This window comes from Priestia megaterium (genome assembly GCF_041941685.1).
Classification (GTDB): Bacteria; Bacillota; Bacilli; order Bacillales; family Bacillaceae_H; genus Priestia; species Priestia megaterium_C.
In genome coordinates this window covers 4,200,583-4,256,513 of sequence record NZ_CP130958.1, presented here as the reverse complement: position 1 = coordinate 4,256,513, position 55,931 = coordinate 4,200,583, and the positions used below count along the sequence as shown (strand labels likewise).

The window sequence follows — 55,931 nt, the reverse complement described above, 5'->3', positions numbered from 1 at the left end:
AGGTGGTGCGGACGAATATAGGACTTAATCGTATCGATGCTTTCCGCTACGTCTTTTGGTTTAATAGCAAGCACGACGATATCGCTTTTTTCGATTAACAAGGCATGATTACGCGTAATGTTAATTTCATAGGCGTTTCGAAGTTCGTGAAGTCTTTTATCGTTGCTATGATTTGTTACGGTGATTTGATTGGGGCGAAGCTTTTTATCTGACAGCAGCCCTGAGATCATAGCTTCAGCCATTGATCCAGCTCCAATAAAGGCGATGTTTAAATCCGTTTTCATTAAAAGTTCCTCCAGTCATTTGCTATCCAATGAAAACAGATACTGAGATTTCAGTATCTGTTAAAGGTTTGTGTTTGTGTATCTCTTCTTTATAAAATGCATAGTTATCTAAAGATATGAATAAAACTTCACTATATTTCTGTCATTATGCAATGAAAAAGAGAAGGATGTCAATGTAATTTTCAGAAAACGAATGCAATTGTATAAATAACAGGAAAAATCGTGTAAACTTAAAAGAAAATGCGATGGTAAAGGAGCAAAAATACAGATGAATGAGCAATTATATAAAATTGTGCTGCCTACTCCTTTTGCGGTAGGAGATGTGAATGTTTTTGTTATAAAAGGTCAGACCGTTACGCTAATCGATGCTGGTATTAAAACGGAGGCGGCGTGGTCTGTATTTAAAGAAAAGCTTAATGAAATAGGATTAAAACCAGATGATATTAAGCAAGTTGTCCTAACTCATCACCATCCTGATCACGTAGGAATGCTTGATTTTTTTGATAAAGATATCGCCATAGTCGGTCATGCGAAAAATCAGCCTTGGATCTCCCAAAATCCAGATTTTTTTGAGTGGTACGATGCGTTTTTTGAAGACCACTTTATGAAAGCCGGCGTAGATGAAAGGTTTCGCTCTTATTTAAAACGTTTAAAAGCATCAATGAAATATTCATGTCATCGTTCTCTTACAACTTCTGTGCAGGAAGGAGATTACATTCCGGGCCTAGAGAGTTGGAAAGTACTTGAAGTACCCGGTCATGCTCAAAGCCATATTGCATTATACAATGAAAGAACAGCGGTTATGATTGGAGGAGATTTACTGTTAAAGCATATTTCATCTAATCCACTCATTGAACCTCCTATGAAACCAAGCGGCGAGCGACCTAAAACGCTTCTTCAATATAATCATTCATTAAGACGTCTGCTTGATTTAGAGATAAACTGTATCTATACAGGTCATGGAGATGAAGTGTTACATGTTCGCGAACTTGTACAAGAGCGGTTACAAAAGCAGAGCGACCGAGCGGATAAAGTGCTTAGCATGATAAAAGAACGCCCTCAAACAGCGTTTGATATTTGCAAACAGCTATTTCCTACTATTTATGAAAAAGAACTAGGGCTAACTCTTTCTGAAACAATTGGTCAGCTCGATTTTTTAGAAGATGCAAATAAAATCAGTACACATGAAAAAGAAAGTAAGCTTATTTATTCTGTGTGCTCTTAACTTATAAAAAAGGTGTGTTATATTTGAAATCCTCGTTAAAGAACCAATATGTCGTGATTACAGGCGCTTCAGGAGGTCTTGGAGAGCATTTAGCTTATGAAGTGGCCAAAAGAGGGGGCGTCCCCGTTTTACTGGCACGTACAGAAGAAAAGCTGCACCGAGTAGCCGAGCAAATTAGTCAAAAGTATGGGATTACCTCTTACATATACAAAGCTGACGTAGCGAACGTAGAGGAAGTCAAAAGAGTCGTTCAGAAAATGATGAGTGAAATTAAGCGTGTTGATGTCCTGATTAATAATGCAGGCTTTGGTGTATTTGAAGAAGTGAAAGAAGCATCGATTAAGACAATTGCCTCAATGTTTCAAGTCAATGTTATTGGATTAATTGCATGTACACAAGAAATTTTAGCTTATATGCTAAAAGAAAACAAAGGACATATTATTAACATTGCTTCTCAAGCAGGCAAACTTGCAACGCCTAAATCCAGTGGCTATTCAGCTTCTAAACATGCCGTGCTAGGGTTTACCAACAGCCTGCGGATGGAATTAGCGAAAACACATATCTATGTAACGGCAGTGAATCCAGGTCCTATTCAAACCAACTTCTTTTCAATAGCAGATCAATCAGGAAACTATGAAAAAAGTGTAGAAAAGTTTATGTTAACCCCTCAATACGTAGCTGAAAAAACGGTCGATATTATTGGGAAACCAAAACGAGAAGTCAACTTGCCTAAGTGGATGAATATAGGCTCGAAGATGTATCAGCTTGCCCCGGGGCTCGTAGAAAAATTGGCAGGGGATGCGTTCAATAGAAAATAACCTGTGCTTTAACCACAGGTTACCAATGTTTTTCGTTAACGGTTTCGTTCAGTAATGCTGTATTTCTATGAATCTACTGCTCGTCTAAAATTTTTGCAGCGCGCACACAAGAGTCGAATTTTCCTTTATGATTTCCGTCGCAAAAGGGCATCTTTTGCGACTGGCCACATCGGCATAGTGAAAATGTCGGCTTTGTTTCAAATTTGTTGCCGTCTGCATCAATTAATTCAACGTCTCCAGTGACACGGAAAGAGCCGTTATCCATTACTTTAATTTGTACTTTTGACATAAAAAAACCTCCTTTTTGTACACATCTATATGAAGCGCCAGAGTTTAATGAAAGCGAGATGTGTATTATACTCATTATATAAGCAATTTTCGTTTGTTTATACAATTAGTTTAAAAGGAGTTAAAGGAAAATGAATATTACCTTTACTGATAAAGCGATAGCAAAAGTACAAGAAAAGTACGGGAAAGATTCTTCACTATATTTAAAATTAAAATACGATACGGATGGATGCGGCTGTGTCGTGAGCGGCGTAACGACGCTATGGATTGTTGATGAAAAAGAGAGCGATGATGTAACCATCGAGACGAATTTTGTTCCTGTTCTTGTCGAAAAAACAAAGCAAGTATTTTTAGATGATAATATGACGATTGACTACAATGAAAGTGCAAATGCGTTTATGCTAAAATGTCCTTCTCAAATTTTAAATCCGCGCATGTCATTTATCGATAAAACAAAAGAAGCGCTTTAAAGCGCTTCTTTTTGTATTTTTTCTAAAAATGATTCAATAACTTGTTCATATTCCTCTGGGTTATCAGCATACGAGCGGGCATGAGTGCCTACAGGTGCTAAATACATCCGTTTTGCTCCCATTTTTTTGGCATGCAGCTGCTCCGTCATTTTAGGAAGAATATAGTCATCTTCTTTACTATGGATAAACAGAACAGGATGTTTGATTTGATCTACGACTGAAATGGGTGATACGTCTTTAAATGAGTAGCCTTCTCGCCATTTTAAAATAATATTAGCTGCTGGCATCACAAGCTGTTTGGGCAGGTGGAAATCTTGTTTTAAGCGATAGGCAAGAAGTTCTTCCAAGTCAGAAAAAGGGCAGTCGACAATATAAAAATCAGCTCCGTCTTCCATTCCAGCATACAAAAGAGTGGTCGCAGCTCCCATAGACTCCCCGTGAATCCCAAGGGAAATAGTTGAACCGAATTGTTCTTTTACCCAATGAACAACGGATTGAAGGTCCAGCTTTTCATAATAGCCGTAGCTCGTTGTTTTCCCTTCAGACTTGCCGTGGCGGCGATGATCATAAAGAACGACGTTCCATCCAAGCTTTAGAAAAAGCCGAGCATACTTCATAGAGTTGAGTGAATGAACTGTAACTCCGTGCGAAAGAATCATAAATCGGTTATTGTCGTGTTGTTTGATAACGGTCCCAGCTATGTTATAGCCTAAAGAAGAAGGAAGCACAAAGGCTTCTTTAGGAAGAGTGCTATAGACTTTCTCATCATAAAAGCCATCTTCCGTATCGCGGTCAATAATAACTTTGTCGGTCTTTTTACGGATGTACATCATTTGATTTGTAAAAAAGATGCCAAGAGCGGCAAATGCTCCGAAAACACTTCCTATTAATAATAGCCATTTTTTCATGATTAGCGGCTCCTTTTATTAATATAGCTATTATTTATTATAGCATCGCTCTCATAAAAACCTAATTTTTAACGCTGTGCAAATAAAGAGTATTGCTTGCTTTCAATCGGTCTTGAAATGTGAGGAGCGATAAAAGCGACCGCTTCGAGCAGCTTTTCTTCATTAATAGAAGTGGAAATACCCATTTCATGAAGCATAAAGACGAGATCTTCCGTAGCTACGTTTCCCGTTGCTCCCTTAGCGAATGGACATCCACCTAACCCGCCAGCGGATGAATCGAACCTGTTAATACCGGCTTGCAGAGCTGCATAGATATTTGCAATGGCTAATCCTCTCGTATCGTGAAAGTGCGCAGCAAGTAGGGTGTGTGGAAAGTTTTGTTTTAATTTCGAGAAAAGTGAAAATACATCTTTAGGGTTTGCCATACCAATTGTATCGGCAACGCTTAGTTCATTCACTCCAGCTTCCACAAAGCTTTCGCAAAGAGCCAGCACGTCGCGTTCGTGTATTTTTCCTTCATACGGGCAATAAAAGGCGGTGGAAATGCAAGTTCGAATAAAACATTCTTGCTGCTTGAGCTGCTGAATGAGAGGAAGCAGCGTTTGTACAGCTTCTTTGGTGTTTTTGTTAATATTTTTTTGATTAAAGGTATTGCTTACGCCAATAAAAAGCGCAACGGAGCGGCAATTAGCTTGTAGTGCTTTTTCCAAGCCTTTTTGGTTCGGCACAAGCACAATGTTTCGGCATGTATCAGGCTGAAATGTATCTGCAACAGTAGAAGCATCTTTCATTTGAGGAACCCATTTTGGAGAAACAAAGGATGTAATTTCGATTTCGGATAGTCCAGCTTCTTTTAATTTTTTGATAAAATTAATTTTTTTTTCAGTTGAAACAAAATTTTTTTCATTTTGAAGTCCATCTCGTGGACCAACTTCTATAATTGTTACTTTTTCAGGAAACCCCATAAACCGCTCTCCTCCTACATTGTAAACGCTTACTAATATTTATTTTAATTCTAAAAAATTAAAATTCAATAAAAATTATAAATTTTTACAAAAAAAGAGGAATTTCGCAAGCGATGTCGAAATTAATACAGGTGACAGTTAATCACAGTAATCAAACAGTAAGGAGAGGTTTTCGACATGGGTCAAACAGAAGTAGTCATTGTAAGCGCTGTACGTACAGCAATCGGCAGCTTTGGGGGAAGCTTACAAAATGTATCCGCAACAACTTTAGGTGGTACTGTAATTAAAGAAGCTTTAAACAAAGTAGGGGTATCAGCAAACGAAGTAGATGAAGTTATCATGGGAAATGTCCTACAAGCAGGTTTAGGACAAAATCCAGCACGACAAGCAACTTTAGCAGCAGGTTTACCTGAAACTGTTTCAGCATTAACCATCAATAAAGTATGCGGATCAGGACTAAAAGCAGTACATCTCGCTACACAAGCGATTCTTGCTGGGGATGCTGATGTGATTGTTGCTGGTGGAATGGAAAACATGAGCCAAGCACCATACTTATTAAAAAATGCACGCAACGGGTTTAAAATGGGCGATCAAAAAGTAGTCGACAGCATGATTCAAGATGGATTATGGTGTGCATTTAACGACTACCATATGGGCGTTACAGCTGAAAATCTGTGTGATAAATATGAAATTACTCGTGACGAACAAGATGCGTTTGCAGCTTCAAGTCAGCAAAAAGCAGAAGCAGCTATTCAATCTGGTCGTTTCAAAGATGAAATCGTGCCAGTAGAAGTGCCTGGAAGAAAAGGTCAAGTAACTATTTTTGAACAAGATGAGTTCCCGCGCGCAGGCACAACGGCTGAAAGTCTAGGGAAACTACGTCCAGCCTTCAAAAAAGACGGTTCTGTAACAGCTGGTAATGCATCTGGTATCAATGACGGTGCAGCGGCAGTAGTGGTAATGAGCCGTAAAAAAGCAGACGAGTTAGGCCTAACACCATTAGTGTCAATTAAAGCTAATGCAACTGCCGGAGTAGACCCAAGCATTATGGGAATCGGTCCTGTAAGCGCAGTGAAAAAGGCGCTGGAAAAAGCTGCTGTTTCATTAGAAGATGTTCAATTAGTAGAAGCAAACGAAGCATTCGCTGCACAGTCAATCGCTGTGGATCGTGAACTTCAATTTAATCATGATATTTTAAATGTGAACGGTGGAGCAATTGCGCTTGGACATCCTATTGGTGCAAGTGGTACACGTGTCCTAGTTTCACTTATTCATGAAATGCAAAAACGCGACGCAAAACTTGGGTTAGCAACGTTATGTATTGGCGGAGGCCAAGGCGTTGCAACAATCGTTGAACGTCCTTAATTTGATATAGTTTTAACAAATATTAAAGCTATATCACAACGCCACAGATTCCAAACATACAGCTTTGGAACTCGTGGCGTTTTTGTTTTTCCTTTAATTTGTCTAGTAATATAACTTTTTTGACAAAAAAATGATTAAATTATAATTTTCAGTTATATATATATTTAAAAAGAAATAAAAATCTTTTATAATGGATTAGAAAGCGTTTTCAAAAATAACGAAGGGGTGGTTATGTATGAAACAAGTACATACGTCGTTTAAAGAAGCGGTGAAAGATATTCACGACGGTGCTACGATTATGGTCGGTGGTTTTGGTTTATGTGGAATTCCGGAGAATTTGATTTTAGCGTTAGTTGAAACAGGGGTAAAAGATTTAACCGTAATTTCAAATAACTGCGGCGTAGACGACTGGGGACTTGGACTGCTTCTGAAAAACAAACAAATTAAAAAGATGATTGGTTCTTACGTGGGAGAAAATAAAGAGTTTGAAAGACAAGTATTGTCAGGAGAAATTGAAGTAGAATTGCTACCTCAAGGCACGCTAGCTGAAAAGATTCGCGCCGGCGGAGCGGGCATACCTGCATTTTATACACCAGCGGGAGTGGGAACACCCATTGCTGAAGGAAAAGAAGTTCGCGTGTTTGATGGAAAAGAATATTTACTAGAAGAGGCGTTAAAAGCTGATTTTAGTTTGGTTAGAGCTTGGAAAGCCGATCATATGGGGAACTTAGTGTATAACAAGACAGCGCGCAATTTCAGCCCAATGATTGCAGCAGCAGGAAAAGTGACGATAGCAGAAGTTGAGGAACTTCACCCAACAGGTTCACTTGATCCAAATATTATCCACACACCTAGTGTATATGTTCAATCGTTAATTATTGGTGAACAAGAAAAACGTATTGAGCGTTTAACCGTTCAAAAATAACAAAAGGGGAGAGATTTTTCATGATTGAAAACGGCGTGAACGTGAGAGAGCGAATTGCAAAACGTGCTGAAAAAGAAATTTTGGACGGATTTTATGTAAACCTTGGAATTGGTATTCCAACGCTTGTGGCTAATCATATCTCAGATAATAAAACGGTGGTGCTTCAGTCTGAAAACGGTCTGTTAGGAATTGGACCATATCCGAAAGAAGGAGAAGTAGATCCTGATTTAATTAATGCAGGTAAAGAAACCGTAACGGCGACAAAAGGCGCCTCTTATTTCGATAGTGCTGAATCGTTTGGAATGATTCGCGGAGGGCACATTAATATTGCGATTTTAGGAGGAATGGAAGTCTCAAAAACTGGTGATTTGGCAAACTGGATGATTCCTGGAAAAATGATTAAAGGAATGGGCGGTGCAATGGATTTAGTTCACGGAGCACAGCGCATCATTGTTATTATGGAACACGTGACGAGAAAAGATGAGCCTAAAATCTTAAATGAGTGCAGCCTCCCTCTGACAGGAAAAGAGGTAGTGGATCGTATTATTACAGATCGGGCGGTCATTGATATTACGGCAGAAGGTCTAAAGCTTGTTGAAGTAGCGAAAGGCTATACGGTAGAAGATATTCAACAATCTACAGAGCCAACTTTAATCATTGATGAACATGTAAAACTAGATGCATTTTGATTTTTGGTAACAAAAGCAAGAATATGATACAATATCTCTCAATTAAAGTAGCGGGGGAATTGTGATGGCTAAAAAAAGCAAAAACAATCAGCACAAAAACAAAATGATCAGCTCAGTATCAAAGATCAGCTAAATGATAGCTTATTAAAACAGCTTCAAGCTAAAAAACAGGCGCTTTCTTTAAAAGAAGAAGAGCAGAAAGAAACAGAGCGTAAAGAAGCTGCTCAAATTCGAAAAGAAAAAGAAAAAAATAAGTCGTTTGAAGAACTGTTAAATGAAAGTGATTTGAACTGGTCTGAATTTAAAAAATAAAAGCGCCGATAAAGGCGCTTTTATTTTTTAACGGTGAGCTTCATAATGATTTGCTTTAAAGATCGATTGCAGCTTGCTAATTTCAGTAGGCTGAAGCGGGGAAGCCTCGATAGCTTTGACGTTTTCGCGAAGCTGTGAAGAAGAGCTTGCTCCTGCTACAACCGAGGCTACCGTAGGATTAGCTAAACAGTATTGAAGTGCCGTTGAATTCAGAGAGTGAGTTGGTCGTACGTGACGAAATTCTTCTATCGTTTTTGCTAATTCCGTACCGCTATAATCTAAGTAGCCCTTGCCCTCGAATGCAGCAAGCTTTTGCTCTCCTTTGTCGGTTAGCAGCCCTTTGGCTACTGGACCTCTGGCTACAACGCTAATGCAGTTGTCATGTAAAAGAGGAAGTGCACTTTCTTCAGGTCGTCTGTCTAACAAGCTGTATTGCATCATGACGCTGACAATAGAAGAGTTTTGCACATACTCTCGAATCACATTTGGCCGGATAGATGAAATACCATAGTAGCGAATGACGCCTTCTTGTTTTAATTCTTCAAATGCTTCAATCGTTTCCTCAATATTATCTTCGAGGGTCCCTCCGTGCAGCTGATATAAATCGATGTAATCCGTTTGAAGACGGCGCAGGCTTTCTTTTACTTCATCTTTTATGTAAACCTTAGACGGATCCCACGTCCAGCTGTCTTTTGCATCATTCCAGCGATTCCCCACTTTTGTGGCTAAAATAATATCATTTCTGCGTTTTTTTAGGGCTTGTCCCACAAACCCCTCGTTTAAGCCAAAATCATATAAATCTGCTGTATCGAAATAATTAATGCCATATTCGAGAGCTTCATCAATCATATTGACAGCGTGTTTTTGTTCCGTTCCAAGAGACATGCACCCTAAACCTAATGTACTGACGAGCAAGTCTGAAGTACCTAAGCGTCTTTTTTTCATATATGTCACTCCTTATTTTTTACTTGTTTCTATCTATTGTAGCGCTATGATAGATAGAAACTCAAATAAGAAGATTAAAAAACTGCAGCACAATTAGTGTCTGCAGTCTGCTTGTTTATAAGAATTAAAATTTTGAGAGATAGCGTTCGTCCACTCATCAACATACTGAAATTGTTCGCCGTATTCTTTTAACTTTTGCTTGATTTCCCATGCTTTACCGACCAAAATGATTTGCTTCTCGTGAACATAAACTTTCATTTTTTCTACCTCCCAAGATTCGTATGATAGAATATATGTAAGAGTCAAAAAAATAGAACGAGGTGTAGAAAATGGATCATTTAACAGAAAAAATGCTGTCTTCTGAAAAGCTGTTTGGAGGCAGAGTGATTGATTTGTACTTAGAAGAAGTAGAGCTTCCAAACGGAAAAACGAGTACAAGAGAAGTAGTTAAGCACCCTGGAGCCGTAGCTGTCATTGCGTTAACAAGCGATCATAAAATGGTTATGGTCAAACAGTACCGCAGGCCGATGGATCGTATTTTAGTCGAAATTCCAGCCGGCAAGCTAGAAAAAGGAGAAGAGCCGATTGTGACGGCAAAACGTGAGTTAGAAGAAGAAACAGGCTATACGACGGATTCGCTTAGCCATATTATTTCTTTTTATACATCACCAGGTTTTGCGGATGAGTTGGTTCACCTTTATTTAGCGGAAGATTTAAAAGTGATGACCACCAAAGCGGAATTAGACGAAGATGAATTTGTTGAAGTGATGGAAGTTACAGTAGATGAGGCCCTTACTCTTATTCAAAACAAGGAAATTTATGATGCAAAAACAGCCTATGCTGTGCAGTACTTACAGTTAAAAAGCGGATTAGGAGAGTAAGAGAGTTTTTTTTACATACGAACGGCAATCTAGCAATTTAGAAGTTTACATTGAAACGTCATTTGATGTGAGAAAAAAAGGCATGCGTGTATCTCTAACTTAAAAAAATGTGTGGCAACCATATTTTAGTTGAAGGAAAATCCGAACGATGAATAGAGATTCTTGATGGAGAATCAAATTCGTTCGGATTTTTTTAAGGTGATGGTGAATGTAGATTTCATTTATATAGTTGGTTCTAGCGGTTGATTGGAGGGCAAGGCGAAGATTCCTGCGGGAAAAGCGGAATAGGTGAGATCCCGCAGGAGCGTACGCGACGAAGAGGCTCACCGGCTACCCGTGGAAAGCGAAGCCTTGCATGGAAATCAACAGCGGTGTCACAAGCCATCCATACTATCTCATTTGTTCTTATTTAGATTGGATTGATTTCATTATGTCTCATTCTCTTTTTTTATTTGATAGATTCAAAAGATTCTTGGCATAGTTTTTGTACTCTATCATACACTCTATTAAGCGATTAATAGGAGGAAGACGATGAGAAAAAAACAATTGCCATTATCGTATGCAAGACATTTTCAAGAAAACAGTTCTATTTATTTGTTTGTGACCGTGCTGTTTTTAATGGGAATCATTTTTGGGGCTATTGTTGTAAATAGTTTGACGCTTGATCAAAAAGAAGACCTGTACTTCTATTTAAACCGGTTTTTCGGACAGGTAAAGAGTGGAGAAGTAGCAAGCAGCGTTGAAATGTTTCAGCAAAGTTTTTTTCACAATGTTAAATACTTGGGGCTCATTTGGATATTAGGAATCGCCATTATTGGTTTACCTGTAGTGTTAATTCTGCTGTTTTTAAAAGGAATGGTGATTGGTTTTACCGTAGGCTTTTTAGTCAATCAAATGGGACTCTCTGGGTTTGCGCTATCTTTTGTATCTGTTATGCCGCAAAATATCTTTCTCATACCGGCATTTCTGATCTTGTCTGCAGCTTCAGTTGCCTTTTCTTTGAAGCTTGTGCGGCAGCAGTTCTTTAAAAAAGCAGCGGAGCCTATTTCCGCATCCTTTTTACGCTATAGCGGCACGATGATTGCAATGGTATGTTTGGTTGCCTGTGCAGCTACAGTTGAAGCCTACGTATCACCTACTTTAATGAAAAGTGTAATGGCTCTATTAAATAAGTAAGAATAAGTATTAAATAAAAAGAATTCTTTTTTCTTATTAATAATAACTTTATTTTGACACCCTCGGCACATCTGATATAATGGATTAGTGAATGGCGAGGGAGGGAATAATTATGGAAAGTCGAATTGAGCGAATTAAGCAGCAGTTGCACTCAGCTAGCTATAAATTGACACCTCAACGTGAGGCGACTGTAAGAGTACTTCTTGAACATGAAGAGGATCATTTAAGTGCCGAAGATGTATATCTCCTCGTCAAGGAAAAGTCTCCGGAAATTGGATTGGCAACTGTTTATCGTACGTTAGAATTGTTAACTGAACTTAAAATTGTTGATAAAATAAACTTTGGCGATGGCGTTTCTCGCTACGATTTAAGACAAGAAGGAGCCGCACACTTTCATCATCACCTTGTGTGTATGGAATGTGGATCTGTGGACGAAATTCAAGAAGATTTGCTTGAAGACGTTGAAGAAATTGTGGAAAAGCAATGGAATTTTAAAATTAAAGATCACCGCTTGACATTTCATGGCATTTGCCATCGCTGTCACGATAAAGAAGACAAGCAGTAAAAGCCTTTTCCCTAATGGAGAAGGTTTTTTGTTGTACATAAATAAAAAAATAACGAGTTTATAAGCTACATGGTTTTATAGAAAGAAAGGAAATGACCAGGAGAGAGCTCAGCGTATAAAGGCAAGAAACATGTATAAAACCTGTCCCAATTGGCATATCTTCTAATAGAATCAAAAATTGGAGGAATTGTTTCATGAAATCATGGGCTGAAATGGTATATAATACATGTAAAGTATTTATCTTATTTACCGGGTTTACTCTTTTGTTTTATTTTGGAATGATATGGGTATCTCAAGAGTATCAAAATTATAAACGTTATGATGAGCCTTCGGGTTCAGCAGTTAAGGTCATGCAAGCAAGTGTGAACAAAGATCAGACGTGGCTAGAGCGTTTATTTATGTTTTATCAAAACGGGGAGTAGAGGCTATTGAATGATCAAATTCAAGATTTTATTCATTATTTAGTAGTAGAACGGGGACTGGCGAAAAATACGATTGATTCGTATGAACGAGATTTAAAAAAGTATGCTCAATATTTAGAGCATGTAGAGCAGCTGAAATCATTTAATGAAGTAACAAGACTCCACATCGTTAATTTTCTGAAATATTTAAGTGATCAGCAAAAGTCATCTAAAACGATTGCGAGACATGTAGCTTCAACTAGATCTTTTCATCAATTCTTACTAAGAGAAAAAGCAGCGGATACAGATCCATCCGTTCATATTGATACCCCGCAGCTTGAGCGCAAGCTGCCAAAAGTGCTAAATGCAGAAGAAGTAGAGGCGCTGTTAAATGTGTTTGATACTTCGACGCCTTTTGGCATACGAGACAAAGCGATGCTTGAGTTGCTTTATGCTACTGGAATTCGTGTGTCTGAACTCGTTAACTTAAATATTGATGATGCACATTTGACGATGGGATTTATTCGTTGTATCGGAAAAGGGAATAAAGAAAGAATTGTCCCCATAGGAAGGTTGGCAACGGAGGCTATCGAAGAGTATTTACAGCATAGCCGGAGTGTTTTAACAAAGCAAAAGGAACAGGACAAAGCACTCTTTGTTAATCATCACGGAAGGCGTTTAACAAGGCAGGGGTTTTGGAAAATATTAAAAAAGTTAGCTTCTGAAGCAAAAATTGAAAAAGAATTAACTCCTCATACGTTACGGCATTCGTTTGCTACTCATTTGTTAGAGAACGGCGCGGACTTGAGAGCCGTTCAAGAAATGCTCGGGCATGCGGATATTTCGACCACTCAAATTTATACACATGTTACAAAAACACGTTTAAAAGATGTATACAATCAGTTTCATCCGCGAGCGTAGGAAGATTCCAATGTCCAATGAGTTCATAGACATTGGTTTTTTGATTGAAAACACTTTCATTCATGTGTACAAAAAAATAAAAAGCGTCTATACTAATAGAGAGGTCAGACTTCTGACCAATAAGAGAAGATGGTTAAATTATTTCCAAACGGGAATTTTATAGAGAATAAATAAATTGATATTTGGAGGGAATAAAATGGCGCATACATATAAACGCGTATTTTTAATTGTCATGGATTCAGTGGGTATCGGTGAATCACCGGATGCTGAAAAATACAATGATAAAGGTGCTGATACGTTTGGTCATATTGCAGAGCACTGCAACGGTCTTCATATGCCCAATATGGCTAAGCTTGGCCTAAGCAATATCCGTGAAATTAAAGGAATCGATAAAGCCGAAAAACCGTTGGCTTACTATACAAAAATGCAGGAAGCTTCTGCAGGAAAAGATACAATGACAGGTCATTGGGAAATTATGGGTCTCAATATTGATACGCCTTTTAATGTATTTCCAGATGGATTTCCAGAAGAGCTGATTTCACAATTAGAAGAAAAAACAGGTCGAAAAATCATTGGGAACAAACCAGCGTCTGGTACAGAAATTTTGGATGAGCTAGGAAAACAGCATATGGAAACAGGTGACTTAATCGTCTATACATCAGCGGATTCTGTTTTGCAAATTGCTGCTCATGAAGAAATTGTTCCAATTGATGAATTGTATAAAATTTGTGAGATTGCTCGTGAATTAACGCTTGATGATCCATATATGATTGGACGTGTTATCGCTCGCCCGTTTTTAGGTGAACCAGGTAACTTTACACGTACATCCAATCGTCATGACTATGCATTAAAGCCTTTTGGACGTACAGTAATGAATGAATTAAAAGACAATGATATCGATGTTATTGCTATCGGTAAAATTTCTGATATTTACGACGGAGAAGGGGTAACAAAATCTCTTCGTACCAAATCGAATATGGACGGCATGGATAAGCTAGTTGATACATTAAACATGGACTTCACAGGCTTAAGCTTCTTAAATTTAGTTGATTTTGATGCTCTCTATGGTCATCGCCGCGATCCACAAGGATATGGGCAAGCACTTGAAGAATATGATGCACGCTTAGAAGAAGTATTTGATTTATTAAAAGAAGATGATTTATTAATTATTACAGCGGATCATGGAAATGACCCTGTTCATCATGGGACAGACCATACGCGTGAATACGTGCCGCTTCTTGTGTACAATAAAGGCATGCAAGAAGGAAAAGAACTTTCTATTCGTCAAACGTTTGCGGATATTGGCGCAACGGTAGCAGAAAATTTTGGCGTAGCAATGCCTAAGCATGGAAAAAGTTTTTTAAAAGAGTTGAATTAAGCAGGGGGAATGGAGTATGAAAAAAGAATATATTGAAAAAGCAGCAACATATATTAAAAATCAATCAGCTGTTACACCAACAATTGGGCTTATTTTAGGTTCTGGACTAGGGGTATTAGCTGAAGAAATTGAAGGCGCGGTAAAAATTCCGTATAACGACATTCCTGAGTTCCCGGTTTCAACAGTTGAAGGTCACGCAGGTCAATTAGTAATAGGTACTATTCATGACGTACCGGTTGTAGCTATGCAAGGACGTTTTCACTTTTATGAAGGGTACACCCTTGATAAAGTAACATTTCCAGTGCGCGTAATGAAAGAAATCGGGGTAGAAACGTTGATTGTAACGAATGCCGCAGGTGGAGTGAACGAATCCTTTAATCCAGGAGACTTAATGATTATTTCTGATCATATTAATAACTTTGGAACCAACCCTTTGATTGGACCTAATGACTCTGATTTTGGAGTGAGGTTCCCGGATATGTCAACTGCTTACTGCAAGGATCTTCGTCAATTAGCGAAGAAAGTAGGAGCTGATTTAAATATCGCCTTACAAGAAGGTGTATATGTAGGAAATACAGGTCCAACATATGAAACGCCTGCTGAAGTGCGCATGCTTCGCATTATCGGGGGAGACGCGGTCGGTATGTCTACAGTGCCTGAAGTTATTGTGGCACGCCATGCAGGTATGAAAGTACTAGGTATTTCTTGTATTTCTAATATGGCAGCTGGCATTTTAGATCAGCCGTTAAATCATGAAGAAGTGATTGAAACGACTGAAAAAGTAAAACAGCAGTTTTTATCGCTTGTAAAAGAAGTAGTAAAGCAGCTTCCAGCTTATCAAAGATAAGAAGAAAATATGACTTCAAGCATCGAGAATTTCTCGATGCTTTTTTTATTTCCCATAGTATAAATCGATTATACCTTGGAAAAAATAGGTTGTATAAAGAATGGAGGTTTGTGGAGATGAAGCGAACTATTGTAAAGTTACTCGTTGTCATATTTTTATTTCCACTTATGACGCAACCTGTTTTAGCCGCAGAAAAAAAGAATTCTGAGCTTGCTGACAGTGCTAGGTCAGCTATTTTAATTGAACGGGATACAGGAAAAATTCTATACGAAAAAAATAGTAATCAAGAACTTCCCCCTGCCAGTATGACTAAAATTATGACAATGATTTTAATTATGGAGGCTTTGGATAAAGGGAAAATTACCTTAAAAGATAAAGTGCGGGCAAGTGAATATGCCGCTTCAATGGGAGGCTCACAAATCTTTTTAGAGCCCGGAGAAGAAATGACGGTAAATGATTTGCTAAAAGGGATTGCCATAGGTTCTGGTAACGATGCTTCTATGGCAATGGCTGAATATTTAGCTGGATCAGAAGAAAAATTTGTAGCAAAGATGAACCAAAAAGCGAAAGAGCTTGGTTTGACTCATACAAAATTTCAAAATCCGACAGGCCTGCCCGTAGAAAATCACTATAGTACAGCTCATGATATGGCCATGATGGGCAGAGAGCTGCTAAAGTATGAAAAAATTATTAACTATACAAGTAAATACGAAGCTTATTTGCGCACGGATACAGATAAGAAGTTTTGGTTAGTAAATACAAATCGCTTAGTGAAGTTTTATCCCGGCGTTGATGGACTCAAAACGGGATTTACAGGTCAAGCTAAGTATTGCCTGACAGCTACCGCTAAAAAAGGAAATATGCGTGTGTTAGCGGTTGTATTCGGTGCAAGCACGCCAAAAGATCGCAATAATCAAGTAACCAAAATGTTAGACTACGCATTCAGTCAATATACAACGAAGCCTTTATACAAAAAAGGAGACGTTATTACCAAGATAGATGTAAACAAGGGTAGCGAAGATCAGGTAACAGCTGTTACGTCCGAGCCTATTTCTGTTTTATTGAAAAAAGGAAATGCAGCCAAAGACGTTAAAACAGAAGTGAAAATGAACGAGAAGCTAAATGCGCCTATTCAAAAAGGCGACAAAATTGGAACGTTGACCATTAAGAAGGATAACAAAGTAGTTAGTTCTTCACCGCTTCTTGCAAAAGAAGATATCGATGCTGCTTCTTGGTGGAAGATATTCAAACGTACATTCTCTATTTTCTCTCAAACATCTTAAACAGCTAAATGTGACGAAATAGAACTAGTTTTGTCGGTGAGAAGGATTCTATTCTGTCGGTAGCGAAAGACTGACTATAAGATTTCCGAGGAGGTTTGTATAGTGAGTCTTTCGATTGAATTGGAATTCAAACAAGATGTCTTGTTGGTTCGATTAACAGGAGAATTAGATCATCATACGGCAGAAGAGCTAAGAAGCAAAATCACCGAAGCGATAGAGAAGGAATCTATCAGCCATTTGATTTTAAATTTACAGCATTTAACCTTTATGGACAGCTCTGGCTTGGGGGTTATTTTAGGGAGATACAAACAGGTTCATAATAACGGCGGGGAAATGGTTGTATGCGCTATTTCTCCTGCCGTAGAACGTTTGTTTAATATGTCAGGCTTATTTAAAATTATTCGTTTTGAACCTAATGAAGAAAACGCGCTTCAAAAATTGGGGGTGGCATAATGAAAAATCAAATGAACCTCCAATTTTCCGCGCTTAGTCAAAATGAATCGTTTGCCCGCGTCACGGTAGCATCATTTATTACGCAGTTAGATCCAACAATGGATGAGCTAACAGAAATTAAAACAGTCGTATCTGAAGCAGTAACAAATGCTATTATTCACGGCTACGAAAGCAATCCGGATGGTGTGGTATACATTTCTGTGACGCTTCATGAAGACGGTGTAGTCGAGCTGATGATTCGTGATGAAGGAATTGGTATCGATAACGTGGATGAAGCCAAACAGCCTTTATACACAACGAAACCAGATCTAGAACGTTCTGGAATGGGTTTCACCATAATGGAAAACTTTATGGACGAAATTCGAGTGGAGTCAACTGTATTAGAAGGTACGACCTTATATTTAAAAAAGCACTTAACAAATAGTAAAGCGCTATGTAATTAAGGAGACTTGCCAATGGATGTGGAGGTCAAAAAAAATAAAAACGAACCGTATTTAAAGGATCATGAAGTTAAAGACCTCATCAAGCGCAGTCAGCAAGGTGATCAAATTGCACGAGATACAATCGTCCAAAAAAATATGCGGCTCGTTTGGTCGGTTGTTCAACGTTTTATTAACCGTGGTTATGAGCCCGATGATTTATTTCAAATTGGATGTATAGGGCTATTAAAGTCCGTTGATAAATTTGACTTATCGTATGATGTTAAATTTTCAACATATGCTGTTCCAATGATTATTGGTGAAATTCAGCGGTTTATTCGTGATGATGGCACGGTAAAGGTTAGCCGTTCTCTGAAAGAAATGAGCAATAAAATACGTAAAGCAAAAGACGAGCTTTCCAAATTACTTGGACGCGTCCCTACAGTCGCTGAGGTTGCAGAACATTTGGATCTCACTCCTGAAGAAGTAGTGCTAGCTCAAGAAGCTAATCGTGCTCCTTCGTCTATTCACGAGACCGTCTATGAAAATGATGGAGATCCAATTACCCTTCTTGACCAAATTGCTGATCATACGGAAGCGAAGTGGTTTGATAAAATTGCCTTAAAAGAAGCAATTGAAGAACTTGATGAGCGTGAAAAGCTCATTGTCTATTTGAGGTATTACAAAGATCAAACTCAGTCCGAAGTGGCCGCAAGGCTAGGAATTTCCCAGGTTCAGGTATCGAGGCTTGAGAAGAAAATCTTAAAACAAATGAAGCTGCATATGAATGACACGTAATACTTAAGAAGCAATCCGTTTTGCTATTCAAAGAAGAATAGTGAAACGGATTGCTTTTTTTATTTGGTAATTAATGGTCTGTCCAGAAACGTGAATTAGAAAATTTAAGAAAATCCATACTACACGTACAGGGAGATAATGAATCGTAAGGTGTGATATGAATGGAAAACGTTCTTTATCTTAAAATGAGGCATCGTATTCAAGTAAAACCTGATGAGGCTGTAAATATTGGACAATTAGCAATGGTTATAGCAGGAGATTCTGTTCAAAGGCAAATTGAAAAGCTAGTTGTATATCAAGTAAGTATGAGTGATCGAAATATTATCATTGTTGATTTAATGAAGGTAATTGAAAAAGTTGCCTCTCAGTATCCGCATTTAGACATTCAGACGATTGGACCCGCTCAAACGATTGTAGAGGTCGTGTATAAAAAGAAACAGTATTCCTTTTTGTTTTTTCTAGCTGTTTGGTTTCTTCTCTTCATCGGAGCTGCTTTAGCAATTATGAACTTTCACGAAGATGTGAGTATGAGACAAGTACATCAAAAATTGTTCTATATGCTGACCGGTATGAGAGATAAGCAGCCTTTGCTGATTCAAGTGCCTTACTCTATCGGTTTAGGCTTGGGAATGATTCTGTTTTTCAACCATGTCTTTAGAAAACGAATTAATGAAGAGCCTAGTCCTCTCGAAGTCGAAATGTTTAATTACCAGCAAGACTTAGATCAATACGTCATTATGCACGAGAATAAAGAAAGTATGAAAAAAATTGATGATCATTAACATTGTGATGACCATTGTAATTGGACTTGCGGGAGGACTGGCTGCAGGTGCTGGGTTTGTAGCATTTTTAACGGTGCTGGGCATTATTCCGCGTTTGATGCAGCTGACTAAAACCATGAAATATATTCAAGCATATGAATGGGGAGTGGTGGGTGGTGCTGTTACAGGCGGGTGGTGCAGTCTTCATCAATACACGTGGCAGTTTCCTGCGGTGCTTATTATGATCATAGGTCTAACGAGCGGTATTTTTATTGGGATGCTGGCAGCAGCGTTAACAGAAGTGCTTAATGTATTGCCGACGTTAACGAAACGAATAGGAATGGAAGGCAAGCTTATTTTATTGTTAATGGCCATTGTACTAGGCAAAGTATGCGGATCATTATTTCATTGGATTTATTTTGTTAATCAATAAGAAAAGGATGTATGTAACATGGCAAATAATCAAAAATTAAAAGATAACTATCAAGAAAGCATTAAACCATTTCAGCCTAAACCTTCATATGTGGCAAATTGCCTAAAAGCCTTTTTGGTAGGGGGAATCATTTGTACATTAGGACAGGCAATTCAAAATTTCTATATTGCATTTTTTGACTTTAATGAAAAAAATGCAGGTAATCCTACCGTTGCAACCCTTATTTTAATATCTGCGCTCTTAACCGGGTTTGGGATATACGATCGTATTGGTCAATTCGCAGGTGCAGGTTCAGCCGTTCCTGTTACGGGTTTTGCCAATTCCATGACGAGTGCAGCGCTTGAACATCGAAGTGAAGGGATTGTTCTTGGAATTGCGACGAACATGTTCAAACTGGCTGGAAACGTCATTGTATTTGGAACGGTTTCGGCTTACGTTGTAGGAATCATTCGCTACCTTTTTAAAACTTATTTGCTATGAAAAGAGGGGGATTATGAGAAAAACTGGAAAGCAAACGTGGGTTTATGAAAATCCTATTTATATTAATGCCACAGGAACAGCTGTAGGACCAAAAGAAGCAGATGGACCGTTAGGAGAAACATTTGATATTACACATAAAGATTTGCACTGTGAAGAAGACAACTGGGAGTTGGCTGAAAGAAGGCTGATGACGGAGTCCATTGATTCCTGCTTGCAAAAAATAAATTTATCCTATGAAGACGTTGATTTGTTTTTGGCTGGAGATTTATTAAATCAAAACGTAACGGCTAATTTTGTAGCCCGGCATAACCAAATTCCATTTCTATGCATGTTTGGCGCTTGCTCCACATCAATGGAAACGCTTGCAACGGGAGCAGCTCTTGTAGATGCAGGGTTTGCTAATCGTGTTATTGCATCAGCGAGCAGTCATAACGCAACGGCTGAACGCCAATTTCGAAACCCTACCGAGTACGGAGGACAAAAACCAGATACAGCAACGGCAACCATTACGGGAGCAGGGGCAGCGCTTGTCTCGAAGGAAAAAGGTATTGTGCGTCTGACGTCTGCAACGATTGGTCGGGTGATGGATTACGGGATTAAAAATGCAAACGACATGGGTTCTGCTATGGCACCAGCTGCTGCAGATACCATTCAAAGACATTTGGAAGACTTAAACGTTGCTCCAAGCGAGTATGATCTTATATTAACAGGAGATTTATCTGGTGTAGGAAGTCCAATCTTAAAACAGCTGCTCAAGGACGAAGGCTACGATATATCAACCAATCATAATGATTGCGGATTAATGGTATATCGCCCTGATCAAAATGTATTTGCAGGAGGAAGCGGCTGCGGCTGCTCGGCTATTGTCACGTATGGGCATATTTTAAATGAATTAAAATCAGGAAACTTAAAGAAAGTGTTTATGGTGGCAACGGGAGCTCTTTTAAGTCCAACGATGATTCAGCAAAAAGAATCAATTCCAACAATTGCTCATGGCGTCGTCTTAGAACATATTGGGGAGGGGGATGATCAATGGAGTATGTAATAGCTTTTGCTGTAGGAGGAATCATTTGCGTTATTGGGCAGCTGCTGCTTGATCTTGCTAAGCTTACTCCAGCGCACGTTATGAGTTCGTTTGTAGTTGCAGGAGCGATTTTAGATGGATTTGGTCTTTATGATAAGCTAATTGAATTTGCTGGCGCCGGAGCGACGGTTCCAATTACAAGCTTTGGTCATTCTTTGCTGCACGGAGCGATGAAGCAAGCGGATGACCATGGATTTATCGGGATTGGGATTGGGATTTTTGAACTTACCTCGGCTGGAATTTCAGCAGCTATTTTATTTGCTTTTATTATCGCGTTAATCTTTAAACCGAAAGGATAAAAGATTATGACAAAAAGAAGGATCATTATTGTAACCGATGGCGATGAATATGCACGCAAAGCAATTGAGCATGTAGCTAAATCGGTTGGTGGCAGGTGCATTTCGAGATCATATGGAAACCCTACTACGCTAACAGGTAGTCAAACGGTAGATTTAATCCTTCAAGCACCATATGATCCCGTCTTTGTGATGTTCGACGATAGCGGTTTCTTAGAGGAAGGACCAGGGGAAATTGCTTTGCTGCACGTAGCAAAGCATCCTCAAGTAGAAGTTCTTGGAGTGATCGCCGTGGCATCACGTACTCATCAAAGCGAATGGACAAGAGTGGATGTGACCATTGATCGTTTTGGGGAAATATCGCATTACGGCGTGGATAAAAGCGGAATTCAAGAGTTAGAAGTCGGACGAATTAATGGAGATACAGTTTACTGCTTGGATCAGCTCGATATTCCCTTAGTTGTAGGAATAGGGGATATCGGCAAAATGGCTAGGATGGATGATGTTAAACTGGGGTGTCCTATTACAGAAAAAGCAGCAAGACTTATTTTAGAAAGGAGCGGTTCGTTTGGGTAAGCCAGCAGAGCAGAAAACAGCTATTTTTTCAAAAGTACAAAAAAACGATCAGTGGTTCAAAGAAAACGCTAGTATGAACACAAGCTTTGATGTGGGCGTGCGTAAACTACTTATTTTGGATCGAGAAGTTCATGTTTACTATGTAACAGGACTGTGCGATAGTTCATTTATTATTGAAATTACAAAAGTGCTCGTTCAAATTAATGATAATGAAGTTGAACGAGCAAAGCTAAAGGATATTGTTGAAAACCGTCTTATTCATCAGCAAGTAAAGCCTTTAAAGACGCTGGATGATGGAATGGTTTCGGTTTTATCAGGACTGCTATTCGTTTTAATTGACGGTGAAGAAGTTGGCTTTGAAGTCGATGTGCGTACATATCCTGGCAGATCCCCTGAAGAAGCGGATACAGAGAAAGTGATTCGCGGAGCAAGAGATGGATACACGGAAAACATCATTATTAATACAGCGTTAACAAGAAGACGAATTCGTGACGGAAGATTTCGCTTTGAAATTATGAAGGTAGGCGAACGATCGAAACTGGACGTAGCGATTGGGTACATAAAGGGGGTAGCTGACCCAGGACTGGTTAAACTTATAAAAGATGAACTGGAAGCTATCGATGTAGATGGTTTGCCTATGGCTGACAAATCGATTGAAGAGTTTTTAGTCAAACAAGGAATTAACCCTTTTCCGATGGTACGCTATACAGAACGCCCTGACACAGCAGCAGCCCATGTACTAGAGGGGCATGTCATTATTATTACCGATACGTCACCAAGCGTTATTATTACACCAACTACGCTGTTTCATCACGTGCAGCATGCGGAAGAATACAGGCAGTCTCCTTCTGTAGGTACCTTTATACGCTGGATACGATTTTTAGGAATTCTTGCGTCTCTTTTCTTATTACCGCTATGGTTGTTATTTGTACTTGAGCCAGATCTGCTGCCGGCAAAATTGCAATTTATTGGGCCAAACGAAGCAACAAATATTCCGACAGTTATCCAGATTTTCTTAGCCGATCTAGGGGTTGAGTTCCTGAGGATGGCCGCCATTCATACACCGACACCGCTTGCTACTGCTATGGGTTTAATTGCTGCAGCACTCATTGGACAGATTGCCATTGATGTAGGATTGTTTGTTCCGGAAGTTATTCTTTATGTAGCTATTGCGTCCATTGGTTCTTTTTCAACGCCAAGCTATGAGTTAGCAGTGGCAAATAAAATGCTGCGATTGTTTCTTTTAATTTTTGTTGCAGCCTTTCATACTCCAGGGTTTCTTATTGCAACAACGTGTATCATTCTCTACATGGCGCGACTAAAATCATTGAATACGCCTTATTTGTGGCCGTTTCTGCCATTCAACCCGCAGGCTTTATGGCAGATTCTCATTCGCACACCGGTTCCTGGAGCAAATCCGCGACCTAGTATTGTGCATCCGCAGGACAAAGACCGCCAGCCTGCAAAACCTTAAACAAAATATGTGGTTGAAACCTGTATGAAGATGTGATAGATTTGTTTTAAATATGGAAAATAATAAATATTTAGACAGTTAGCAGCGAATTGCCGTTAACTGTCTTTTTTACACTATACACAGGAACGGGGTCTAAACATGTTTTTACACGGAACAAGTCGCATAAATAAGCAGGGTCATCTTGAAATTGGTGGAGTTGATACGGTTGAATTAGCGTCAAATTTTGGAACGCCCCTTTACGTATATGACGTGGCTTTAATTCGGCAGCGTGCTAGAGGATTTAAAGAAACATTTGAAAAGCATGGAGTAAAAGCACAGGTCGCTTATGCAAGCAAAGCTTTTTCTACAATTGCAATGGTCCAAGTCGTTCATGAAGAAGGTCTTTCGTTAGACGTTGTTTCTGGAGGAGAACTGTATACGGCTTTAGCAGCTGACTTTCCGAAAGAACGGATTCATTTTCATGGGAACAATAAAAGCCGGGCGGAACTAGAAATGGCCATCAAAGAAGATGTAGGATGCATTGTAGTTGATAATTTTTATGAAATTGCATTGCTTCAGGAAATAACGGAGCAGTATCAAAAAAAGATGCCTGTTCTTCTCAGATTAACACCCGGAATTGAAGCTCATACACATGATTATATCTTGACAGGACAGGAAGACTCGAAGTTTGGGTTTGATCTTCAAAACGGTCAAGCAGATGAGGCTGTGCGTCTTGTGCAAAATAGCAAGGGGCTAGAACTTTTAGGTATTCACTGTCATATAGGATCGCAAATTTTTGAAACAACGGGATTTATTATGGCGACTCAAAAGCTCTTTGCAAAAATGAAAGAATGGAAACAACGTATAGAATTTGTTCCGCAAGTATTAAATTTAGGCGGCGGCTTTGGCATTCGTTATACGGAAGAAGATCAGCCTATTCCTGTTTCGCAGTATGTGGAAGTTATTATAGAAGAGGTCAAAAAGCAGTCCAAACAGTTAGAGGTAGAAATCCCTGAAATTTGGATTGAGCCCGGCCGCTCTCTTGTAGGAGATGCTGGAACGACTCTGTATTCAATTGGTTCTCGTAAGCATGTACCTAATGTACGTGAATATGTAGCGATTGATGGAGGAATGAACGACAATATCCGTCCTGCGCTGTATCAAGCGAAATATGAAGCGGTCATTGCTAATCGAATGAATGATGAGAGTGATGAGCTCGTATCAATCGCGGGTAAGTGCTGCGAATCGGGGGATATGCTGATGTGGGATGTACACCTCCCAAAAGCAAACCCAGATGATTTATTAGCGATGTTTTGTACAGGCGCATACGGTTATTCTATGGCAAGTCACTATAACCGTTTGCCAAAGCCAGCTGTCGTGTTCGTAGAAGATGGAGAAGCACAGCTAGTCGTAAAACGCGAAACGTATGAAGACATTGTAAAAAATGACGTGAAATACAAAGTGACGGTAAAAAAGTAACGAGTGATTAACGTAAAAAAAGAGCCTCTTGTTCAAGAGGCTCTTTTTTTATGAGAATAACGATTTAATAGCATTAATAATATCAACAAAGAATTGCTTTAATTTATCAAGAAATGATTGGCCTTCTTCTGACTGAAGAAATGTTGTTACTTTTTCCTTTGTCGCGGAAAGTTGGTCTTTTACTTGATTCCAATCGATGTTCATATCTTTTAAACGATTGAAAAAGTCAACAAGTGTATTAAGCTCTGAATCTGTTAATTTAATACCTAAATCATCAGCCACTCGCTGAATTAACGTGCGTAAATCGTCCTTTGTTTGAGGATTTTCTTTGGCAATTTCTTCTTTAATCGTTGCCATAAACTGCGCTGCTTTTTCTTTACCGATTTTTTCACCAAGTTCAGATGTCTGGACCATCTCTTCGTTGGCTGCTTTTTTTACTTCTTCTGGGATTTTTTGATCTGTTTGAACTTCATATGCTTTCATAATACCTGTTAAAGCAGCTGTACCAGATACTTCAAATGGAGCGGTAATCTGGATTTTTGCATCTTTAACGCCGGCGGTCATCAAAGCATTAATATACATGTCGTCTGTAATACCATTAATATTTTGAGTTGATACGCTTAAACCAGAATCTTTTGAACCAAGGGTAATACTAGAAGATGAAATAGCACGAGATCCAATAGTAGCCTTTGGAATAAAGTCACCTAAATATTCATGCTCTTCTTGGTTTGTCACGGTTACTGTTTGAGCATTGCTTGGTGCATCAAGGTCATTTAATACCTGTTGCTTCTGAGAGCTGGTTAAGTCCTGACCTAATGTAATAATAACATCGCCCGGAGCAGCATCTGCAAAACTTTTTAAGGGTGCGGTTAGGAATAGAAGAAGACCTAATGTCACCATCATAGCTTTTATCGTTAATTTCAAACCTTTTTCCTCCTTTAATCCCATACTTGCCCTATTATAATACGAGCAGGTCTGAAGTAACAGAGTCAATTCATCATTTTCCCATAAATCAGTCTAGAGGCGTAGATTTCTATATGAAATGAAATCTATGTATCTCTATCACTGTATTAGACGGATGATACTATAAAAAGTTTCATCTCACAACTACTATTTTTTATTTAAGCCCTACGAGAAGAAAGTGAAAAAGTGCATTCATTGAATTCATGTGCTTGGTTGTAGTAGAATAGAGTGAGTTTATAAATGTAAGTGTTCTACTCTAGGTGGCACTTACAACTTTTACGTTTTGCCGCTTTGATAGGGAAAACAGAGCCTATAGCGGTACTAATACATATATTGGAGGTCATTTATATGAAAAAAGCAAGTATTTTAATGGAAAATGGCGAAAAAATTCTAATCGATTTATTTCCGAACGAAGCACCAGGAACAGTAGAAAACTTTGAAAAGTTAGCTAATGAAGGATTCTACAACGGCGTAACGTTCCACCGCGTTATCCCTGGATTTGTTTCTCAAGGAGGAGACCCAACTGGTACAGGTGCTGGCGGCCCTGGCTACTCAATTAAATGTGAAACAGAAGGAAACCCTCACAAACACGAAGCGGGTTCTCTATCAATGGCACATGCTGGTAAAGACACAGGCGGCAGTCAGTTCTTTCTTGTTCATGAGCCACAGCCTCATTTGAATGGTGTTCACACTGTATTTGGAAAAGTAACAGAAGGACTTGATACAGTGTTAAAAATGAAAAATGGCGACGTAATGAAAGAAGTAAAAGTCTGGGAAGAATAAGAGCATACTGCTATAAATGGATATTAGCTGATAAAACGTCATAACAACCTTTTACAGGGGGTTACGGCGTTTTTTCTTCGCGCAACAGCTCAAAAAGCGTAATAGATTAGGTTTCTCATACACGCATGACATAGGACAAGCTTTTGTGTAATATTGCTATTTACTTATAAATTTTGTATGATAAAAGCAGTAAAAAACGCAGCGCATTAATTTGTAGGAAAGTTTGAGGACGAGGGAGAATCGTATGCTTATTCGCTATAAACGAAACTATGAAAAAATTGCCATGGGTCTTCTATCGTTTGTACCTACGGAAAAAGATTTAAAAAAACTTCAACAAACGATGAAAGAATATGAGCAAAACGAACATTGGCAGCTGTATCTTTGGAAGCAAGAAGAAGATATTATTGGGATTGTTGGCATTTCCATGCTCGATAAAAGTTTGATTGAGGTCCAACACGTCAGTGTAAACCCTTCACACCGCCAACAGGGCATTGGCAAAAAAATGATTAAAGCTCTTAAAGAAATGTATACGACTGCACAAATTAAGCCGAGTGAAATCATCGCTCCGTTTTATGAAAAGTGTCAGGCGGATGAATAAAGAAAAGCATGATTAGGTGAGGTGCAAAAGTTTCTTTCACATCTTAGTCATCATAAAACAACAGGTAGCTTCTAGCTACCTGTTGTTTTGTTTTGCCAATAAGTTCGCTTGTCTTTCCGCAATCACATCTGAACGATCTCGCGTGCTGTGGCGATGAACAATCGCATCATTTTGCAGATTAGAAGCTGATAACCAGACAAGCTGTTTATCAGTGCTTCTTTGTTTGCAAGCTCGTAATAATGCTGGATCTTCAATGGGCAAGTTAATACTTTTATATGGCTGATAGGTATCGATTAAAGCTAATTGTTTGCGAAGAAGTTTAAGCAGTGAAGGATAATTAAGTCCAAGCTGTGCAATATTTTCTTCTTCCTTCGTTAAAATTGCCAGCGCCTTTTGCATTGTTCTTTGGGCTCCGGCGAAATTTTGGCGTCGATGATGATAGAGTGAAACAGCAATTTGAATAAGGCCAACCCAAATAATATTGCGGTGTCCTCTTTCGTCTTTTTTCCAGTGTTCTTCTAGCAGTTCATGACATTCAAAGTAATCCCGGTCGCCATGAAAATGAACTAAATAATCAATATAGGCTTGTGAATACAATCTTGTTCCCTCCTGGTAAGACTCTATATGTAGTGTATCACAAAAATTAGCTATTCATCAGCGCGGTGCCTTTAAAGAGACAAACGTGCTCAAAGTATGGCGAACACGTTTGTTTTTATTCAATATGTGTGGTTAGAAGCGTAAGCAAGAACAACCAACAATAATTAATAAAATAAACAGTACAACAATTAAAGCGAAACCGCTACCGTATCCACAAGATTTTTCACCCATGCGAGTTCCTCCTTCAGCCATTTCAAAACCTTATTACCTTGACATCATATGCATGTTTAAACTTTTTGTATGGGCAAATGACCTATTTTTACGTTAATTTGTATTGGACATGTGTCTATAATCCTCTATACTAATGATAGTAACGTTATATAAAGCAGCAGAAATGATAAGCAATTGAAAAGTGTTGGTGAGATAAAAGTGGAGTATAGTGTAAAAGTAGATGCGTTTGAAGGACCTTTAGATCTTCTTCTGCATTTGATTAACCGATTTGAAATTGATATTTACGATATCCCAGTAGCGACAATTACTGAGCAATATATGATGTTTATACATACAATGAATGAGCTTCAGCTAGACGTTGCCAGTGAGTATCTAGTCATGGCAGCAACTTTGCTTCAAATTAAAAGTAAAATGCTTCTGCCTACGTATGAAGAAGATATGGATGAAATTGAAATGGTCGATGAAGAAGATCCGCGTGAAGAATTGATGCAGCGCTTAATTGAATATCGAAAGTTTAAAGAAGCGGCGGTAGAGCTTCAAAAACTGGAAGAAGACCAAAGTCATGTGTATACAAAACCTCCAAGTAATGTGCAAATAAATGCAGAAGAACGTACGCAGCCTCAGGACGAAGGATTGGATATATCACTTTATGATATGCTAAGTGCTTTTCAAAAGTTGATGAAACGAAAGCAAAACAAAAAGCCTATGCAGACGAAAATAGCAAGGCAAGACATTCCAATTGATAAGCGCATGAGTGAAATTGTGAATGAATTAAAAGCCTTTAAAGGGAAAAAAAGTTTTTATCAGCTGTTTCCTTATCAAGAGCGTGATCATATTGTTGTAACATTTTTAGCTGTGCTGGAATTAATGAAAGAAAATGAAATCGTTGTGGAACAGCAGCACAATCTAGATGAGCTTTATGTATCGTATCGAGAAAGGAATGAAGAGGAATGACAACGAATAATCTACAGGCTATTATTGAGAGCTTACTTTTTGTTTCTGGTGATGAAGGTCTATCCATTAGCCGGTTAGCTGAGATTATAGAAAAGCCTCATGAAGACATTCAAGGTGCTTTGGAGAGCTTAGAGCAAGAGTGTAAGTTCAGAGGAGTTACACTTGTTGAAATAGGAGGGGCCTATCAGCTTGTCACAAAAAAAGAGTATGCACCATATATTGAGAAGCTCGTAGAAGCTCCCGCTAATCAATCATTATCACAAGCAGCGCTTGAAACGTTAGCTATTGTAGCGTATAAGCAGCCAATTACAAGAGCTGAAATCGAAGAGATTCGCGGAGTGAAAACGGAAAGACCTCTTCAAACTTTAATTGGAAAGGTTTTATTAAAGGAAGTGGGACGAGCGGAAGGCGCAGGTCGGGCCATCTTATACGGAACGACAAAAGAGTTTTTAGGCTATTTTGGCCTTAAAAGTATCGAAGAGCTGCCGCCGCTTCCAGAAGATTTATTACAAGAAGGAACCGATCAAGAAGCAGATTTGTTTTTCCAATCGTTTCAAGAAATGAAGTGAAAATGTAAAAGAACATAGAGTTTTTTCTATGTTCTTTTTTGTATGGACAAATCTTTTCATTCATAACCAAAAAAGACGAGCATAAACTTGTACAAACAGGTAGAGGGACGGGGATGACATGAAAAGAAGCAAAAAAAGTATCATCTATCTATTTATTGTATTGCTATGTCTCAGCGGTTGGCCTTCCACATCATCTGCAGCGGGGAGCGTAAGTGCTCGTAGTGCTATTTTGATGGAACAGAAATCAGGGAGAGTGTTATATGCTAAAAATGCAGATCAAGTTAGCCGAATTGCTAGCATTACAAAAATTATGACAGCAATACTGGCGATTGAATCTGGCAAAATAAATAAAACAGTTACCGTTAGCCACAGCGCAGTTGGTGTTGAAGGTTCTTCTGTGTATTTAGTTGAAGGTGAAAAAATAAAATTAAAAGATTTAGTATATGGCTTAATGCTTCGTTCAGGTAATGATGCTGCTGTAGCTATCGCAGAAGCCGTTGGAGGAAGCGAAGATGGATTTGTTTATTTGATGAATAAAAAAGCAGAAGAAATTGGCATGACAAATACAACATTTCAAAATCCGCATGGATTAGACGATCATGAAAATCATCGCTCAACAGCGCACGATATGGCGCTGCTAATGCGCTATGCAATGAATAATAAAATTTTCAGAGAGATTTCAGGAACAAAAGTCTATCGAATGAAGCATCCTGAAGAGAAATGGGATCGAGTGTGGAAAAACAAAAATAAACTGCTGACAACACTATATGCATACTGTACTGGCGGAAAAACAGGGTATACAAAATTAGCAAAACGAACGCTTGTGACAACTGCTACAAAAGATGGAATGGATTTAATCGCCGTAACGATCAATGCCCCAAATGATTGGAACGATCACATTTCCATGTATGAAAATGCATTTGATAAATATGATATGACCAGTTTAGCTGCAAAAGGCGAATTGGCAGATATAAAGGATTCTTTTTATAAAAATCAGCTGTATATTAAACGAAATGTCGTCTATCCGCTCACAAAGAAAGAACAAAGCTCTGTAGAAGTGAAAACAACGCTAATTCAGCCTAAAAAGCAGTGGAAAGAAACAGGGGAAGTTCCAAATGTGGTAGGAAAGCTAGATATTTATAGAAGTGGAGAGACGATTGACAGTGTTCCTATTTATTTCGAAAAGCAGGCCGAGCAGCAAAAAGGTTTCTTTGATAGAGTGAAGCGATTAATGTTTATTCAGTCTGGAGCCAAAACAGATGGTTAATATTATTTGGATGCTGCTGACCATTATTGGAATTGTTTTTGCGATTATAAATGGGAAAATTGGTGATGTAAACAAAGCAATTTTTCAAGGAGCAGGCGAAGCAGTGACTATCAGCATAGGGTTAATCAGCGTGCTGGTCTTTTGGTTAGGGATGATGAATATTGCTCAAAGTGCAGGGCTTCTCGACAAGTTAGCGAAATTGTTTCGACCCATTATTACAAGACTTTTTCCTGATGTTCCAAAAGATCATCCGGCCTTGGGGTACATATTGTCCAATATGATGGCGAATATGTTTGGACTCGGGAATGCAGCAACTCCTCTTGGCATTAAAGCGATGGAGCAGCTTAAAAAGCTAAACGGCGATAGAGACGAAGCAAGCCGTTCTATGATCACACTTTTAGCACTTAACACAACCAGTTTAACACTTATACCAACCACAGTTATTGCAATTCGAATTACGTATAACTCGGCTAATCCTACTGAAATTGTGGGTACTACGCTTTTAGCAACTGTTGTAGCTACGATAGGAGCTATCATCATTGATCGCTTCTTTTATTATCGACGTACACGAAAAGGAGGAAAACGAAAATGACTATGCTTAATCAAGTATCATTGATGTTTATTCCTCTTATTGTAGGATGTATTTTACTTTATGGAACCTATAAAAAAATTCCTACGTATGAAAAGTTTGTAGAGGGAGGGAAAGACGGATTACAAATTGCTTTTTCTATCATTCCTTACTTAGTCGGCATGTTAGTGAGCATCTCTATTTTTCGAGCTTCAGGAGCCCTTGATTTTTTCTTATCTGTTTTAAAACCTATGCTGCAAGCAGTCGGCGTTCCGGCTGAAATTGTACCTTTAGCTCTCATCAAACCGATATCTGGAACGGCTGCTCTTGGTATCACGACAGATCTAATTTCTACATACGGACCTGATTCTTTTATCGGTCGTTTGGCATCGACCATGCAGGGAAGTACAGATACCACATTTTATATTTTAACGGTTTATTTCGGAGCGGTTGGCATTAAAAAAATGGGAGATGCGCTGAAGGTTGGTTTACTGGCAGATTTGGTAGGAATTATTGCCTCAGTTGTCATTGTAATCCTTGTATTTGGCCGGTAAGAAATCGGAAATTCTACCTCTGAGTGGCAAATAGACTTGTGTATTACTTCGTAAACAAGTAAGATGTTACAAGAGGTGAAGTGTTAATGGAACGATTACAAAAAGTGATTGCTCACGCAGGTGTAGCATCAAGACGTAAGGCTGAAGAATTAATCGGCCAAGGCCGAGTGAAAGTAAATGGAAAAGTTGTAAGAGAATTGGGCACGAAAGTAGGTCCTAACGATAAAATTGAAGTAGACGAAGTGCCGGTAGAAAGCGAAGCGCCCGTTTATTTTATGTTATACAAACCAAGAGGCGTAATTTCAGCTGCTAACGACGACAAGGGAAGAAAAACAGTCGTTGACTTCTTTCCACATGTAGAAGAAAGAATTTATCCAATTGGACGTCTAGACTATGATACGTCGGGTTTACTTCTTTTAACAAACGACGGTGAATTTGCTAATCAGCTAATGCACCCTAAATTTGAAGTGGACAAAGTGTATGTGGCTAAAATTAAAGGAATTCCAAGTCGTGAAAAAATCAGACAGCTGCAGCGCGGTGTGATGCTAGAGGACGGAAAAACAGCACCAGCTCGTGCAAAAGTTCTTTCTATTGATAAAAGCAAGCAGACGGCGATTGTGGAATTGACGATTCATGAAGGGAAAAATCGTCAAGTACGTCGCATGTTCGATGCAATTGGGCATTCTGTATTAAAATTAAAACGTGAACGCTACGGACCTTTAGATTTACGCGGATTAAATGCAGGAGAAGCTCGTGAGCTTACAGCGCATGAAGTTAAACAATTATATTCAATGTCTCAAACAGGTAAGTAATTTTCACTTACCTGTTTTTTTTATGAAAAATGTCGTGAATTAGAAAAACAAGCAAGGTTTTTTGAAAAAATGTCGAACTTGTAGAATGAGAGGAAGACTTCACAGAAACGTCGAAATATTATTGGAAAGCCACTACCACAAAAATGATATAATGGTAGAAAAAAGCGTATTGAAAGCGGTTAAAAGGAGTTCGTGCCATGAAAAAAAAGCGCTTGATTATTCGAACAGTTATATTGGCAGTTTTGCTGTGCGCGGTTGGATATACCCTTTATGCTCAATTTTTTGCTGATAAACAAAAGGTATCAGTAGGAGATAAGGCACCTGACTTTATATTAAGAGATGTTAATGGAGAAACTCATCAGCTATCAGATTACAAAGGCAAAGGAGTTTTTTTGAATTTTTGGGGAACATGGTGCAAGCCCTGTAAACAAGAGATGCCGGCTATGGAAAAGCAGTATGCATCATATAAAAAGCAAGGTGTTGAAATTTTAGCTGTTAACGTTGCAGAAACGAATATAGCAGTAGAGCAATTTGCTAAACAATATGGGCTATCTTTTCCGATTTTAATGGATAAAGATTCACAAGTGTTGGGTGCATACGGAATAGATCCTCTGCCGACTACATTTTTAATTGATAAAAACGGAAAAATTGTAGACAGTTTTATTGGAGGATTGGAAGAGTCTAAAATAAAAGAATATATGGAAGAAATTAAACCATAGGGAGTGTTGACAATGAAACACGTAAAATGTGAATGTGGACACGTTAACCCGCATGGTACGATTTTGTGTGAAGCCTGTGGTAAGCCGATTGCAGAAGAAACAACTGATAAATTAGTAGATATGCGTTATGAAGGAAGCGCAAGGCGATCGCAAACGTACAATAAAACAATTATCGATAAAATATGGAACTTTTTCTCTTCTGTAAAAGTAGGTATTTGGATCATTATTGTGACGCTTGTTGCGTCTGCAGTCGGAACCATTTATCCTCAAGAAGCTTATATACCTCCTAATGTGACAGCAGATGAGTATTACCAAAAGGAATATGGATGGACAGGAGAGCTTTATTATAAGTTAGGTTTTCATCATCTCTACGAATCGTGGTGGTACTTGCTTTTAATTGCTGCTTTAGGAATGTCGTTAGTCATTTGCAGTTTAGATCGAGTAGTGCCTTTGTACCGAGCTCTAAAAAAGCAGAGTGTAACAAAACATCCAAACTTCTTAAAAAGACAGCGTTTATATAGCACTTCATCATCGTGGACGGATCAAGATTATGAACATGTAAAAAGCATGCTTAAAAAAAGAAGATACTCTATTCGTGAAGAAAACGGCAATCTGCTGGCTGAAAAAGGACGCTTCTCAAGATGGGGTCCATACATTAATCATATCGGTCTCATTATCTTTTTACTAGGTGCTATGCTTAGATTTGTACCAGGTATGTATATAGATGAAGTTCTTTGGATCCGTGAAGGTGAAACAAAAGTTATTCCTGGGACGAACGGAGAGTATTTTTTGAAAAACCATCGTTTTACTGTTGAAACGTATGGTAAAGATAGCGAAAGCGCCGTGTTTCAAGAAGCAATTGATCGTGCAGGGAATAATAAAGTAGCCAAAAAATATGAAGCGGATGTTAGTCTGTATAAGCGCGAAGGAAAGCTTATACCGGGAGCAGATCCAAAGTTAAAGAAAATAAAAGATTCAGAGATCCGTGTGAATCAGCCGCTTAAGTTTGAAGGATATGCCATGTACCAAGTGGATTTCAAGTTAAATGAGTTTAGCTCTATGTCTTTCCATTTAACAGATAAAAATGCAAATAGAAACGTTGGTTCACTTACAGTAGATTTACATAATCCAAAAGAAACATATGATTTAAAAAACGGATATAAAGTCAAGCTCATGAGTTACTTTCCAGACTTTTTCTTTGATGATGAAGGAAATCCAAATACAAAGACCAGAGTGCCTAACAATCCGGCTTTTGTATTTAAAATGATTACGCCTCAGCATAAAAAAGGGGAAGTTGCTTTTGTTGGAATTAGAGAGAACTTGGAGCCGCTAGGAAATAACGATTATAAAATGACCTTTGCTGGTGTGGAAACGAAAAATGTAACGGGATTAACCGTTCGCAGAGACTATACGCTTTGGTTTTTAGGAATTGGCGGAGCCATCTTTATGATTGGTGTGATTCAAGGGATGTATTGGAATCATCGCCGCATGTGGATTCAAAAAGTCAATAATGAGATATGGTTGGCCGCACATACAAATAAAAACTGGTATGGGCTTAAAAAAGAACTAAATGGTTTATTAGAATCAACATCCCTTACACAGCTGAAGGACCAAAATGATAAAGAAACAAAATAGGAGGAAAAAGCATGGATTACGCGAGTATAAGTAGTAATTTACTGTATGTGGCGTTTATTGCTTATTTAGTTGCAACCTTTTTTTTCGGAGGAGCTATTCGAGATAAGCGAGCAGCTCAAAAGAAAACAAAGTGGGCAACGTTTGGAATTGCGGTTACCATCATCGGCTTTATTGCACAGATTGGCTACTTTATTACAAGGTGGATTGCATCAGGCCACGCTCCTGTTAGTAATTTATTTGAATTTACGACGTTTTTTGGCATGATGCTTGTTGGCGCATTTATTGTTATTTATTTTATTTATCGTCTTAGCATGCTTGGACTTTTTGCATTGCCGGTGGCTCTTTTGATCATTGCTTATGCAAGCATGTTTCCAACTGAAATTACGCCGCTGATACCGGCTCTCCAAACGAATTGGCTGCATATTCACGTTACAACCGCTGCTACGGGTGAAGCCGTGCTTTCCATTAGCTTTGTTGCAGGATTGATTTATTTAATCAAAACGATTGACCAATCCAAGCGAAATAAAAAAGCATTTTGGCTGGAATTCATCCTGTATACGCTTATTAGTACGCTTGGGTTTGTAGCGGTGACGCTGGCTTTTAATGCGGCTCACTACGAGTCATCATTTAATTGGATTAATAAAAGTGGAGAACAAGAGCAAGTCGTATATCATATGGTTCCTCTAGTGGGGCCGCATCAAAGTGAGTGGACAGACGGGAACGATATACAGCCGCTTATTGATATGCCGGCTATTATCAATGCTAAAAAATTAAATACGGTTATTTGGTCGTTAGGCGGTGGCTTTGTATTATATTGGCTGATTCGTTTCATTTTACGGAAGCGAATTGGAGCCGCGCTGCAGCCGCTTGTGAAGCAGGTAAACAGCGACTTGCTTGATGAAGTAAGCTACAGAGCAGTGGCGATTGGATTTCCTATTTTTACACTAGGAGCACTTATTTTCGCTATGATTTGGGCTCAGATGGCCTGGACGCGCTTTTGGGGGTGGGACCCTAAAGAGGTGTGGGCGCTGATCACCTTTTTATTTTACGCCGCTTTTCTTCATCTTCGGCTGTCTAAAGGGTGGCACGGTGAAAAATCAGCTTGGCTGGCAGTTGGCGGGTTTGCCATCATTATGTTCAACTTAGTGGCTGTGAACCTAATTATTGCAGGTTTACATTCATATGCGTAACCTTTAAAAATAGAATAGAGGCTGAAACAAAGATATTTTAGTTGAAGGAAGATCCGAACGCATGAGATTCTTGATGGAGAATCTCATGCGTTCGGATTTTTTCATTGAGATGGTGAACGTAGGGTTCATGTATGTAGGTGCTTATAGCCGTGGAACAAGCGATCCCTACTAGCTTCTTTATTTTATTTGTTCGTCTGTAGGTTAGATGGATTTCGTTGCGTCTCAACCTCTTTTTGGTGAAAAAAGCTGTTTTTCGTAAAGGTGTTCACGAATTGTCACATTGTTTGGGTATCATAAGTAGAACTCGCCGGTTTTTTTTTGTACACTAAGACTAGGAGGTTGAAAACACATGCAAAACGAACAAAGATTACTGCTAGTAGACGATGAAGATCGCATTAGACGATTGTTAAAAATGTACTTAGAAAAAGAAGGATACATCATTGAAGAAGCAGCCGATGGGCATGAAGCAATCGAAAAAGCGTTACACATAGATTATGATTTGATTGTATTAGATTTAATGATGCCCGGCATAGACGGTATTGAGGTTTGTAAACAAATTCGGGAGAAAAAAGCAACTCCTATTATCATGCTTACAGCTAAAGGGGAAGAAGTAAACAGAGTCCAAGGGTTTGAAGTAGGTACAGATGATTATATCGTTAAGCCGTTTAGCCCAAGAGAAGTGGTTCTTCGCGTAAAAGCACTGCTTCGACGTTCTTCTCAGGCAACGTTTATTCAACCAGAAACGAGCGTGAAAAATCTTATTGTCTTTGATCACTTAACGATTGATAATGATGCACATCGCGTTACAGCAGACGGAAAAGAAGTTAACTTAACTCCAAAAGAATATGAATTATTATGCTACCTTGCAAAAACGCCAGATAAAGTATATGACAGAGAGCAGCTTCTGCGTGAAGTATGGCATTATGATTTCTTTGGAGATCTTCGTACGGTAGATACGCACGTCAAGCGTTTGCGTGAAAAGTTAAATCGTGTATCGTCACAAGCGGCGAAAATGATTGTAACCGTATGGGGAGTAGGGTATAAATTTGAGGTTGAAAATAACTGATGTTTTGGAGAAGTGTAGTTGGTAAACTATGGTTTACTATCCTATTACTCGTCACGCTTGTTTTATTTATTTTGACTATTTTACTGCTTCAGTTTTTTGAAAATTATCATGTTGTAGATGCAGAAAACCGTTTAACTAAAACGGCTGCTAAAATCTCTACCATTGTGCAGGAAACGGACGATGAAAAACTAGGACTATCCATTGCTCGTGAACTTGCAGACCAAGCAAGTGTAGTTATTGTTCAAGACAAAGATTTTTATTGGCATTCCACACATCCTGATGAAGAAAATAAGAAAGCTATTTCGGCCATTGTTAAACAAAACGATCAGCTAAATCAAGTGGTTGAAAAAGGTAAAGTAATACGAGAAAAAATGTACATGACTACAAAGAAAGACACGAGTGATGAGCCTTTAATGTTTGTTGTCGGCGTACCTTTAATGAAAGATAACAAACCGACAGGCGGCGTTTATTTGTATCAATCTCTTTCTGAAATTGAAGAACCCGCTCAATATACGACTAAGTTCATTTTATTGGCTGCAGGTATTGCTATTATTTTAACTACTATCTTTGCTTTTTTCTTATCCACTCGAATTACAGCGCCTCTTAGAAAAATGAGGCAGGCGGCATTTGAAGTAACAAAAGGCAACTTTGATACAAAAGTACCTATTTTAACTCACGATGAAATTGGAGAGTTAGCGATTGCTTTTAATCAAATGGGCAGGCAGTTAAAGTTTAACCTCAATGCGCTCAATCAGGAAAAAGAGCAGCTTTCAAGTATTTTAAGCAGTATGGCAGACGGTGTTATTACGTTTAGTAGAGACGGATCCATTTTAATTACCAATCCCCCAGCGGAGCATTTTCTTCAGACTTGGTATTACGAGCAGGATGTCAACAATCAGCAGGTCCCTGAGCTTCCAGCAAGCGTCGTCCATTTGTTTCAAACGGTAGTAGAGACTGAAACGGAGCGAAGTGCAGAATTGAAAATTCAAGGGAAAACGTGGGTCATTTTAATGTCACCGCTCTATAATCAAACGAAAATTCGCGGTGCTGTAGCTGTACTACGGGATATGTCTGAAGAGCGTAAACTTGATAAATCGAGAAAAGATTTTATTGCAAACGTGTCTCATGAATTGCGTACACCTATTTCTATGCTTCAAGGTTATAGTGAAGCTATTATTGACGATATTGCAAGTACGGATGAAGAAAAGAAAGAAATTGCACAGGTGATTTATGATGAATCACTCCGTATGGGCCGGCTTGTAAATGAACTTTTAGATTTGGCGCGAATGGAAGCGGGACATGTGCAGCTTCACTTAGAATCTGTAGCAATGGTTGAATTTACAGAACGTGTTTTGCGTAAGTTTCAAGGGTTAGCTAAAGAAAAACATATTAAACTGTCTCTTAATGGAAAAATAGAAGATGAATTTGAAGCGATGATTGATTCAGACCGTATGGAACAAGTGCTGACAAACTTAATTGATAATGCCATTCGTCATACGGATGACTACGGAGAAGTAAAGCTGCATCTTGATAAAAGTCAATCCGAAATCCATCTTTCTGTTCAAGATACAGGAGCAGGCATTCCAAAAGAAGATCTTCCATTTGTATTTGAACGATTTTATAAAGCGGATAAAGCCAGAACGAGAGGGAAGTCAGGAACTGGTCTTGGGCTTGCAATCGCCAAAAATATTGTGGAGGCACATCAAGGGATCATTGCGGTTGAAAGTGAATTAAATGAAGGAACAACTTTCTTTATTAAACTGCCAAAGTAAACACATGCTAAATAACAGTTTGTTCGGCTGAAATAATAAGAATAGCAAAGAGATGTGATTCAGTGGAGAATCACATCTCTTTATTTTTTCTATAAACAAGTCTAAAAGAGAAGGAATTGGCATATAGTATGTTTTGTGTGCAATGATCTACATAGGAGGTTCTTTCTTCATGATTGACGTGTTAAGAAGAATATTGGTTGTATTAGTAATGGGATTGTGTATAGGTCTTTTATTTTGGGGCGGGCAAATGGTAAAAGCAGAAGAGAAGCAGTGGGAGTGGCCGGTTGAAGGAGTCTTAACTGATATATTTGGTTCTCGTCACGCTAAACACTTTGGAATTGATATAGCAGCACCTGTTGGTACACAGGTGTATGCTGTTGCAAAAGGAGTGGTGAGCCGCTCTTACTATTCAAATACATACGGACAGGTTGTTTTTATCAAACAAACGAATGGATACGAAACGGTCTATGCTCATCTAGAGGAACGTTTTGTTGCAGAAGGAAATCGTGTAGCCGCAGGTCAAAACATTGGACGAGTTGGCAATACAGGGCGATCTTCAGGTGCACATTTGCATTTTGAAGTTCATCAAGGAAGTTGGAATCCGGATAAAACCAATGCAGTAAACCCACTTGCCAAATTGGACAAGCAAAAACTATCGGCATACGTAAAAAGCGATTTAGCTGCCACGGTTTTTCAGCAGTTACATCAGACTTCTGATAACTGTATTCTTATCCATCAAGGAGATACATTATCTGAGCTCGCAGTCAAATATGAAGTAGATATTGATCAGCTAAGAAAGTGGAATCATTTAGAAAATACGATGTTAAATGCAGGACAAGTGTTAAAGATAAGTCCATAAAAAAAGAGCCGCTCAGGCTCTTTTTTTAAATGTCACAATTCAATACGCTGTATGGTCACAATTTCGCTTGTTTGTTTTAACGAAGCGATGACAGAATCATCTAAAAGTTTATCAAACGTAAGCATCATAATGGCTTCTCCGCCTTTTTGCTTACGGCCCACTTGCATGGTAGCAATGTTAATACGTAAATCTCCAAGTACTTTCCCTACATTTCCAATCACTCCGGGCTGATCACTGTGACGGATATAAAGAAGATGCCCTTCCGGATAAAAATCAATATCAAACGAATCAATATTAACAATTCGAGGTCCATAGCCTGCTATATAGGTGCCCGTAATGGTAAATGTACGCTGTTCGCCTGTTACGGTAACGTCAATCATATTAGAATATCCTTGCGTATCTTCCGATGTTTTTTCGCCAAATGTAATTCCTCGTTCTTTGGCAATCATAGAAGCATTGACTTCGTTAACAGGTGAGTCGATACGATGAGTTAAAAAGCCTGATAACAAGCTCCGTGTAATATAAGTGGTTTCCAAATCCGTCACTGTACCTCCGTAGGAGATAGAGATATGCTGAACAGGTTCTCGCATGCATTGAGATAAAATGGCTCCCATTTGTTTAGTAAGGCTTGTAAACGGCTGAATTTTTTCAAAAACTTCTTTAGAAAGCGTTGGCAAATTAATGGATGAGCTTACAGGATTGCCTTCTAGAAAACGCAGAACGTCATGTGCCACGTCTTCAGCAACGTTAAGCTGGGCTTCTTTTGTAGAAGCTCCTAAATGGGGAGTTGTAATAACTTGATCAAAATGTAACAAAGGGTTATCAATCGGCGGCTCAACTTCAAATACGTCAATAGCTGCACCTTGAACATGGCCAATTTCTAAATAATGAACTAAGGCTTTTTCATCAATGATCCCGCCGCGTGCGCAGTTTAATAAAAACACACCCTTCTTTGTTTTGGCTAATGTGTCATGATTGAGCAATCCCTTTGTTTCTTTCGTAAGCGGAGTGTGTACGGTAATTACATCCGCTGCTGCTAGTAATTCATCCAGGGATAATAGTTCTACGCCTAGCTTTTCAGCTCGGGAAGAGGTTAAAAAAGGATCGTAAACGTGAACGCTCATATTGAAGGCTTTTGCGCGTTTGGCAAGCTCTGAGCCAATTCGTCCAAATCCGATAATGCCCAGGTGTTTGCGATTAAGCTCTGTTCCAACAAATGCTGAGCGGTTCCATTCGCGCGCTTTAACTGAAGCATTTCCTTGGGGGATATGCCGAAACAAGCTAGCCATCATAGCAAATGTATGTTCCGCCGTTGAAATGGTATTTCCGTTCGGCGCGTTAATAACGACAACCCCTCGTTTGGTTGAGGCTTCAATATCAATATTATCGACACCTACTCCAGCGCGAGCAACAATTTTTAAATTGGGCATTTTTGCCAGTAAATCCTCTGTAACCGTCGTAGCACTCCGTACTAAAAGCGCATCGTACGTATGCAAATTATTCTCAACTTCTTCAACTTTTTTTCGCGTAAGAGTCACATGAGGAGCTTCAAGTAGTGGAGCAAGACCTTCATTGCTAATTGAATCAGCTACTAACACATTATACATGACGTGAACATCTCCCTTGGATTTTACTATCATCAAATATTTGATAATTTACCATGTTAAAAAAATTCTGTCAATTATATTTTTTAAACTTTACGATTAGTTATCAAATACACAATTATAAACGTAAAATTGAAACTATAAATATGTCATAATGCTGTTGGTTATGCACTTATTTCCTTATTTTACATATAAAAACAAGAATGAAGTTTATAAAAAACATCAATTTAATAGGAATTAAAAAACTTCTTTATTTACTTTTAATTCGAGATAACATATAATAAATTCATAATTAAATATTGGTCTATCTTCGGGGCAGGGTGAAATTCCCGACCGGCGGTAAAAAACAAATTGTTTTGAGCCCGCGAGCTTATATGTAATACATACGAGCAGATTTGGTGAAATTCCAAAGCCGACAGTACAGTCTGGATGGGAGAAGGTGGAGGTTCAGCGTTCAAAACCTAATGTGATGAACGTTTATTAAATATGCCCGCCATGTCTCCTCTCAACGAATCATTTGTTGGGAGGTTTTTGCGTGGGGATATAAAGTTGAACCTTTCTTCTTTGAAGAGTGGATCACAAAGAAGGAGAGAGGCAAGATGCAACAAAGTAAGAAAACTCAAAAGCTGGTTGTACTAGGAATGTTAAGTAGTATTGCTTATATTTTAATGATGATTAATTTTCCAATTCCTGGATTACCTCCGTTTTTAACAATTGATTTTAGCGAAATTCCTGCACTCATAGCAGCACTTGTATTTGGACCGATGGCTGCTGTTATAGTAGAAGGAATAAAAAATTTATTGAATTATTTAATTCAAGGAAGTGCTACAGGGGTTCCAGTTGGTCAAGTGGCGAACTTTGTGGCTGGTTTACTGTTCGTTCTTCCTGTATCATACATGTTCAACCGATTTAAAACGGCTAAAGGCGTAACGATAGGTTTGGTTACGGGTACGGTTGTAATGACGGTACTCATGGCTGTCTTAAATTATTATGTTTTCTTACCAGCGTATACAATCTTCTTACAATCGCCAGAAATGTCTAGTGAACAAGCACGTCAATATATCGTTGCAGGTATTTTGCCGTTTAACTTAATAAAAGGAGCAGCAACAGGGGTTATCTTTGTCTTATTATTTTCAAAAATGAAGCAATGGATCACGCGTCGCATTGCTGTTTGATTCAATCGCTCTCCCAGGGAGAGCGATTTTTATATATAAAAAAACCTGCAGCATGTACACTACAGGTTTGTTAAATACTTATTCGAATTTATTAGCATCGCCTTCGAATTTTTCATCCGCTACGCGAATTGAATCCGTAGGGCAGCCTTCCATTGCATCCATCATATCATCTTCTAGATCTTCTGGAATTTCTACTACACCTTGGTTATCATCTAATGTTACGAATGCAATACCTTCATCATCATAATCATAAATGTCTGGTGCTGCTGCTCCGCAAGCGCCGCATGCGATGCAAGTATCTTTATCAACAATTGTATATTTTGGCATAACAAGACCTCCTGTAAAGTGTTCGAAAATTTCTCATTATATAATCTCTTCGCGAATCAAGAGTGAAATTTCTCCTTATTCATTGTAAAATGATTTATAAAACTTTTCAATAGAAAAGTCACTGAGAATGCTTATCAAATCAAGGTTTCTTCACTTACCCAAACGTTTTGATACATAAAGGAAAGAGCTAAAAAGCCTTTATCTCACATGCTATTGGTCACTTTTGGTACAATGAATGAGAAAGGAAGTTGACACTTTTGAATTATATTCAAGTTAGCATTTTATTTTGTATAAAACAGTTAAAAGGTGAGCGAACCGCCTATGGTATTTATCATTTATTAACAGGTAAAAAGTCAGCTCAAACGATTCAAGACGGAAAAATTTTTGGAATTTCGTTTCTTTTTCAGTCATTTGTTTACTTAGATAAACGGTCTTTTGAAACCTGCGTTGCATATTTAAAAGAACAGCAGTATATTGAAGAAACTGAAAATCAAAAGTATGTGATGACAGATAAGGGACAAGCACGCCTTGAAGATGAACTGACGGCTCGACCCTTTCATCCAGCTTTAGACGGATGGAAATTCGCAAGCAGTACTCAATTATTTTTAGCAAGAATCACTTTGTTCATTCAGACCTTATCAAACCTACAGTATTTTCAAAAGGGTTTTTACCCATTTCCAAAAATCCTGAGGTCATTCAATGGGTCAAAACGTATATTATGTCTCAAAAGCAAACGCGTCAAGAGTTAGCTACCGAGCTATTCGAAGAGCTCCGAACGTGCTTGAAAGGTTGTAGGGAACGGGATGCGTCTCTTTTTGTTTTGCAACTGACTGGATACCAAAGAGTAGGCTTTACAAAAAATCAGTTAGCATATCAATATGAACTCGATGAGCATTATGTTCATATTCAACTTTTAGGGGTTATTCACCATATCATTGAAAAAGTGAGTAAAAATAATGAAAGCTTTCATGTACTTTCTTCTTTTTTACGTGATCTATATTTAGAATTGCCTTTGACAAGCTCGACGCTAAAAACGTATAGCTGGCTTCAAAAAGGCAAGACGCTTGAAGAAATTGCTTATATAAGGCGTTTAAAAGAAAGTACAATTGAAGATCATATTGCAGAATTAGCTCTGTTTGTTCCAGCTTTTTCAATCGATGCATACGTATCGCCTAAGCAGCAGGAAGAAATTATCTCAGCTTTTGAAGGTTTGCGTACGAATAAATTAAAGGTGATAAAAGAAGAAGTAAAAGACGACGTTACCTATTTTCAGATTCGTCTCGTATTAGCAAAACATTTTACCTGATACTAAAAAAAGTGGTGTTTGATGTGAAGATAGAACAACTCCTACAGAAACAATTTGGCTATAGCCAATTTCGACTAGGGCAAAAAGAGATTATTCAAGATATTTTAACAGGTCATAATGTGTTAGCGGTTCTTCCTACAGGAACAGGAAAATCACTGTGCTATCAGCTCCCAGCTTATTTGTTGAACCGACCGGTGCTGATTGTATCTCCTTTAATTTCACTGATGGAAGATCAAGTTCAACAACTAAAAGCAAGCGGAGAAAAACGAGTTATTGCCTTAAATAGTTTCCTACAACAAGAAGAAAAACAACGAGCGCTAAAAAATTTAGCTTTTTATCGTTTTATTTATGCATCTCCTGAAATTTTGCAAAATGCTGTTGTAGTAGAAGCATTAAAGCAGGCAAAGGTAGGCCTTTTCGTTGTGGACGAGGCGCACTGTATTTCTCAGTGGGGACATGATTTTCGTTTAGATTATCTACAGCTAGGAGATATATGGAAGGAACTTGGCAGTCCGCTATGTCTGGCACTAACGGGAACTGCGACTAGGGAAGTAGTAGAAGATATTAAGCGCTATTTATCGCTGCCTGCTGTCAACGAGCACATCTATTCCATGAATCGAAGTAATATTGCGATGAAAGTTGATTTTGTTGCAAGTATTGAAGAAAAAAAGAGAAGTTACTGATGTACGTTAGTGAACTGCAAGGTCCGGGAATTATCTATTGTTCCAGCCGATCTTGGACAGAAGCATTAACACAGCTTCTAAAGGAAAATGGGATACAGCGAGTGCAGTATTACCATGGGGGAATGGAACCGAATGAAAGAATGCTTGTTCAACAGCAATTTTTAGAAAATCAGCTTGATATCATTTGCTGCACAAGTGCATTTGGAATGGGGGTTAACAAATCGAATGTTCGCTTTGTTATTCATTTTCATACACCTACGCAGCTAGAAGCATATGTACAGGAAATTGGAAGAAGTGGACGCGATCAGCGAAACAGTATTGCGATCTTGCTTTATGCTGAAGGAGACGATGATTTTGCTCATTCTTTACTTGAAATTGAACTTCCTTCTTCAGATATCATCTTATACTGCTTGTCGTATTTACGAAACCATGATCAGGCCATTCCTTTAAAACAAGTAGAGTCTCACTTTCTTTATACAGTGGGTATTCAAGAAACACATTGGCGATTTATTCGTTATTATTTGTACAGAGAAAATGTAGTGAAAAATGAACATGTTGAACCCTGGAAAATTCCTGAATCGCTGCATGAAACGATTGTTGCAGCTGTAAATAAACGTCTTCGAAACAAACATGACAAGTATCGTGCAATGAAGGGGTTTATTGAGACAAAAGAATGCCGTCGTCACGTGCTGCTTGGCTATTTCGATGAAACGGGAAAATCAGAGCTTGAGAATTGTTGCGATTGCTGCGGCTTGGATTTAGAAAACTATAAAAAAACAAATGGTGAGCAGGAGCAATGGACATTTCAAGGCTGGGAATTAGAATTAGCTCGTTTGCTTCGTCAAGGAGAGATATAATGGCAAAATCACAGCAAGAGCTTATTTCATCCATGACAGATGCAGAGCTAGTTAAAAATTTATATGTAACACAGCTGCTCATCTGCTTCATTGCTTTAGGCATCGGTTTTTTTACATTCGATTCGTGGAATTCCTTTTTGCAGTTTTTTCAGGTGGATTGGTCTTCTATTTTATTGTACGGGGGAGGAACAGCTCTCTTGGTAGTGGGAGGAGATATACTTCTAATGAAATGCGTACCTGAGCATTTATACGATGACGGAGGGATCAATGAACGTTTATTTGCTAATCGTTCTGTTCCTCATCTGGTCCTTATTTGCCTAATCGTTGCATGTTCAGAAGAAATATTATTTCGAGGGGTTATACAAGTTCAGTTTGGCCTCTTTTGGGCGAGTATCGTATTTGCACTCGTTCACATTCGATATTTAAAAAAGTGGTTTCTTTTTATTTCGGTTGTGTTTTTAAGCTTTTTAATAGGGTTACTTTTTTTGTGGACTGAAAATTTGTATGTCACGATTTTTACTCATTTTCTCATTGATTTTTTATTAGGCCTGCAGATACGAAAATCAAAAGGGGAATCTGCACAGCCAGAAGAACTAATGCAGTAAAGGTTAAGGAAACAGCCATTATTTTCAGTGCTACCCACATAATCTTTTATGTTCTCTCATATGTTGTACTAGCATACGAGGGGGTGGAATGATGGAAAACAAAGTGATAGACTTTGAAAGCGATGAAACACTTCAATATATATTAGCGAGCGTTATTAAAAGAAAAGAGACAGTCAATAAGCTGAAAGCTAAAGAGAAAAAATGGAAGGTTTTGTTTTTAGCCAGTGTAACGGCTGTTATTAGCTACTTTTTTTTCATATTTCAAAGCGGTTTTTTTACGACGTTTAGCGAATTTTTTTCATTTTTGTTAGGCAACATGGGGCATTTGATGTTTCTATTGCTTACCGTCTCACTTTACTTTTATACTGTACAGCTGCAGAAAAAAAGCGAGAAAGCAGAAAAGACTTTTCAAGATTTGCGCTGTGAGATTATTAAAAGAAGCAAGGAGCTATGGGCGACGCCTGAAACATGGGAGCACCGAAAAGAAACGTTCCGCTGGATGCAGTCAACCTATGGAATTAATTTATATCATGAAAACAAATAGAATCGCATGAAAAAGCCTCTTTTTACATAGAAGTTTAGTGAAGGGGGTTTTTTTGTGAGGGATTGGTTTAACTTGCTGGCTGCGTGGTTATGCAGTTATTATATCAGCAGTTTAACGGCTGTAGGCTCAAAAGCTTCGTTAACCTATTTACTTATTCAAATGATTTTACATCCGTTAGATGTGTTTAGTGTTATAATCTTGTTTTTCACGGCTCTTTTTTGTCTATCGGCGGCAGTTCGTAAAGTGTTTCTGCAAAGTCGGTTGCTTCTAAAAGGCTATAAGGTAAAATGGCATGAATACCTTGTTTCATGTCTATGTGTGATAGGAATTTTATCGTTAAGTGCAATTGCGCTTTATCAAGTAGTAGGTTTGTTAACAATTGCGATAATTTATGCCCTTTCTTCTTTAACAGAAACACATCGGGTATAAAATGAAAAGAAGGAGAATATATGGTTATTCTTTTAATTGTTTTAGCGTTAGGCATAGGCTTGCTGATTTTTATGTTTTCAGAAGCCCATCGTACATATGTCGAAGAAAGAACGATTCATTTATCAAGATTTCCTGAAAATCAGCAGCCTTTGCGCCTGTTTTTTATATCGGATATACATAAGCGAACAGTTTCGTCGAAGCTGTTGGAAAAAATACCGGGCGAAGTAGATTTTGTGATCATAGGCGGTGATTTACTAGAAGGAGGAGTCCCTTTATTGCGGGCTCGTCAAAATATTCAAAAGCTTAAAACGCTAGGACCCGTCTATTTTGTGTGGGGAAATAATGATTACGAAGTAAGTCAAATGCAATTGAAGCAGATGCTTAAAGATGAAGGAGTTATTGCCCTTAAAAACGAGCATGTCTTTGCCGTTTCTAAATATGGTACTACATGCCATTTTGCGGGGGTAGATGATTTATCAGAAGGTCAGATGAATCTAAAGAGAGCTGTCTCTTCCATTGAACCTGAACAGCTTACCATTCTTCTAAGCCACAATCCTGATGTTATCTATTATGTAGATGAAGATTCAAAAGTAGATTTAATTTTGAGCGGACATACACACGGGGGACAGATACGCTTATTTAATTTTGGTATGTATGAATTAGGAGGGCTGAGAGAAAAAAGAAAGATTCCTCTTTTTGTCAGTAACGGATATGGTACAACCTCTTTGCCTCTCCGTTTACAAGCTAGAGCCCAAACGCATTATATCACTTTAAAAAGGAAAGAATAGCCTTGAACAAACTCTTTACATAGCATATACAAATTTTACACACAGGATAACTTATCCTATAATTCAATTAATAGATACAGTTCACGAAGAGTAGTTGGAGGTTACGTATGGCTCACGAAGGGAAGTATAATATTAAAGCCATCTCAAATATGGTCGGAATCCAGCCGGGAACTTTGCGTGCATGGGAACGACGTTATCAAATTTTAAATCCTGTCCGCAACGATTCGGGGCATCGGTTATATACAGAGGAAGATTTGCGGAAATTAAAATGGCTCACGGAAAAAGTGAGCGGAGGTTTTACCATAAGTCAAGCGGTTTCGTTATTAGAAACGGAAAGTAGTACAGTAGGAACGTTTGAAGAAGAAGGAGAAGTAGATTCCCCTCAAAAAATTAGGGATGAGCTGTTAACGATGCTTTTATCTTTTGAAGAAGGAAAAGCACAGGATTTAATTAATCATGCTTTTAGCCTGTATTCGGTAGAAAAAGTGGTTATTGATATTTTGGGTTCTCTACTCGTGACGGTTGGAGATATGTGGGAAAAAGGGCAAATTACAAGTGCTCATGAGCATTATACGACTCAAGTATTAAAAACGCGTATCAGCATGATTTTTTATTCGCTGCCTTCAAATGGCTTATTACCTAAAGCGATTGCTGTATGCGGACCTAACGAGACACATGAAGTGGGACTCCTAGTCTTTACGCTATTTTTACGCCGTAAAGGGTTTGAGGTTATTTATTTAGGAAGCAGTATTGAAGATAAAGATGTTGAGTTAATTGTTAAAGAAGTAGACCCAACGTTTTTATTTATGTCATGCACAATGATGGAAAATGCCGAGAAAACACTAAATTTGACGAACCAAATGATAAAGAAATTCCCGCATCTCAAAGTAGGATTAGGCGGTTATGTGTTTGATGGTTTAGATAGCAAAAGAAAAGGCCAGGCCCAGCCGTTTATTTTAGGAAATACAAAAGAAGAGTGGAACAGCTGGCTAACAAAAAAATTAGCAGAAATTGATTGAGAATAGCTTGTCTTTCCCATCATAAACCTGTAAACTCGTAAGTAAACATCACGAACCGTTTTCCAAAAAATACATATACTGCATTATCGAACCATGTGGTTATGAGTGCAAGCGGGGAGGGACGCTAATGAGGCTTGAACGATTAAACTATAATAAGCTAAAAGTTTTTTTGACCTACGATGATTTAAAAGAAAGAGGGTTAACAAAAGAAGATCTATGGACAGATACATTCAAAGTAAAACAGCTCTTTCGTGAGATGATAGAGCAAGCTTCTCAAGAACTGAACTTTGAACCTACAAATTCTCTTTCGGTAGAAGTTTTTTCACTTCAAGCACAGGGAATGGTTGTATTTGTGACAAAACAGTATGAAGAAGAAACCAGCTACGGTGAGTTCGATGAAGACGAGTTCGAAGACTTCATTGAAATGCAGGTCATGCTAGATGAAAGCGAAGACATGTTTTTTGAGTTTGATTCATTTGAAGATGTCATTCAGCTGACCAAACGCATGTCAAACTTTTACGATACAGATAGCGTGCTCTATTCATTTGAAAAACGTTTTTACGTGCTGTTGGATTATCACATGCTGTCACCGGCTGAAGTTGGGAATATGATTGCGGTTTTGGCGGAGTATGGAAATCCCTCTACAATTACAAAGCACCGCGTAAATGAATATGGAAAAATGTTAGTAGAAAAGAGAGCTTTGGAGTATATTAACTCTGTCTTTTCTTAACTGTTTAATTGAAATAATTACACCCGTGAAGGATAAAGCACTTTTATTAAAATAAGAGTGGCTGCACTTTCAGCTTTTACAAAGTTGTTGAAAGTGCTCTTTATCACCGGGTGTTTTTTATTTTTTTTAGACGATTAAAGCATACTAGAAAAGAGGCAGACTTAAAACATTGTAGCATACCTTGTAAAGTTAATGGAAGCGTTTTCTTAGAAGAGCACAAAAAATACTAAAAGTTCGATATTTTCCTTTGCAATGTAAAACTAAGGGTGTATACTATGTCATGAAAGAAGCACCATTCAATTAAAAACGAATAATTTTCGATACATTTTAGGAGGTTTACAGATGGTAGCCGACAAGATGCAAGACAGTAAAAATAGTCAAGAAGAGAAGCATGATGTTTTAAAATCTACACAAACAGTGATACATAAAGCGTTAGAAAAACTAGGCTATCCTGATGAAGTGTATGAACTATTAAAAGAGCCATTACGAATGATGACAGTGAAAATTCCTGTTCGTATGGATGACGGATCAGTTAAGATTTTTACAGGTCACCGAGCGCAGCATAACGATGCAGTTGGTCCTACGAAAGGCGGAATTCGTTTTCACCCAAACGTAACTGAAAAAGAAGTAAAAGCTCTATCTATATGGATGAGTTTAAAATGTGGAATCGTTGACCTTCCTTACGGTGGAGGAAAAGGTGGAATTGTTTGTGATCCTCGAAATATGTCTTTTGGAGAATTAGAGCGTTTAAGCCGCGGATATGTTCGTGCGATTAGCCAAATTGTTGGACCAACAAAGGATATTCCAGCGCCGGATGTGTTTACAAATTCACAAATTATGGCTTGGATGATGGATGAATACAGCCGGATTGATGAATTTAACTCACCGGGCTTTATTACTGGAAAGCCCCTTGTCTTAGGTGGTTCGCACGGCCGTGAAACAGCGACTGCAAAAGGAGTAACTATTTGTATTCGTGAAGCAGCGAAAAAACGAGGCATTGAATTACAAGGTGCACGGGTAGTAGTACAAGGGTTTGGAAATGCAGGAAGCTTTTTAGCTAAGTTTATGCACGACGCTGGCGCTAAAATTGTAGGGATATCCGATGCGTACGGAGCGCTGCATGACCCTAACGGTTTAGACATTGATTATTTATTAGATCGACGCGATAGCTTTGGTACAGTAACGAAATTATTCAATAATACAATCAGCAACAAAGAGCTGCTTGAACTTGACTGTGACATCCTAGTTCCAGCTGCGATTGAAAATCAAATTACAGAAGAAAACGCCCATAACATTCAAGCGAGTATTGTAGTAGAAGCAGCAAATGGACCAACAACTCTTGAAGCAACGCGCATTTTGTCAGAGAGAGGAATTTTATTAGTTCCAGACGTTTTGGCAAGTGCCGGCGGTGTAACAGTCTCTTATTTTGAATGGGTGCAAAATAACCAAGGTTATTATTGGACGGAAGAAGAAGTAGAAGAAAAGCTTGAAAAAGTAATGGTTAAATCATTTAATAACATCTACGAAACCTCTACAACTCGAAAAGTCGACATGCGTCTAGCTGCTTATATGATAGGCGTAAGAAAAATGGCAGAAGGCTCTCGTTTCAGAGGCTGGATTTAAAAACAGAACAGCAGAACAATTGCGTAAATAGAAAAAATCTCCTATCATTAATGAGGAGATTTTTTTGTTTTACACTGCGTTAAAATAAAAAAAAGGTGCGTTTACAACTGAAGGAGTGACAGGCATGAAGAAAGAAAAAGTAATTATTGTTGGCGGAGGACCATGCGGCCTTTCAGCAGCTATTGAGCTTCAACATACAGGTATTGATGCTCTTGTAATTGAAAAAGGGAATATTGTGAATGCCATTTATAACTATCCGACCCACCAAACGTTTTTTAGTTCGAGTGAAAAACTAGAAATTGGGGATGTCCCTTTTATTACCGAAAATCGTAAGCCTGTGCGCAACCAAGCTCTTGCTTACTACCGAGAAGTGGTGAAGCGCAGGCAAGTTCGAATTCAGCCGTTTGAATGTGTCTTGCAAGTAGACAAACAAGCGGAAAACCAATTTATTGTCACAACATCTAAAGAGACATATGAAGCGGAGAATGTCATTATAGCTACGGGCTATTACGATCATCCTAATTATATGAATGTGCCTGGTGAAGACTTATCAAAGGTATTTCATTATTTCAAAGAAGCGCATCCGTACTTTGATAAAGATGTAGTCGTTATAGGCGGAAAAAACTCTAGCGTCGATGCAGCTCTGGAATTGGTGAAGTGTGATGCAAGGGTGACGGTTATTTATCGTGGCTCAGATTACTCACCTAGCGTAAAACCTTGGATATTGCCTGAATTTGAGGCGCTGGTTCGAAATGGAACAATTGGGATGCATTTTAATGCTCATGTAACAAAGATAACGGATGAAACGGTAACATATGAGCAGGAAGGGAAAGAATCTACGATTAGTAACGATTTCGTTTTTGCCATGACTGGCTATCATCCTGATCATTCGTTCTTAACAAAAATGGGTGTGGAATTAGATGATGAAACAGGCCGCCCTTCTTTTAACGAAGAGACGATGGAAACAAACGTGGAAGGAATTTATATCGCTGGTGTGATTGCTGCAGGAAACAATGCTAATGAGATTTTTATTGAAAATGGACGTTTTCATGGAAAATCAATCGCTTCTCATATTATCAACAAAAACAACGCATAGGCTTCTATGCGTTGTTTTACTAATGATTAAATAGCTGCTGCAGTTCATCGTGATTCGTTGTTACTTGGAGAGCAACTAACAGTTTAATGCGTGCTTTAGGACCATTTAAGCCATTCGAAAAAATAACGCCCATCTCTTTCAACTGCTTGCCACCGCCTTCATATCCATATACATCTTGAGCAATTCCATTAAAACAGCGAGAAACGAGCACGATGGGTATCTTTCGCTCCAAAAGTAATTGAATGCCTGGAATTGTGAGAGGAGGGAGATTTCCTTGGCCGAGAGCTTCAATTACAAGTCCATCAACATTCATTGAAGCCACTGCTCGAAATAAATGGTCGTCCATTCCTGCATAAGCTTTTAATAAAGTGATTCGTTTATCTATCTGATTGACAGGATAAAATTCGTGTTCTGTAGGCATATGGTGAAAAGATACGCCGCGTTTTGTGATTAATCCTATTGGCCCGTACTGAGGGCTTTGAAATGTCGCCACGTTGCTTGTGTGGGTCTTGGTTACATTTTCAGCGGTATGAATTTCATCGTTCATCACAACTAAGACACCTTTTCCTTTTGCACCGTCACTAATAGCCACCCGAACCGCAGATATAAAATTATAAGGACCGTCTGAACCAATTTCATTGCTTGATCTCATGGCTCCAGTTAAGACAATTGGAATATTTGTATGCACTGTTAAATCTAAAAAATAAGCGGTTTCTTCCAGCGTGTCCGTACCGTGGGTTAACACGACTGCATCAATTTTGCCTTCATTAATTTTATCTCGTATTTTTTTTGAAAGTATAAGCATTTCTTTAGGAGTAATGTGAGGAGAAGGCAGATGAAATGCTTCTTCTACGATTACATTAGCCATACCTGAAACAGATGATGTGGAGCGGTGAAGCGGATTTTGAATATCTGGTGTTACCGATCCAGTTGCCATGTCTTCTTTCATAGAGATTGTGCCGCCGGTGTGAAGAATATAAACAGTTTTCATAGAGAGCTCCTTTCAATTTTTCATATAAGTATGATACATTTTTTGGTATACTTGTTTAAGGTCTTTGTTAGGCTTTGTAAATCGACAGCAAGTTATGTGAGCATTTACATATAAAGATAAGGACATTATAGACGGAGATTTTCATCCTAAAGATAACATGTTACTATTAAAAAAATAGAGGAGATGAGGCGCTATTTATGTTGGCGATTGTATCTGCAGGCATTGCGCCAGGATTGGCATTGTTAAGTTTTTTTTATTTGAAAGATGAATATGAAACTGAGCCTATTTCAATGGTATTAAAAACATTTATTTTTGGAGCAATGCTTGTTTTGCCAATTATGTTTATTCAATATGTATTTGGTGAAGAACACGTTTTTCAATCACCTTTTCTTCAAGCATTTTTTACGACAAGCTTTTTAGAAGAATTTTTCAAATGGTTCATTTTATATTTCACGATTTATCAGCATGTGGAATTTGATGAGCATTATGATGGAATTGTTTACGGGGCAGCTGTTTCATTAGGTTTTGCTACCGTTGAAAATATTTTATATTTATTTGCAAATGGTTTAGAATCAGCGCTAGGAAGAGCCTTTTTACCCGTATCTAGTCATGCTTTATTCGGCGTCATTATGGGGTATTATTTAGGGAAAGCAAAGTTTTCTGAAGGAAAGGAAAAAACGAAGTGGACGCTGTACTCCGTATTTGCGCCGCTCATTTTACATGGAACATATGATTATATTTTAAAAACAATGGATCATTGGGTATTTATTATTATCCCATTTATGATTTATTTATGGTGGCTGGCGTTAAGAAAAGTAAAAAAGGCCAAACAGCCATCGATTGTCTAGGCTCAGCTTGTAAATCTTTTTTGAGAGATTTACGAGCTGAGTTTTTTTCATTTCGGTAAATTTTGCGCATCTTGTATAAAAAAACAACCTTTACAAAAAATACTCCTATCATCTTATCAGTTACATACGATGTAGGAGGTTTTGTCATGTTATCATTTCGATGTTTTAAAAAGTATGCATGTCTCATATGCATATGTTCATTTATTGCAGCGTCCGTTGTGAGTCCAAAGGCCGCTCACGCGTTTTCAAATCAAGTCATTCAACACGGAGCAGTTGGAGATGACGTTATTGAGCTGCAGTCGAGACTTCAGTATTTAGGTTATTATAATGGGGAAATTGACGGTGTATTTGGATGGAGCACATATTGGGCACTGCGCAATTTTCAATATGAATTTGGCATTAAAAAGATTGACGGTTTAGCAGGCTGGCAAACAAAGATTAAATTAGCCAACGCCACAAAATATCACGAAAACTATGTGAAAAATCAAATTAGAAAAGGGAATAAGTTTACGCACTATGGCGGTCAGCCTCTTGATCAACAGTCTAAAGGAAGCGGTAGCAGTGGGAAAAGCAGCGCGAACAATGGTCAGCAAAAAGCACAAAACGGATCTTCTCAAGCAAAAAAACCTGCCAGTCAGCCGCAGCGTAATACGTCTAAAGGAAATTCTGAACAACAGAAAGAAAAAGCACAAAAGCCAACAGCGGTGAATGTACCAAGCGGTTTTTCACAAAACGATATTCAGCTCATGGCAAATGCCGTGCATGGTGAAGCACGGGGTGAACCATATAATGGCCAAGTAGCCGTAGCGGCCGTTATTTTGAACCGAGTTAACAGTCCGTCATTTCCAAATACAGTTGCTGGAGTTATTTTTGAACCGCGTGCATTTACTGCCGTAGCAGATGGGCAAATTTGGCTTGAACCCAATCCAACATCTAAAAAAGCGGTTATGGATGCGATTAACGGATGGGATCCTACTGGGAATGCTATTTATTACTTTAATCCGGATACAGCAACAAGCGCATGGATTTGGTCACGTCCTCAAATTAAGCAAATCGGGAAACACATTTTCTGTCGATAAAGAGAGGTGAAGGAAACATGATTCGAACAATTTTAATTGTATTATTAGCTATTGGTGTTGTAGGTGTAGGGTATTGGGGGTACAGCGAACATCAAGAAAAAGATGCTGTGCTGCTTCAAGCCGAGAATACGTATCAACGAGCATTTCATGATTTGTCATATCAGCTAGATTTGTTAAATGATAAAATCGGTGGCACGCTCGCCATGAGTTCG

Annotated in this window: 66 protein-coding genes, 2 pseudogenes and 1 riboswitch (2 of these 69 only partly in view); of the genes and pseudogenes, 56 read left to right on the top strand and 12 right to left on the bottom strand. The window is 38.5% G+C overall.

All coding sequences use genetic code 11. The features are described 5' to 3' along the window. Positions 1-284, bottom strand: the beginning of a protein-coding gene (proI, locus tag Q5794_RS22560) for a pyrroline-5-carboxylate reductase ProI (protein WP_013059097.1). It extends 565 nt beyond the left edge of the window; the window shows 284 of its 849 coding nt (coding positions 1-284); the start codon lies at positions 282-284; the stop codon falls past the left edge of the window. A 268-nt stretch (positions 285-552) separates the two neighbouring features. On the opposite strand from proI, the gene Q5794_RS22555 reads away from it, so the two are divergent. Together Q5794_RS22555 and Q5794_RS22550 are read left to right on the top strand one after the other, a co-directional pair. Beyond that, positions 553-1,509, top strand: a complete 957-nt coding sequence (locus Q5794_RS22555; RefSeq protein ID WP_214984341.1) for an MBL fold metallo-hydrolase — start codon at positions 553-555, stop codon at positions 1,507-1,509. Positions 1,510-1,532: 23 nt separating this feature from the next. Beyond that, positions 1,533-2,327 carry an SDR family oxidoreductase gene (locus tag Q5794_RS22550; protein ID WP_214984342.1) on the top strand — a complete coding sequence of 265 codons (795 nt, stop codon included), beginning with the start codon at positions 1,533-1,535 and terminating at the stop codon, positions 2,325-2,327. Positions 2,328-2,400: 73 nt separating this feature from the next. Here the strand turns inward: Q5794_RS22550 and Q5794_RS22545 are convergent, their stop codons facing one another. Then, positions 2,401-2,616 carry a CDGSH iron-sulfur domain-containing protein gene (locus Q5794_RS22545; RefSeq protein ID WP_013059094.1) on the bottom strand — a complete coding sequence of 72 codons (216 nt, stop codon included), beginning with the start codon at positions 2,614-2,616 and terminating at the stop codon, positions 2,401-2,403. A 130-nt stretch (positions 2,617-2,746) separates the two neighbouring features. On the opposite strand from Q5794_RS22545, the gene Q5794_RS22540 reads away from it, so the two are divergent. Continuing rightward, complete coding sequence (locus Q5794_RS22540) at positions 2,747-3,085, top strand: iron-sulfur cluster biosynthesis family protein (protein ID WP_214984343.1); 339 nt, start codon at positions 2,747-2,749, stop codon at positions 3,083-3,085. Here the strand turns inward: Q5794_RS22540 and Q5794_RS22535 are convergent. Both Q5794_RS22535 and Q5794_RS22530 read right to left on the bottom strand, forming a co-directional pair. Next, on the bottom strand, positions 3,082-3,993 hold the full coding sequence (locus tag Q5794_RS22535; RefSeq protein ID WP_214984344.1) for an alpha/beta hydrolase: 912 nt from the start codon (positions 3,991-3,993) through the stop codon (positions 3,082-3,084). The two genes, Q5794_RS22540 and Q5794_RS22535, sit on opposite strands and share 4 nt — an antisense overlap. Before the next feature lie 68 nt (positions 3,994-4,061). Next, the gene (locus Q5794_RS22530) at positions 4,062-4,958 is read right to left on the bottom strand and encodes a hydroxymethylglutaryl-CoA lyase (protein WP_214984345.1); all 897 of its coding nucleotides are present in this window, start codon (positions 4,956-4,958) and stop codon (positions 4,062-4,064) included. A 177-nt stretch (positions 4,959-5,135) separates the two neighbouring features. On the opposite strand from Q5794_RS22530, the gene Q5794_RS22525 reads away from it, so the two are divergent. The 4 genes and pseudogenes from Q5794_RS22525 to Q5794_RS22510 all read left to right on the top strand — a co-directional run. After that, positions 5,136-6,323: an acetyl-CoA C-acetyltransferase gene (locus Q5794_RS22525; RefSeq protein ID WP_013059090.1), complete on the top strand. Its 1,188-nt coding sequence runs from the start codon at positions 5,136-5,138 to the stop codon at positions 6,321-6,323. Positions 6,324-6,558: 235 nt separating this feature from the next. After that, entirely contained in the window at positions 6,559-7,248 is a 690-nt protein-coding gene (locus tag Q5794_RS22520; protein ID WP_013059089.1) for a CoA transferase subunit A, read from the top strand. A gap of 20 nt (positions 7,249-7,268) precedes the next feature. Beyond that, positions 7,269-7,937: a 3-oxoacid CoA-transferase subunit B gene (locus tag Q5794_RS22515; protein ID WP_016765510.1), complete on the top strand. Its 669-nt coding sequence runs from the start codon at positions 7,269-7,271 to the stop codon at positions 7,935-7,937. Positions 7,938-8,009: 72 nt separating this feature from the next. Then, positions 8,010-8,249: pseudogene (locus Q5794_RS22510) on the top strand (YqkE family protein); the annotation flags it as partial. A gap of 27 nt (positions 8,250-8,276) precedes the next feature. On the opposite strand, the gene Q5794_RS22505 reads toward Q5794_RS22510, so the two are convergent. Both Q5794_RS22505 and mciZ read right to left on the bottom strand, forming a co-directional pair. Then, the gene (locus Q5794_RS22505) at positions 8,277-9,194 is read right to left on the bottom strand and encodes an aldo/keto reductase (RefSeq protein ID WP_374988443.1); all 918 of its coding nucleotides are present in this window, start codon (positions 9,192-9,194) and stop codon (positions 8,277-8,279) included. A 93-nt stretch (positions 9,195-9,287) separates the two neighbouring features. After that, complete coding sequence (gene mciZ / locus Q5794_RS22500; RefSeq protein WP_013059085.1) at positions 9,288-9,452, bottom strand: Z-ring formation inhibitor MciZ; 165 nt, start codon at positions 9,450-9,452, stop codon at positions 9,288-9,290. A gap of 71 nt (positions 9,453-9,523) precedes the next feature. On the opposite strand from mciZ, the gene Q5794_RS22495 reads away from it, so the two are divergent. From Q5794_RS22495 to lysA, 20 genes are all read left to right on the top strand, one after another. Then, entirely contained in the window at positions 9,524-10,075 is a 552-nt protein-coding gene (locus Q5794_RS22495; protein WP_013059084.1) for an NUDIX hydrolase, read from the top strand. Between the two features lie 242 nt (positions 10,076-10,317). Next, a complete protein-coding gene (locus Q5794_RS22490; protein WP_214984347.1) occupies positions 10,318-10,488 on the top strand; it encodes a hypothetical protein in 171 nt (56 codons plus the stop codon). Between the two features lie 118 nt (positions 10,489-10,606). Continuing rightward, the gene (spoIIM, locus tag Q5794_RS22485) at positions 10,607-11,251 is read left to right on the top strand and encodes a stage II sporulation protein M (protein WP_014458293.1); all 645 of its coding nucleotides are present in this window, start codon (positions 10,607-10,609) and stop codon (positions 11,249-11,251) included. A 112-nt stretch (positions 11,252-11,363) separates the two neighbouring features. Then, entirely contained in the window at positions 11,364-11,816 is a 453-nt protein-coding gene (locus Q5794_RS22480) for a Fur family transcriptional regulator (protein ID WP_057243177.1), read from the top strand. Between the two features lie 194 nt (positions 11,817-12,010). Beyond that, on the top strand, positions 12,011-12,238 hold the full coding sequence (locus Q5794_RS22475; RefSeq protein ID WP_013059081.1) for a YqzK family protein: 228 nt from the start codon (positions 12,011-12,013) through the stop codon (positions 12,236-12,238). 6 nt (positions 12,239-12,244) lie between these two features. Next, positions 12,245-13,138 (top strand): site-specific tyrosine recombinase XerD, encoded by an 894-nt coding sequence (gene xerD, locus Q5794_RS22470; RefSeq protein WP_214984348.1) that lies wholly within the window; start codon positions 12,245-12,247, stop codon positions 13,136-13,138. A gap of 196 nt (positions 13,139-13,334) precedes the next feature. Next, positions 13,335-14,516, top strand: coding sequence for a phosphopentomutase (gene deoB / locus Q5794_RS22465; protein ID WP_025750449.1), 1,182 nt, complete (start codon positions 13,335-13,337; stop codon positions 14,514-14,516). A gap of 16 nt (positions 14,517-14,532) precedes the next feature. After that, positions 14,533-15,363: a purine-nucleoside phosphorylase gene (locus Q5794_RS22460; RefSeq protein ID WP_214984349.1), complete on the top strand. Its 831-nt coding sequence runs from the start codon at positions 14,533-14,535 to the stop codon at positions 15,361-15,363. Positions 15,364-15,479: 116 nt separating this feature from the next. Further along, positions 15,480-16,646 carry a D-alanyl-D-alanine carboxypeptidase family protein gene (locus tag Q5794_RS22455; RefSeq protein ID WP_028410701.1) on the top strand — a complete coding sequence of 389 codons (1,167 nt, stop codon included), beginning with the start codon at positions 15,480-15,482 and terminating at the stop codon, positions 16,644-16,646. Between the two features lie 102 nt (positions 16,647-16,748). Further along, entirely contained in the window at positions 16,749-17,099 is a 351-nt protein-coding gene (gene spoIIAA, locus Q5794_RS22450) for an anti-sigma F factor antagonist (protein ID WP_013084936.1), read from the top strand. Further along, a complete protein-coding gene (gene spoIIAB, locus Q5794_RS22445) occupies positions 17,099-17,542 on the top strand; it encodes an anti-sigma F factor (protein WP_013084935.1) in 444 nt (147 codons plus the stop codon). Before spoIIAA ends, spoIIAB begins: the two co-directional genes overlap by 1 nt. Before the next feature lie 12 nt (positions 17,543-17,554). Next, positions 17,555-18,316: an RNA polymerase sporulation sigma factor SigF gene (gene sigF / locus Q5794_RS22440; RefSeq protein WP_013059074.1), complete on the top strand. Its 762-nt coding sequence runs from the start codon at positions 17,555-17,557 to the stop codon at positions 18,314-18,316. 161 nt (positions 18,317-18,477) lie between these two features. Continuing rightward, positions 18,478-19,098, top strand: coding sequence for a stage V sporulation protein AA (locus Q5794_RS22435; RefSeq protein WP_075419564.1), 621 nt, complete (start codon positions 18,478-18,480; stop codon positions 19,096-19,098). Then, positions 19,088-19,510 carry a stage V sporulation protein AB gene (locus tag Q5794_RS22430; protein ID WP_014458301.1) on the top strand — a complete coding sequence of 141 codons (423 nt, stop codon included), beginning with the start codon at positions 19,088-19,090 and terminating at the stop codon, positions 19,508-19,510. The genes Q5794_RS22435 and Q5794_RS22430 overlap by 11 nt, the downstream gene beginning before the upstream one ends. Before the next feature lie 18 nt (positions 19,511-19,528). Further along, positions 19,529-19,990, top strand: a complete 462-nt coding sequence (gene spoVAC / locus Q5794_RS22425) for a stage V sporulation protein AC (protein ID WP_025750442.1) — start codon at positions 19,529-19,531, stop codon at positions 19,988-19,990. A gap of 13 nt (positions 19,991-20,003) precedes the next feature. Continuing rightward, positions 20,004-21,035, top strand: a complete 1,032-nt coding sequence (spoVAD, locus tag Q5794_RS22420; protein WP_013084932.1) for a stage V sporulation protein AD — start codon at positions 20,004-20,006, stop codon at positions 21,033-21,035. Further along, the gene (spoVAE, locus tag Q5794_RS22415) at positions 21,023-21,373 is read left to right on the top strand and encodes a stage V sporulation protein AE (RefSeq protein WP_013059069.1); all 351 of its coding nucleotides are present in this window, start codon (positions 21,023-21,025) and stop codon (positions 21,371-21,373) included. Before spoVAD ends, spoVAE begins: the two co-directional genes overlap by 13 nt. 6 nt (positions 21,374-21,379) lie before the next feature. Further along, positions 21,380-21,946: a stage V sporulation protein AE gene (locus tag Q5794_RS22410; protein WP_057233562.1), complete on the top strand. Its 567-nt coding sequence runs from the start codon at positions 21,380-21,382 to the stop codon at positions 21,944-21,946. Further along, positions 21,939-23,420, top strand: a complete 1,482-nt coding sequence (locus Q5794_RS22405) for a spore germination protein (RefSeq protein ID WP_075419563.1) — start codon at positions 21,939-21,941, stop codon at positions 23,418-23,420. Before Q5794_RS22410 ends, Q5794_RS22405 begins: the two co-directional genes overlap by 8 nt. Positions 23,421-23,558: 138 nt before the next feature. Beyond that, positions 23,559-24,878: a diaminopimelate decarboxylase gene (gene lysA / locus Q5794_RS22400; protein ID WP_013059066.1), complete on the top strand. Its 1,320-nt coding sequence runs from the start codon at positions 23,559-23,561 to the stop codon at positions 24,876-24,878. Positions 24,879-24,926: 48 nt separating this feature from the next. On the opposite strand, the gene Q5794_RS22395 is transcribed toward lysA, so the two are convergent. Continuing rightward, entirely contained in the window at positions 24,927-25,802 is an 876-nt protein-coding gene (locus tag Q5794_RS22395) for a DUF1002 domain-containing protein (protein WP_013059065.1), read from the bottom strand. A gap of 387 nt (positions 25,803-26,189) precedes the next feature. Here Q5794_RS22395 and Q5794_RS22390 point away from each other — a divergent pair, with 387 nt between their 5' ends. Next, positions 26,190-26,624: a peptidylprolyl isomerase gene (locus Q5794_RS22390; protein WP_013059064.1), complete on the top strand. Its 435-nt coding sequence runs from the start codon at positions 26,190-26,192 to the stop codon at positions 26,622-26,624. A 244-nt stretch (positions 26,625-26,868) separates the two neighbouring features. Continuing rightward, positions 26,869-27,222 (top strand): GNAT family N-acetyltransferase, encoded by a 354-nt coding sequence (locus Q5794_RS22385; RefSeq protein WP_013059063.1) that lies wholly within the window; start codon positions 26,869-26,871, stop codon positions 27,220-27,222. A 75-nt stretch (positions 27,223-27,297) separates the two neighbouring features. On the opposite strand, the gene Q5794_RS22380 is transcribed toward Q5794_RS22385, so the two are convergent. After that, a complete protein-coding gene (locus tag Q5794_RS22380) occupies positions 27,298-27,819 on the bottom strand; it encodes a DUF309 domain-containing protein (RefSeq protein WP_214984350.1) in 522 nt (173 codons plus the stop codon). Between the two features lie 132 nt (positions 27,820-27,951). Next, a complete protein-coding gene (locus Q5794_RS22375) occupies positions 27,952-28,050 on the bottom strand; it encodes a YjcZ family sporulation protein (RefSeq protein ID WP_170836726.1) in 99 nt (32 codons plus the stop codon). Positions 28,051-28,248: 198 nt separating this feature from the next. Here Q5794_RS22375 and Q5794_RS22370 point away from each other — a divergent pair, with 198 nt between their 5' ends. The 12 genes from Q5794_RS22370 (at position 28,249) to Q5794_RS22315 (ending at position 40,015) form a co-directional block, all read left to right on the top strand. After that, a complete protein-coding gene (locus Q5794_RS22370) occupies positions 28,249-29,004 on the top strand; it encodes a segregation/condensation protein A (protein ID WP_013059060.1) in 756 nt (251 codons plus the stop codon). Beyond that, positions 29,001-29,573 carry an SMC-Scp complex subunit ScpB gene (gene scpB, locus Q5794_RS22365; RefSeq protein WP_013059059.1) on the top strand — a complete coding sequence of 191 codons (573 nt, stop codon included), beginning with the start codon at positions 29,001-29,003 and terminating at the stop codon, positions 29,571-29,573. The genes Q5794_RS22370 and scpB overlap by 4 nt, the downstream gene beginning before the upstream one ends. A 118-nt stretch (positions 29,574-29,691) precedes the next feature. Beyond that, complete coding sequence (locus tag Q5794_RS22360) at positions 29,692-30,840, top strand: D-alanyl-D-alanine carboxypeptidase family protein (protein ID WP_214984351.1); 1,149 nt, start codon at positions 29,692-29,694, stop codon at positions 30,838-30,840. After that, positions 30,833-31,432: a nucleoside recognition domain-containing protein gene (locus Q5794_RS22355; protein WP_013059057.1), complete on the top strand. Its 600-nt coding sequence runs from the start codon at positions 30,833-30,835 to the stop codon at positions 31,430-31,432. Before Q5794_RS22360 ends, Q5794_RS22355 begins: the two co-directional genes overlap by 8 nt. Further along, positions 31,429-31,962, top strand: a complete 534-nt coding sequence (locus Q5794_RS22350; protein ID WP_013084923.1) for a spore maturation protein — start codon at positions 31,429-31,431, stop codon at positions 31,960-31,962. The genes Q5794_RS22355 and Q5794_RS22350 overlap by 4 nt, the downstream gene beginning before the upstream one ends. Before the next feature lie 86 nt (positions 31,963-32,048). Next, positions 32,049-32,774, top strand: coding sequence for a pseudouridine synthase (locus Q5794_RS22345; protein ID WP_013059055.1), 726 nt, complete (start codon positions 32,049-32,051; stop codon positions 32,772-32,774). Positions 32,775-32,971: 197 nt separating this feature from the next. Continuing rightward, positions 32,972-33,493, top strand: coding sequence for a thiol-disulfide oxidoreductase ResA (gene resA, locus Q5794_RS22340; protein WP_014458314.1), 522 nt, complete (start codon positions 32,972-32,974; stop codon positions 33,491-33,493). Between the two features lie 12 nt (positions 33,494-33,505). Continuing rightward, a complete protein-coding gene (locus Q5794_RS22335) occupies positions 33,506-35,128 on the top strand; it encodes a cytochrome c biogenesis protein ResB (protein WP_374988442.1) in 1,623 nt (540 codons plus the stop codon). A gap of 11 nt (positions 35,129-35,139) precedes the next feature. After that, positions 35,140-36,318, top strand: a complete 1,179-nt coding sequence (ccsB, locus tag Q5794_RS22330; protein ID WP_116514811.1) for a c-type cytochrome biogenesis protein CcsB — start codon at positions 35,140-35,142, stop codon at positions 36,316-36,318. Between the two features lie 349 nt (positions 36,319-36,667). Beyond that, positions 36,668-37,384 (top strand): response regulator transcription factor, encoded by a 717-nt coding sequence (locus tag Q5794_RS22325; RefSeq protein ID WP_013059051.1) that lies wholly within the window; start codon positions 36,668-36,670, stop codon positions 37,382-37,384. Then, the gene (locus Q5794_RS22320; RefSeq protein WP_328243920.1) at positions 37,384-39,156 is read left to right on the top strand and encodes an ATP-binding protein; all 1,773 of its coding nucleotides are present in this window, start codon (positions 37,384-37,386) and stop codon (positions 39,154-39,156) included. Before Q5794_RS22325 ends, Q5794_RS22320 begins: the two co-directional genes overlap by 1 nt. A 169-nt stretch (positions 39,157-39,325) precedes the next feature. Then, positions 39,326-40,015 (top strand): peptidoglycan DD-metalloendopeptidase family protein, encoded by a 690-nt coding sequence (locus Q5794_RS22315; RefSeq protein ID WP_214984354.1) that lies wholly within the window; start codon positions 39,326-39,328, stop codon positions 40,013-40,015. Between the two features lie 32 nt (positions 40,016-40,047). Here Q5794_RS22315 and serA read toward each other — a convergent pair whose 3' ends face one another. Then, positions 40,048-41,622, bottom strand: a complete 1,575-nt coding sequence (gene serA, locus Q5794_RS22310) for a phosphoglycerate dehydrogenase (protein ID WP_374988441.1) — start codon at positions 41,620-41,622, stop codon at positions 40,048-40,050. A gap of 299 nt (positions 41,623-41,921) precedes the next feature. Next, a riboswitch (FMN riboswitch) is annotated at positions 41,922-42,064 on the top strand. A gap of 154 nt (positions 42,065-42,218) precedes the next feature. On the opposite strand from serA, the gene Q5794_RS22305 reads away from it, so the two are divergent. Further along, a complete protein-coding gene (locus Q5794_RS22305) occupies positions 42,219-42,794 on the top strand; it encodes an ECF transporter S component (RefSeq protein ID WP_214984356.1) in 576 nt (191 codons plus the stop codon). Between the two features lie 78 nt (positions 42,795-42,872). On the opposite strand, the gene Q5794_RS22300 is transcribed toward Q5794_RS22305, so the two are convergent. Continuing rightward, a complete protein-coding gene (locus tag Q5794_RS22300) occupies positions 42,873-43,121 on the bottom strand; it encodes a ferredoxin (protein WP_013059046.1) in 249 nt (82 codons plus the stop codon). Positions 43,122-43,378: 257 nt separating this feature from the next. On the opposite strand from Q5794_RS22300, the gene Q5794_RS22295 reads away from it, so the two are divergent. From Q5794_RS22295 to Q5794_RS22245, 11 genes and pseudogenes are all read left to right on the top strand, one after another. Then, positions 43,379-43,870, top strand: a complete 492-nt coding sequence (locus tag Q5794_RS22295; protein WP_374988440.1) for a hypothetical protein — start codon at positions 43,379-43,381, stop codon at positions 43,868-43,870. Further along, positions 43,840-44,427: a helix-turn-helix domain-containing protein gene (locus Q5794_RS22290; RefSeq protein ID WP_374988439.1), complete on the top strand. Its 588-nt coding sequence runs from the start codon at positions 43,840-43,842 to the stop codon at positions 44,425-44,427. The genes Q5794_RS22295 and Q5794_RS22290 overlap by 31 nt, the downstream gene beginning before the upstream one ends. 23 nt (positions 44,428-44,450) lie before the next feature. Continuing rightward, positions 44,451-45,967 (top strand): annotated as a pseudogene (locus Q5794_RS22285) (RecQ family ATP-dependent DNA helicase). After that, the gene (locus tag Q5794_RS22280; protein WP_192996120.1) at positions 45,967-46,572 is read left to right on the top strand and encodes a CPBP family intramembrane glutamic endopeptidase; all 606 of its coding nucleotides are present in this window, start codon (positions 45,967-45,969) and stop codon (positions 46,570-46,572) included. The pseudogene Q5794_RS22285 and the gene Q5794_RS22280 overlap by 1 nt, the downstream one beginning before the upstream one ends. An 88-nt stretch (positions 46,573-46,660) precedes the next feature. Beyond that, positions 46,661-47,116 carry a DUF2663 family protein gene (locus Q5794_RS22275; protein WP_192996122.1) on the top strand — a complete coding sequence of 152 codons (456 nt, stop codon included), beginning with the start codon at positions 46,661-46,663 and terminating at the stop codon, positions 47,114-47,116. A 54-nt stretch (positions 47,117-47,170) separates the two neighbouring features. Continuing rightward, positions 47,171-47,545, top strand: coding sequence for a hypothetical protein (locus tag Q5794_RS22270; RefSeq protein WP_013059041.1), 375 nt, complete (start codon positions 47,171-47,173; stop codon positions 47,543-47,545). Between the two features lie 20 nt (positions 47,546-47,565). Beyond that, complete coding sequence (locus Q5794_RS22265) at positions 47,566-48,333, top strand: metallophosphoesterase (protein ID WP_214984359.1); 768 nt, start codon at positions 47,566-47,568, stop codon at positions 48,331-48,333. 107 nt (positions 48,334-48,440) lie between these two features. Continuing rightward, a complete protein-coding gene (locus Q5794_RS22260; RefSeq protein WP_268574872.1) occupies positions 48,441-49,352 on the top strand; it encodes a MerR family transcriptional regulator in 912 nt (303 codons plus the stop codon). A 127-nt stretch (positions 49,353-49,479) separates the two neighbouring features. Then, on the top strand, positions 49,480-50,082 hold the full coding sequence (locus tag Q5794_RS22255; RefSeq protein ID WP_013084906.1) for a genetic competence negative regulator: 603 nt from the start codon (positions 49,480-49,482) through the stop codon (positions 50,080-50,082). Positions 50,083-50,439: 357 nt separating this feature from the next. Continuing rightward, entirely contained in the window at positions 50,440-51,705 is a 1,266-nt protein-coding gene (locus Q5794_RS22250; RefSeq protein WP_370506064.1) for a Glu/Leu/Phe/Val dehydrogenase, read from the top strand. Positions 51,706-51,829: 124 nt separating this feature from the next. Next, positions 51,830-52,801, top strand: coding sequence for a YpdA family putative bacillithiol disulfide reductase (locus Q5794_RS22245; RefSeq protein ID WP_214984361.1), 972 nt, complete (start codon positions 51,830-51,832; stop codon positions 52,799-52,801). 19 nt (positions 52,802-52,820) lie between these two features. On the opposite strand, the gene Q5794_RS22240 is transcribed toward Q5794_RS22245, so the two are convergent. Continuing rightward, entirely contained in the window at positions 52,821-53,792 is a 972-nt protein-coding gene (locus Q5794_RS22240) for an asparaginase (RefSeq protein ID WP_374988438.1), read from the bottom strand. A 197-nt stretch (positions 53,793-53,989) separates the two neighbouring features. Here Q5794_RS22240 and prsW point away from each other — a divergent pair, with 197 nt between their 5' ends. The 3 genes from prsW to ypeB form a co-directional block, all read left to right on the top strand. Further along, positions 53,990-54,640, top strand: a complete 651-nt coding sequence (prsW, locus tag Q5794_RS22235; protein ID WP_013059034.1) for a glutamic-type intramembrane protease PrsW — start codon at positions 53,990-53,992, stop codon at positions 54,638-54,640. Between the two features lie 146 nt (positions 54,641-54,786). Next, on the top strand, positions 54,787-55,719 hold the full coding sequence (sleB, locus tag Q5794_RS22230; protein WP_374988437.1) for a spore cortex-lytic enzyme: 933 nt from the start codon (positions 54,787-54,789) through the stop codon (positions 55,717-55,719). Positions 55,720-55,736: 17 nt separating this feature from the next. Continuing rightward, on the top strand, positions 55,737-55,931 hold the 5' portion of the coding sequence (gene ypeB, locus Q5794_RS22225; protein ID WP_214984364.1) for a germination protein YpeB. Its footprint extends 1,155 nt past the window's final position; 195 of the gene's 1,350 nt are visible here — the first part of the coding sequence; it begins with the start codon at positions 55,737-55,739; its stop codon lies beyond the right edge, outside the window.

Bases quoted from the DNA above. Each gene is read 5' to 3' on its own strand.
- Q5794_RS22555 (WP_214984341.1), top strand. From the start codon at position 553: ATGAATGAGCAATTATATAAAATTGTGCTGCCTACTCCTTTTGCGGTA.
- Q5794_RS22545 (WP_013059094.1), bottom strand. From the start codon at position 2,616: ATGTCAAAAGTACAAATTAAAGTAATGGATAACGGCTCTTTCCGTGTC.
- Q5794_RS22540 (WP_214984343.1), top strand. From the start codon at position 2,747: ATGAATATTACCTTTACTGATAAAGCGATAGCAAAAGTACAAGAAAAG.
- Q5794_RS22535 (WP_214984344.1), bottom strand. From the start codon at position 3,993: ATGAAAAAATGGCTATTATTAATAGGAAGTGTTTTCGGAGCATTTGCC.
- Q5794_RS22530 (WP_214984345.1), bottom strand. From the start codon at position 4,958: ATGGGGTTTCCTGAAAAAGTAACAATTATAGAAGTTGGTCCACGAGAT.
- Q5794_RS22525 (WP_013059090.1), top strand. From the start codon at position 5,136: ATGGGTCAAACAGAAGTAGTCATTGTAAGCGCTGTACGTACAGCAATC.
- Q5794_RS22520 (WP_013059089.1), top strand. From the start codon at position 6,559: ATGAAACAAGTACATACGTCGTTTAAAGAAGCGGTGAAAGATATTCAC.
- Q5794_RS22515 (WP_016765510.1), top strand. From the start codon at position 7,269: ATGATTGAAAACGGCGTGAACGTGAGAGAGCGAATTGCAAAACGTGCT.
- Q5794_RS22505 (WP_374988443.1), bottom strand. From the start codon at position 9,194: ATGAAAAAAAGACGCTTAGGTACTTCAGACTTGCTCGTCAGTACATTA.
- mciZ (WP_013059085.1), bottom strand. From the start codon at position 9,452: ATGAAAGTTTATGTTCACGAGAAGCAAATCATTTTGGTCGGTAAAGCA.
- Q5794_RS22495 (WP_013059084.1), top strand. From the start codon at position 9,524: ATGGATCATTTAACAGAAAAAATGCTGTCTTCTGAAAAGCTGTTTGGA.
- spoIIM (WP_014458293.1), top strand. From the start codon at position 10,607: ATGAGAAAAAAACAATTGCCATTATCGTATGCAAGACATTTTCAAGAA.
- Q5794_RS22480 (WP_057243177.1), top strand. From the start codon at position 11,364: ATGGAAAGTCGAATTGAGCGAATTAAGCAGCAGTTGCACTCAGCTAGC.
- Q5794_RS22475 (WP_013059081.1), top strand. From the start codon at position 12,011: ATGAAATCATGGGCTGAAATGGTATATAATACATGTAAAGTATTTATC.
- deoB (WP_025750449.1), top strand. From the start codon at position 13,335: ATGGCGCATACATATAAACGCGTATTTTTAATTGTCATGGATTCAGTG.
- Q5794_RS22460 (WP_214984349.1), top strand. From the start codon at position 14,533: ATGAAAAAAGAATATATTGAAAAAGCAGCAACATATATTAAAAATCAA.
- Q5794_RS22455 (WP_028410701.1), top strand. From the start codon at position 15,480: ATGAAGCGAACTATTGTAAAGTTACTCGTTGTCATATTTTTATTTCCA.
- spoIIAB (WP_013084935.1), top strand. From the start codon at position 17,099: ATGAAAAATCAAATGAACCTCCAATTTTCCGCGCTTAGTCAAAATGAA.
- sigF (WP_013059074.1), top strand. From the start codon at position 17,555: ATGGATGTGGAGGTCAAAAAAAATAAAAACGAACCGTATTTAAAGGAT.
- Q5794_RS22435 (WP_075419564.1), top strand. From the start codon at position 18,478: ATGGAAAACGTTCTTTATCTTAAAATGAGGCATCGTATTCAAGTAAAA.
- Q5794_RS22430 (WP_014458301.1), top strand. From the start codon at position 19,088: ATGATCATTAACATTGTGATGACCATTGTAATTGGACTTGCGGGAGGA.
- spoVAC (WP_025750442.1), top strand. From the start codon at position 19,529: ATGGCAAATAATCAAAAATTAAAAGATAACTATCAAGAAAGCATTAAA.
- spoVAD (WP_013084932.1), top strand. From the start codon at position 20,004: ATGAGAAAAACTGGAAAGCAAACGTGGGTTTATGAAAATCCTATTTAT.
- spoVAE (WP_013059069.1), top strand. From the start codon at position 21,023: ATGGAGTATGTAATAGCTTTTGCTGTAGGAGGAATCATTTGCGTTATT.
- Q5794_RS22410 (WP_057233562.1), top strand. From the start codon at position 21,380: ATGACAAAAAGAAGGATCATTATTGTAACCGATGGCGATGAATATGCA.
- lysA (WP_013059066.1), top strand. From the start codon at position 23,559: ATGTTTTTACACGGAACAAGTCGCATAAATAAGCAGGGTCATCTTGAA.
- Q5794_RS22390 (WP_013059064.1), top strand. From the start codon at position 26,190: ATGAAAAAAGCAAGTATTTTAATGGAAAATGGCGAAAAAATTCTAATC.
- Q5794_RS22385 (WP_013059063.1), top strand. From the start codon at position 26,869: ATGCTTATTCGCTATAAACGAAACTATGAAAAAATTGCCATGGGTCTT.
- Q5794_RS22375 (WP_170836726.1), bottom strand. From the start codon at position 28,050: ATGGGTGAAAAATCTTGTGGATACGGTAGCGGTTTCGCTTTAATTGTT.
- scpB (WP_013059059.1), top strand. From the start codon at position 29,001: ATGACAACGAATAATCTACAGGCTATTATTGAGAGCTTACTTTTTGTT.
- Q5794_RS22360 (WP_214984351.1), top strand. From the start codon at position 29,692: ATGAAAAGAAGCAAAAAAAGTATCATCTATCTATTTATTGTATTGCTA.
- Q5794_RS22355 (WP_013059057.1), top strand. From the start codon at position 30,833: ATGGTTAATATTATTTGGATGCTGCTGACCATTATTGGAATTGTTTTT.
- Q5794_RS22350 (WP_013084923.1), top strand. From the start codon at position 31,429: ATGACTATGCTTAATCAAGTATCATTGATGTTTATTCCTCTTATTGTA.
- Q5794_RS22345 (WP_013059055.1), top strand. From the start codon at position 32,049: ATGGAACGATTACAAAAAGTGATTGCTCACGCAGGTGTAGCATCAAGA.
- resA (WP_014458314.1), top strand. From the start codon at position 32,972: ATGAAAAAAAAGCGCTTGATTATTCGAACAGTTATATTGGCAGTTTTG.
- Q5794_RS22335 (WP_374988442.1), top strand. From the start codon at position 33,506: ATGAAACACGTAAAATGTGAATGTGGACACGTTAACCCGCATGGTACG.
- ccsB (WP_116514811.1), top strand. From the start codon at position 35,140: ATGGATTACGCGAGTATAAGTAGTAATTTACTGTATGTGGCGTTTATT.
- Q5794_RS22325 (WP_013059051.1), top strand. From the start codon at position 36,668: ATGCAAAACGAACAAAGATTACTGCTAGTAGACGATGAAGATCGCATT.
- Q5794_RS22320 (WP_328243920.1), top strand. From the start codon at position 37,384: ATGTTTTGGAGAAGTGTAGTTGGTAAACTATGGTTTACTATCCTATTA.
- Q5794_RS22315 (WP_214984354.1), top strand. From the start codon at position 39,326: ATGATTGACGTGTTAAGAAGAATATTGGTTGTATTAGTAATGGGATTG.
- serA (WP_374988441.1), bottom strand. From the start codon at position 41,622: ATGTATAATGTGTTAGTAGCTGATTCAATTAGCAATGAAGGTCTTGCT.
- Q5794_RS22305 (WP_214984356.1), top strand. From the start codon at position 42,219: ATGCAACAAAGTAAGAAAACTCAAAAGCTGGTTGTACTAGGAATGTTA.
- Q5794_RS22300 (WP_013059046.1), bottom strand. From the start codon at position 43,121: ATGCCAAAATATACAATTGTTGATAAAGATACTTGCATCGCATGCGGC.
- Q5794_RS22290 (WP_374988439.1), top strand. From the start codon at position 43,840: ATGTCTCAAAAGCAAACGCGTCAAGAGTTAGCTACCGAGCTATTCGAA.
- Q5794_RS22280 (WP_192996120.1), top strand. From the start codon at position 45,967: ATGGCAAAATCACAGCAAGAGCTTATTTCATCCATGACAGATGCAGAG.
- Q5794_RS22275 (WP_192996122.1), top strand. From the start codon at position 46,661: ATGATGGAAAACAAAGTGATAGACTTTGAAAGCGATGAAACACTTCAA.
- Q5794_RS22265 (WP_214984359.1), top strand. From the start codon at position 47,566: ATGGTTATTCTTTTAATTGTTTTAGCGTTAGGCATAGGCTTGCTGATT.
- Q5794_RS22260 (WP_268574872.1), top strand. From the start codon at position 48,441: ATGGCTCACGAAGGGAAGTATAATATTAAAGCCATCTCAAATATGGTC.
- Q5794_RS22255 (WP_013084906.1), top strand. From the start codon at position 49,480: ATGAGGCTTGAACGATTAAACTATAATAAGCTAAAAGTTTTTTTGACC.
- Q5794_RS22250 (WP_370506064.1), top strand. From the start codon at position 50,440: ATGCAAGACAGTAAAAATAGTCAAGAAGAGAAGCATGATGTTTTAAAA.
- Q5794_RS22245 (WP_214984361.1), top strand. From the start codon at position 51,830: ATGAAGAAAGAAAAAGTAATTATTGTTGGCGGAGGACCATGCGGCCTT.
- Q5794_RS22240 (WP_374988438.1), bottom strand. From the start codon at position 53,792: ATGAAAACTGTTTATATTCTTCACACCGGCGGCACAATCTCTATGAAA.
- prsW (WP_013059034.1), top strand. From the start codon at position 53,990: ATGTTGGCGATTGTATCTGCAGGCATTGCGCCAGGATTGGCATTGTTA.
- sleB (WP_374988437.1), top strand. From the start codon at position 54,787: ATGTTATCATTTCGATGTTTTAAAAAGTATGCATGTCTCATATGCATA.